The 48,671-nt window shown below is 40.7% G+C and carries 38 protein-coding genes and 1 pseudogene (1 of these 39 running past the window's edge); 24 read left to right on the plus strand and 15 right to left on the minus strand.

The window, feature by feature from the left end:
• The 13 genes from infB to ABMY35_RS16715 form a co-directional block, all read left to right on the plus strand.
• Positions 1–644 carry the end of a translation initiation factor IF-2 gene (infB, locus tag ABMY35_RS16655; RefSeq protein WP_349287231.1) on the plus strand. The gene continues 2,008 nt to the left of window position 1, outside the view, so only the last 644 of its 2,652 coding nucleotides appear in the window; its start codon lies off the left edge, out of view; it ends in the stop codon at positions 642–644.
• Between the two features lie 115 nt (positions 645–759).
• Positions 760–1,152 carry a 30S ribosome-binding factor RbfA gene (rbfA, locus tag ABMY35_RS16660; RefSeq protein ID WP_058029279.1) on the plus strand — a complete coding sequence of 131 codons (393 nt, stop codon included), beginning with the start codon at positions 760–762 and terminating at the stop codon, positions 1,150–1,152.
• Between the two features lie 5 nt (positions 1,153–1,157).
• Positions 1,158–2,096: a tRNA pseudouridine(55) synthase TruB gene (gene truB, locus ABMY35_RS16665; protein ID WP_349287232.1), complete on the plus strand. Its 939-nt coding sequence runs from the start codon at positions 1,158–1,160 to the stop codon at positions 2,094–2,096.
• A gap of 104 nt (positions 2,097–2,200) precedes the next feature.
• The gene (gene rpsO / locus ABMY35_RS16670; RefSeq protein WP_349287233.1) at positions 2,201–2,470 is read left to right on the plus strand and encodes a 30S ribosomal protein S15; all 270 of its coding nucleotides are present in this window, start codon (positions 2,201–2,203) and stop codon (positions 2,468–2,470) included.
• 223 nt (positions 2,471–2,693) lie between these two features.
• A complete protein-coding gene (gene pnp / locus ABMY35_RS16675; protein ID WP_349287234.1) occupies positions 2,694–4,820 on the plus strand; it encodes a polyribonucleotide nucleotidyltransferase in 2,127 nt (708 codons plus the stop codon).
• A gap of 134 nt (positions 4,821–4,954) precedes the next feature.
• Positions 4,955–5,836, plus strand: a complete 882-nt coding sequence (nlpI, locus tag ABMY35_RS16680) for a lipoprotein NlpI (protein ID WP_349287235.1) — start codon at positions 4,955–4,957, stop codon at positions 5,834–5,836.
• Complete coding sequence (locus ABMY35_RS16685) at positions 5,814–6,950, plus strand: hypothetical protein (protein ID WP_349287236.1); 1,137 nt, start codon at positions 5,814–5,816, stop codon at positions 6,948–6,950. Before nlpI ends, ABMY35_RS16685 begins: the two co-directional genes overlap by 23 nt.
• A 230-nt stretch (positions 6,951–7,180) precedes the next feature.
• Entirely contained in the window at positions 7,181–9,973 is a 2,793-nt protein-coding gene (locus ABMY35_RS16690; protein ID WP_349287237.1) for a monovalent cation/H+ antiporter subunit A, read from the plus strand.
• A complete protein-coding gene (locus ABMY35_RS16695; protein ID WP_058029285.1) occupies positions 9,973–10,320 on the plus strand; it encodes a Na+/H+ antiporter subunit C in 348 nt (115 codons plus the stop codon). Before ABMY35_RS16690 ends, ABMY35_RS16695 begins: the two co-directional genes overlap by 1 nt.
• Complete coding sequence (locus ABMY35_RS16700) at positions 10,317–11,834, plus strand: monovalent cation/H+ antiporter subunit D (RefSeq protein WP_349287238.1); 1,518 nt, start codon at positions 10,317–10,319, stop codon at positions 11,832–11,834. Before ABMY35_RS16695 ends, ABMY35_RS16700 begins: the two co-directional genes overlap by 4 nt.
• A complete protein-coding gene (locus ABMY35_RS16705; RefSeq protein ID WP_349287239.1) occupies positions 11,834–12,370 on the plus strand; it encodes a Na+/H+ antiporter subunit E in 537 nt (178 codons plus the stop codon). Before ABMY35_RS16700 ends, ABMY35_RS16705 begins: the two co-directional genes overlap by 1 nt.
• On the plus strand, positions 12,364–12,633 hold the full coding sequence (locus ABMY35_RS16710; protein ID WP_058029288.1) for a K+/H+ antiporter subunit F: 270 nt from the start codon (positions 12,364–12,366) through the stop codon (positions 12,631–12,633). Before ABMY35_RS16705 ends, ABMY35_RS16710 begins: the two co-directional genes overlap by 7 nt.
• 7 nt (positions 12,634–12,640) lie before the next feature.
• On the plus strand, positions 12,641–12,973 hold the full coding sequence (locus ABMY35_RS16715; RefSeq protein WP_058029289.1) for a Na+/H+ antiporter subunit G: 333 nt from the start codon (positions 12,641–12,643) through the stop codon (positions 12,971–12,973).
• Between the two features lie 243 nt (positions 12,974–13,216).
• Here the strand turns inward: ABMY35_RS16715 and ABMY35_RS16720 are convergent, their stop codons facing one another.
• The 4 genes from ABMY35_RS16720 to ABMY35_RS16735 all read right to left on the minus strand — a co-directional run bounded on the left by ABMY35_RS16720 (position 13,217) and on the right by ABMY35_RS16735 (position 15,464).
• On the minus strand, positions 13,217–13,741 hold the full coding sequence (locus ABMY35_RS16720) for an HlyD family efflux transporter periplasmic adaptor subunit (protein ID WP_349287240.1): 525 nt from the start codon (positions 13,739–13,741) through the stop codon (positions 13,217–13,219).
• Entirely contained in the window at positions 13,734–14,138 is a 405-nt protein-coding gene (locus tag ABMY35_RS16725; protein ID WP_349287241.1) for an efflux RND transporter permease subunit, read from the minus strand. The genes ABMY35_RS16720 and ABMY35_RS16725 overlap by 8 nt, the downstream gene beginning before the upstream one ends.
• Positions 14,125–15,147: an efflux RND transporter permease subunit gene (locus tag ABMY35_RS16730; protein WP_349287242.1), complete on the minus strand. Its 1,023-nt coding sequence runs from the start codon at positions 15,145–15,147 to the stop codon at positions 14,125–14,127. Before ABMY35_RS16730 ends, ABMY35_RS16725 begins: the two co-directional genes overlap by 14 nt.
• A gap of 170 nt (positions 15,148–15,317) precedes the next feature.
• Complete coding sequence (locus ABMY35_RS16735; protein ID WP_349287266.1) at positions 15,318–15,464, minus strand: efflux RND transporter permease subunit; 147 nt, start codon at positions 15,462–15,464, stop codon at positions 15,318–15,320.
• Between the two features lie 303 nt (positions 15,465–15,767).
• On the opposite strand from ABMY35_RS16735, the gene ABMY35_RS16740 reads away from it, so the two are divergent.
• On the plus strand, positions 15,768–16,232 hold the full coding sequence (locus ABMY35_RS16740; RefSeq protein WP_349287243.1) for a hypothetical protein: 465 nt from the start codon (positions 15,768–15,770) through the stop codon (positions 16,230–16,232).
• A 26-nt stretch (positions 16,233–16,258) separates the two neighbouring features.
• Here the strand turns inward: ABMY35_RS16740 and rsmS are convergent, their stop codons facing one another.
• The 6 genes from rsmS to dinG are packed head-to-tail and all read right to left on the minus strand — an operon-like array spanning position 16,259 to position 21,090.
• Positions 16,259–16,423 (minus strand): pleiotropic regulatory protein RsmS, encoded by a 165-nt coding sequence (rsmS, locus tag ABMY35_RS16745; protein ID WP_349287244.1) that lies wholly within the window; start codon positions 16,421–16,423, stop codon positions 16,259–16,261.
• Between the two features lie 9 nt (positions 16,424–16,432).
• On the minus strand, positions 16,433–16,708 hold the full coding sequence (locus tag ABMY35_RS16750) for a late competence development ComFB family protein (protein WP_349287245.1): 276 nt from the start codon (positions 16,706–16,708) through the stop codon (positions 16,433–16,435).
• Positions 16,709–16,752: 44 nt separating this feature from the next.
• Positions 16,753–17,643 carry a histone deacetylase gene (locus ABMY35_RS16755; protein WP_349287246.1) on the minus strand — a complete coding sequence of 297 codons (891 nt, stop codon included), beginning with the start codon at positions 17,641–17,643 and terminating at the stop codon, positions 16,753–16,755.
• Complete coding sequence (locus ABMY35_RS16760; RefSeq protein ID WP_349287247.1) at positions 17,643–18,242, minus strand: primosomal replication protein; 600 nt, start codon at positions 18,240–18,242, stop codon at positions 17,643–17,645. Before ABMY35_RS16760 ends, ABMY35_RS16755 begins: the two co-directional genes overlap by 1 nt.
• The gene (locus tag ABMY35_RS16765; protein ID WP_349287248.1) at positions 18,239–19,018 is read right to left on the minus strand and encodes a TSUP family transporter; all 780 of its coding nucleotides are present in this window, start codon (positions 19,016–19,018) and stop codon (positions 18,239–18,241) included. Before ABMY35_RS16765 ends, ABMY35_RS16760 begins: the two co-directional genes overlap by 4 nt.
• A complete protein-coding gene (gene dinG, locus ABMY35_RS16770) occupies positions 19,018–21,090 on the minus strand; it encodes an ATP-dependent DNA helicase DinG (protein WP_349287249.1) in 2,073 nt (690 codons plus the stop codon). Before dinG ends, ABMY35_RS16765 begins: the two co-directional genes overlap by 1 nt.
• A 67-nt stretch (positions 21,091–21,157) precedes the next feature.
• Between dinG and ABMY35_RS16775 the strand changes: the two genes are divergently transcribed.
• From ABMY35_RS16775 to ABMY35_RS16790, 4 genes are all read left to right on the plus strand, one after another.
• Positions 21,158–23,494: a DNA polymerase II gene (locus tag ABMY35_RS16775; RefSeq protein WP_349287250.1), complete on the plus strand. Its 2,337-nt coding sequence runs from the start codon at positions 21,158–21,160 to the stop codon at positions 23,492–23,494.
• Between the two features lie 311 nt (positions 23,495–23,805).
• The gene (locus ABMY35_RS16780) at positions 23,806–26,445 is read left to right on the plus strand and encodes a TonB-dependent receptor (protein ID WP_349287251.1); all 2,640 of its coding nucleotides are present in this window, start codon (positions 23,806–23,808) and stop codon (positions 26,443–26,445) included.
• 62 nt (positions 26,446–26,507) lie between these two features.
• Complete coding sequence (locus tag ABMY35_RS16785) at positions 26,508–27,392, plus strand: class I SAM-dependent methyltransferase (RefSeq protein ID WP_349287252.1); 885 nt, start codon at positions 26,508–26,510, stop codon at positions 27,390–27,392.
• Between the two features lie 346 nt (positions 27,393–27,738).
• Positions 27,739–30,642 (plus strand): TonB-dependent receptor, encoded by a 2,904-nt coding sequence (locus ABMY35_RS16790; RefSeq protein WP_349287253.1) that lies wholly within the window; start codon positions 27,739–27,741, stop codon positions 30,640–30,642.
• A 97-nt stretch (positions 30,643–30,739) separates the two neighbouring features.
• On the opposite strand, the gene ABMY35_RS16795 is transcribed toward ABMY35_RS16790, so the two are convergent.
• Complete coding sequence (locus tag ABMY35_RS16795) at positions 30,740–33,067, minus strand: helicase-related protein (protein WP_349287254.1); 2,328 nt, start codon at positions 33,065–33,067, stop codon at positions 30,740–30,742.
• Positions 33,068–33,178: 111 nt separating this feature from the next.
• Here ABMY35_RS16795 and ABMY35_RS16800 point away from each other — a divergent pair, with 111 nt between their 5' ends.
• Entirely contained in the window at positions 33,179–34,009 is an 831-nt protein-coding gene (locus ABMY35_RS16800) for a M90 family metallopeptidase (RefSeq protein ID WP_349287255.1), read from the plus strand.
• Positions 34,010–34,091: 82 nt separating this feature from the next.
• Positions 34,092–37,265 carry an amidohydrolase family protein gene (locus ABMY35_RS16805; protein WP_349287256.1) on the plus strand — a complete coding sequence of 1,058 codons (3,174 nt, stop codon included), beginning with the start codon at positions 34,092–34,094 and terminating at the stop codon, positions 37,263–37,265.
• Between the two features lie 124 nt (positions 37,266–37,389).
• On the opposite strand, the gene ABMY35_RS16810 is transcribed toward ABMY35_RS16805, so the two are convergent.
• The 3 genes from ABMY35_RS16810 to ABMY35_RS16820 all read right to left on the minus strand — a co-directional run bounded on the left by ABMY35_RS16810 (position 37,390) and on the right by ABMY35_RS16820 (position 39,644).
• A complete protein-coding gene (locus ABMY35_RS16810; RefSeq protein ID WP_058029303.1) occupies positions 37,390–37,752 on the minus strand; it encodes a hypothetical protein in 363 nt (120 codons plus the stop codon).
• 170 nt (positions 37,753–37,922) lie between these two features.
• The gene (locus ABMY35_RS16815) at positions 37,923–38,687 is read right to left on the minus strand and encodes an ElyC/SanA/YdcF family protein (RefSeq protein ID WP_349287257.1); all 765 of its coding nucleotides are present in this window, start codon (positions 38,685–38,687) and stop codon (positions 37,923–37,925) included.
• Positions 38,688–38,756: 69 nt separating this feature from the next.
• A complete protein-coding gene (locus ABMY35_RS16820) occupies positions 38,757–39,644 on the minus strand; it encodes a LysR substrate-binding domain-containing protein (RefSeq protein ID WP_058029305.1) in 888 nt (295 codons plus the stop codon).
• A gap of 294 nt (positions 39,645–39,938) precedes the next feature.
• On the opposite strand from ABMY35_RS16820, the pseudogene metE reads away from it, so the two are divergent.
• Positions 39,939–42,148: pseudogene (gene metE, locus ABMY35_RS16825) on the plus strand (5-methyltetrahydropteroyltriglutamate--homocysteine S-methyltransferase).
• 93 nt (positions 42,149–42,241) lie between these two features.
• Here the strand turns inward: metE and ABMY35_RS16830 are convergent.
• On the minus strand, positions 42,242–44,620 hold the full coding sequence (locus ABMY35_RS16830) for a GGDEF domain-containing protein (RefSeq protein WP_349287258.1): 2,379 nt from the start codon (positions 44,618–44,620) through the stop codon (positions 42,242–42,244).
• A 189-nt stretch (positions 44,621–44,809) separates the two neighbouring features.
• Here ABMY35_RS16830 and pyrC point away from each other — a divergent pair, with 189 nt between their 5' ends.
• The 3 genes from pyrC to ABMY35_RS16845 all read left to right on the plus strand — a co-directional run bounded on the left by pyrC (position 44,810) and on the right by ABMY35_RS16845 (position 48,140).
• Positions 44,810–45,850 carry a dihydroorotase gene (gene pyrC / locus ABMY35_RS16835; protein ID WP_349287259.1) on the plus strand — a complete coding sequence of 347 codons (1,041 nt, stop codon included), beginning with the start codon at positions 44,810–44,812 and terminating at the stop codon, positions 45,848–45,850.
• A gap of 185 nt (positions 45,851–46,035) precedes the next feature.
• On the plus strand, positions 46,036–46,344 hold the full coding sequence (locus ABMY35_RS16840; RefSeq protein ID WP_349287260.1) for an H-NS histone family protein: 309 nt from the start codon (positions 46,036–46,038) through the stop codon (positions 46,342–46,344).
• 56 nt (positions 46,345–46,400) lie between these two features.
• Positions 46,401–48,140 carry a DEAD/DEAH box helicase gene (locus ABMY35_RS16845; RefSeq protein ID WP_349287267.1) on the plus strand — a complete coding sequence of 580 codons (1,740 nt, stop codon included), beginning with the start codon at positions 46,401–46,403 and terminating at the stop codon, positions 48,138–48,140.
• Positions 48,141–48,671 lie beyond the last annotated feature (531 nt).

The following is a 48,671-nucleotide window of genomic DNA, read 5'->3' on the forward strand; positions in this document are numbered from 1 at the left end:
ATATGTTCTCTAACATGACAGAGGGCGATGTGTCTGAAGTTAATGTGGTACTTAAAGCGGACGTTCAAGGTTCAGTTGAAGCGATTTCAGATGCACTAGTGAAGCTATCAACAGATGAAGTTAAAGTGAAGATTGTTGGTACTGGTGTTGGTGGTATCACTGAAACTGATGCAACACTTGCTGCAGCATCTAACGCGATTGTTGTAGGCTTTAACGTACGTGCTGATGCTTCTGCTCGTAAAGTGATTGAAGCTGAAAGCCTAGATTTACGTTATTACAGTGTAATCTACCACTTAATCGACGAAGTTAAGCAAGCAATGTCTGGTATGCTAGCGCCTGAATTTAAGCAAGAAATCATTGGTCTTGCTGAAGTGCGCGATGTGTTTAAGTCACCTAAAATTGGCGCAATTGCCGGTTGTATGGTTACTGAAGGTGTTGTTAAACGTAACAATCCAATTCGCGTACTTCGTGATAACGTTGTTATTTACGAAGGTGAGCTTGAATCACTACGTCGCTTCAAAGATGACGTAAATGAAGTTCGTAACGGTATGGAATGTGGTATCGGTGTTAAGAATTACAACGATGTACGCGTAGGCGACCAAATCGAAGTATTTGAGGTTGTAGAGATCCAGCGTACCCTGTAATCCACTGCTATACTGATTTATAAAAATGGGGGCATTTATATGCCCCCATTCGTCTATTAGATATATGAATAAAACTATTACTAAAATCAATGGTTTAAATTACAAGTAGGTGATAATGAGAGAATTTTCTCGTACTGACAGAGTTGCACAGCAAATTCAAAAAGAAATCGCTGTGATCTTACAAAGAGAAATTAAAGATCCGCGTTTAGGTTTTGTCACGGTTTCTGCCGTTGAAGTTTCAAGAGATCTTTCATACGCAAAAATTTTTGTGACTGTGTTAAACACCAGTGATGAAGACAAAACCAAACAGAGCGTACAAATACTGAATGATGCAACGGGTTATATTCGTTCTATTTTAGGCAAACGTATTCGCGCTCGCATTATGCCTGAGCTGAGATTTGTTGTTGATACATCTCTTCTTGAAGGTATGCGTATTTCTAACTTAGTTGACTCTGTGATCCGTGAAGACAATGCAAAACGCGGCCCAGAGGAAGAAAGTGAAGAGTAATCAGCATGGCGAGACGAACTAAAGGTCGCCCTGTTGATGGCATTTTACTTCTTCATAAGCCAGAAGGCATTTCTTCAAATAAAGCACTTCAACGCGCGAAAGGTATTTATTTCGCTCAAAAAGCAGGTCACACAGGGGCGCTAGACCCCCTTGCGACAGGCATGCTACCAATTTGTTTTGGTGAAGCGACTAAGTTCAGCCAGTTTTTACTTGATACTGATAAAACATATGTCGTAAGAGCAAAGCTCGGTGAACGTACCACTACCTCAGACTCTGACGGTGAAGTAGTCGAAACCCGTCCAGTTGCAGTGACGCAAGAAATGCTTGAAGAGCAAGTAGCTAGCTTTTTAGGTGAATCAGATCAGTATCCTTCGATGTACTCAGCGCTGAAATACGAAGGTAAGCCTTTGTATTTTTATGCAAGGCAAGGTATCGAAGTGCCACGCAAATGCCGCAAGATAAATGTGTTCAGTTTAACACTAGACGAATATGATGCTGAAAATGAAGAAATTCAAATGACAGCGCATGTGTCTAAAGGCACTTATATTCGTACGATTGTTGACGACCTAGGTGAAAAGCTTGGTTGTGGCGCACATGTGATTATGCTTCATCGTTCAAAAGTGGGGCATTATCCAAGTGATAAGATGCTGACACTAGAGCAAATTGAAGAGAAACTTAATCAGGCGAAAGAAGAAGATTTACCTGCAAGTACGTATCTTGACGAATTGCTGTTACCTATGGATACTGCTCTCGTTGATTTACCTTATGTTGAAATTGATGAAACACAAGGCATTGCATTTGGCCATGGTCAAACGGTAAGTTGTGGTGAGTTGCCTGACGGTCCAATTAAAGTTGTTGCCAATGGGCAATTTGCCGGTGTAGGTGAGCGTAATGATCAAGGCTTACTCAAAGCAAAACGCGCACTTTCAAGCCAGCAAGATTAAATACTAGAGTTTAGGTGCGAATGTTGATAAACTACGCGCCGCTTCCCGCTTTGGCTGAATTAGTGATCGGCTAAAGCACAATTTAAATTTATTTTGGAGTTATTATGTCACTAAGCAACCAAGAAAAAGCAGAAATCGTAGCAAAATTCGCACGTGCAGAAGGCGACACTGGTTCACCAGAAGTACAAGTTGCACTTCTAACTGCTGACATCAACAAGCTACAAGGTCACTTCGCTAACCACAAGCATGATTTCCACTCACGTCGTGGTCTTCTACGTAAAGTTAGCCAACGTCGTAACCTTCTAGACTACCTAAAAGGTAAGAACGTTGAGCGTTATTCTGCACTAATCAAAGAGCTTGGCCTACGTCGCTAATCTTTTTGTTTATGTTGGCTTTTTAGCCAATGATAAAAAAGGGGCCTAATCGCCCCTTTTTTTGTGGGTATTCTACAAGTATACTTACAAGCACTTGGCAATTATGTCGAGTGAACGCCGACGCGTTAGCCAATTGTAGTACTTAAGCGGATTTATTTAGTCTGCTTAAGACTGTAATTGGTGATTGTTGGCGTTTTATTTTGTTTTAAATAAGGAAAATATTGTGCAAGCAATTATTAAAGAATTTCAACTAGGTCAACATACAGTGACTCTAGAAACAGGTGCTATTGCACGTCAAGCTGACGGTGCGGTACTAGCTAGCATCGGTGACACTTCAGTTTTAGTAACAGTTGTTGGTAAGCGTGATGCGGCACCAGGTCAAGACTTTTTCCCACTAACAGTAAACTACCAAGAGCGTATGTACGCTGCTGGTCGTATTCCAGGTGGTTTCTTAAAGCGTGAAGGTCGTCCAAACGACGGTGAAACATTGATCGCGCGTCTAATTGACCGTCCAATTCGTCCACTTTTCCCAGATGGTTTCGTAAATGAAGTACAAGTTATCGCAACAGTTGTTTCTGTAAACCCTGACATCCAGCCTGATATGGTTGCGATGATTGGTACATCAGCGGCACTTGCTATTTCTGGTATTCCATTCAACGGTCCACTAGGTGCGGTTCGTGTAGGTTACACCGATGGTCAATACGTACTTAACCCAACACTGACTGAGCTTGAATCAAGCAAGCTAGACCTAGTTGTTGCTGGTACTGAAAACGCAGTATTAATGGTTGAATCAGAAGCCGAAGTTCTGACTGAAGAAGAAATGCTAGGTGCAGTTGTTTATGGTCATGAACAAGCACAGGCTATTATCAAAGCTGTTGAAGAATTCAAAGCTGAAGCGGGTAAACCAGCTTGGGATTGGACAGCACCAGAAAAGAACGTAACACTTGCTGATAAAATCGCTGCAATCGCAGAAGAGAAAGTAGGCGCTGCTTACTTAATCACTGATAAAGTAGCTCGTAAAGAAGCGATTTCTGCAGCTAAAGCAGAAGTTATTGAAAAACTAACTGCTGAGCTTGCTGAAGATGAGTCTTTGGATGAGCAAGAAGTTGGCAAACTGTTCGGTTCTCTAGAGAAGAAAACAGTTCGTGGTCGAATCATTGCAGGTGAAAAGCGTATCGATGGTCGTGAACCGGATATGGTTCGTGCACTAGACGTAATGACGGGTGTACTTCCTCGTACACACGGTTCTGCTATCTTCACTCGTGGTGAAACTCAGGCGTTAGTAACTGCTACTTTAGGTACTGAGCGTGATTCACAGCTAATTGATGACCTGACTGGTACTCAAAAGCACCACTTCATGTTGCACTACAACTTCCCTCCATTCTGTGTAGGTGAAACTGGTTTTGTAGGTTCGCCTAAGCGTCGTGAAATTGGTCACGGTAACTTAGCCAAGCGTGGTGTTGCTGCGGTTCTTCCTACACTTGAAGAATTCCCATACTCAATTCGTGTCGTATCAGAAATCACTGAATCAAACGGTTCATCTTCAATGGCTTCTGTATGTGGTACGTCACTTGCGCTTATGAACGCGGGTGTACCAGTTAAAGCATCTGTTGCGGGTATCGCAATGGGTCTAGTTAAAGAAGGCGACGACTTTGTTGTTCTTTCTGACATCTTAGGTGATGAAGATCACTTAGGTGACATGGACTTTAAAGTAGCTGGTACTAACGCGGGTGTTACTGCACTTCAAATGGATATCAAGATTGAAGGTATCACAAAAGAAATCATGCAGATCGCACTTAAGCAAGCTAAAGCGGCTCGTTTACACATTCTAGGCGTGATGGACCAAGCAATTGCGGCACCTTCAGAAGAGCTTTCTGAATTTGCACCGCGTATCTACACAATGAATATTCCACCGAAGAAAATCGCAGATGTGATCGGTAAAGGTGGTGCAACAATTCGTCAGCTTACTGAAGAAACTGGCACAACGATCGAAATCGAAGATGACGGTACAGTTAAGATTGCTGCAACAGATGGTCAAAGTGCGAAAAATGCAATTGCGCGTGTAGAAGCGTTAACGGCTGAGCTTGAAGTTGGCACGCTTTACACAGGTAAAGTTGTACGTATCGTTGACTTTGGTGCATTCGTAAACGTACTGCCAGGTAAAGATGGTCTAGTACACATTTCTCAGATCAGTGAAGAGCGTGTAAATAACGTGTCTGATCACCTAACTGTAGGTCAAGAAGTAAAAGTTAAAGTACTTGAAGTTGACCGTCAGGGCCGTGTACGTCTGAGCATCAAAGAAGCTGTTGAGAAAAAAGCAGACGCTGAGCAAGAAAAGCCAGCTGAATAATCTGTTTTCTCTCATGTAACAATGAAAAGGGGCTGTTAGGCCCCTTTTTTTATGTTTTAATGGCACTTATCGCTATTACGAGTGTCAGCATATAAAGATGGTTCAAGTTTGCTGATATCACATAAAGGAAGCCAATGAAGTTTAAATCATTTCTACTCGCATCAGTGGTTGCGATGACCTTAGCGGGTTGTCAAACAACCTCAGAGAAACAAACGGCTAAGTCGGTGGCTAATGTGCCTTTAGGTGTCCCGTTAGCGGCAAATTATAGAAATGAAATTGAAATTGCTCGTTATTCGGAGCTGTTGCTCTCTCCTGAAATTAATAATGCTCAAAAAGCAGAGTTGTTTCTGAGAAGAGGTCGACTCTATGACAGCGTTGGTTTATCAACCTTGGCGCGTATTGATTTTAATCGTGCAGTGCAGCTAAAGCCTGATCTAGCTTCTGTATATAATTTTTTAGGCATCCACCATACACTTGCTCAAGATTTCGGTAAGGCGTATGAAATGTTTGATGCAGTTTTAGAACTAGATGAAGATCACCAATATGCTTATCTTAATCGTGGTATAGCGCTTTATTATGGTGGTAGGCCAGAGCTTTCTAGCCAAGATTTAGAAGCATTTTTAGCACGCTCTCCAACTGATGCTTATCGTGTTATGTGGGTATATTTAGCGCAAGCAAAAGTAGATTCCAATGCAGCTTATGAGCAACTGAAGGCCAATAGCCAAGCACTTAACCCTGATGAGTGGTCTACACAACTTGTACAGCTTTACTTAGGTCAGCTAACCGAAACTCAGTTTTTAGCCCAGATCACAGAGGGTGTAGCAGGGCAGCAGCAATATGCTGAGCGACTCTGTGAAGCATATTTTTACTTAGCAAAGCTATATCAAGCAAGAGGCAAAGAGGCTGTCGCGGTTGACTTCTTTAAACTTGCGCTGGCTACAAATGTATTCGAATTTGTTGAGCATAAATATGCTCGATTGGAACTAGAGCTGTTTGCCGGTGTTAAAGCTGGCTAAGTATTTTTGGTCTTGCTTCTTTCTTGTGGTGATTAACAGCAGTGTTGATCACCCAAGGCTTGCGGATAAACTTTCACAATCTGATTTTTTAGAGCGCTTTCCTCAAGCGTATTATTTTGTCGATATAAACCCATTCTACTTACCCGCCACTACCCTAGAAAAACTTCGCCTCTTAGATGAGCCTGAAGTGAATTTAGCTTGGCTATTCCATTTGGTTCGAGAGGACGAGTTTCATAAAACAAGATTTCTCTGGCAGGCTTTGCCAACCAACATTCCCGAAACAAGATTGAATGAATTGGTTGATCTACTCGTTTTAAAGCAGCGCTGGGAAGAATTAACGACGTTGTCAAAGCGCCTTAAGCCAACTGAGCGGTTAGAGACAGTATTAGATGTTCAGCAAGGCATCGCACCTGACAAATTGAATGAGGCCCAATTAGAAGGGCTATCTATCGCATTGTTACCTGAACAAGTCGCTTTTAATACAGAGTGTAAAAATAATGTATTGTTATTAGCCGATCGCTTTTCTGCATATCAACATTTAAATGTATTACGAAACAAGTACTTGCTAAAGCCAGAGCCAGAGCAAAATAGCTTTTGTTTGAGCGAGGTTTATTATGCTGGCAATGCACTTCAGTGCGAAGAGGGTTTTAAGGGGTTTGCAATTTGTAACATGATGCGAGATTTGCCTCAATCGGACTACTTAATTGTCATGACAAAAAATGGGCTTGCAAATGTAAGAGGAACACAGATGACGCTCACTCTAAGAAGTGATTACGACGTTCTGGTTCATGAATTAATGCACTTCAGTGGTTTTGAAGATGAGTATGCGATTTATGGCCAAAAAGCGCACTGGTTGTGTAATTCAAAAGGATTAAAAGCGCCAAACTTGTTTGTTGGTTCAGCTGAAAATGCGCCTCAGAGTTGGGTAAAATCAGAGACCTGTCAAAATGGTAAACTTGACGCTTTTAAACCTGCGCTCAAATGGAGCAAGATGCAATTTCAAGAGCTGCCACTTTCGGAACAATATAGACAGCTTTGGCAAAAAAAAGTACAACAAGATTGGTTGATCGAGCAGCAAAAGCTGGCAAATAATGCACAAACTATTATTAACTAAGCTGTCTGCTTATATCTAATTTTATAATTTAATCTGAATTGTTTGTTAATTTCGTCTAGAATTTAACCGGCTAGAACCTAAAACTATAGACAACTCAAACACTAATAAAGTATAAATTGTAACAGTTTTGCATGGAGAAAATGCACAATTAGATGCATAACTATCCATGGCTATCAGTGTTTAGTTGCACTGTTTATCTCTGTGACAGCACAATAAAAAAGGTTAATTATATGACTTTGCTTTGGATACCTTTGCTATCCTTCTTTGGCAGTATTATTTCATCTTTAACAGGCAAGTTAACGCGTAACCAAACTACCGCTTTAACACTCGTAATGCCTGCTATTGCCTTAATACTGGTCATTAACTCTGCGGCAGATGTTTTTGCGGGTGAAGTACTGCGTGAAAGCATCAATTGGGTGCCTGCACTTGGTCTAGAGTTATCATTCCGACTTGACGGGCTCTCACTGCTATTTATTTTTATGATCTTAGGTATTGGCATGTTGGTTATCTTTTATGCCCGTTATTACCTGAGTGAAAAAGATTCTATGCCGAAATTATTCGCTTACCTGATGCTATTTATGACGGCGATGTTAGGTATTGTAACGGCGAATAACGTGCTTCAACTCTGGCTATTCTGGGAGCTTACCAGTATTAGCTCATTCTTATTGATTAGCTATTGGTGGGATAAGTCAGAAGCACGTAAAGGTGCGCGTATGGCTTTAACTATCACTGGCGGTGGTGGTCTTGCCTTACTTGCCGGTTTGTTAATGTTGGGTCATATTGTTGGTAGCTATGATATCGATGTCATATTAGCAAGCCGTGAACTTATTCAAGCACATGACTTATATGAAGCTACGCTAGTATTGGTATTATTAGGTGCATTTACCAAGTCTGCACAATTCCCATTCCACTTCTGGTTGCCACATGCGATGGCAGCACCAACACCTGTAAGTGCTTACTTACATAGTGCAACTATGGTAAAAGCGGGTATTTTCTTACTTGCACGTTTTTATCCAGCGCTGGCAGGTACTGAGCTTTGGTTTATTTTAGTTGGTCTTACAGGCCTAGCGACTTTGCTATTTGCTGCTTATGTTGCGCTGTTCAAACATGACCTAAAAGGTCTATTAGCTTACTCTACAATTAGTCACCTAGGTTTGATTACTTTATTGTTTGGTTTAGATACTGAGCTTGCAACCGTGGCGGCAATTTTCCACATCATTAACCATGCGACTTTTAAAGCGTCTTTATTTATGGCCGCAGGTATTATTGATCATGAATCGGGTACGCGCGATATGCGTAAGCTCAATGGCATGTGGCGATTTATGCCTTATACCGCAACACTTGCTATGGTTGCTGCCGCTTCTATGGCGGGTGTACCGTTACTGAATGGTTTCTTATCAAAAGAAATGTTCTTTGCAGAAACCCTGCATCAACAGCTATTAGGTTCAATGTCTTGGTTGGTACCTGTGCTTGCAACCATTGCTGCTGCTTTCTCAGTGGCTTATTCAGCACGATTTATTCATGATGTTTTCTTTAACGGCGATCCGGTTGATTTACCAAAAGAGCCTCATGAAGCACCACGATACATGCGCATTCCAATCGAGATACTTGTAGCCCTATGTTTGATTGTGGGAATGTTCCCGAATTTCATTGTTCATGAAATTATTTATACGGCTGCAGATGCAGTGCTTGCAGGGCAAGTGCCTGAGTATAAGATCTCTTTATGGCACGGCTTTAATTTACCATTGCTTATGAGTGCGCTGGCCGTTGCCGGTGGTATTTTAATTTATACGCAGCGCAAGTATTTATTCCAATTCCAAGCATCACTGCCGCCAATGACGGGTAAAAAGATGTTTGATGGCTCAGTGTCTAAATTAGTGAAATGGAGCCAAAACAAAATTGCTGCCGTTGAAAATGGTTCATTGCAACGTTATTTAATGCTGATGTTTGTGATTGTTTTGCTGGCAGCGGGTTGGCCATTGTTTGAAATGGCGCAATTGGCGGGTGACAACCCTCTGACACCGGTAGACGTGCACAATGGTATTGGTGCAGGTTTGTTAATGATAGCTGCAATCGCGACAGTAATTTGGCATCGTCAGCGCATGATTTCTCTACTTATGCTATCAGTTGTGGGCTTAATGGTATCTATTGCCTTTACACGCTTCTCAGCCCCTGATTTAGCATTAACCCAACTAACCGTAGAAGTAGTGACCATTATATTACTTATGTTGGCGCTATTTTTCTTACCGCAAAAGTCTCCTAAAGCTTCAAGTTCGGTGCGTGTTTTACGTGATTTAGGCATAGCCTCTACAATTGGTATCGTCGTTGGCAGTATTTGCTATGCGTTAATTACTCGCCCACTGACAAGTATTTCTGATTTCTTCCTAGCGAATGCGAAAACAGGCGGTGGTGGTACTAACGTGGTTAACGTGATATTGGTTGATTTCCGTGGTTTTGATACGCTCGGAGAGATTTGTGTACTCGGTATTGCTGCTTTGGGTATCTACAAACTATTAGTAAACTTGCCTCTGTTTATGCCGGGTTCTGATAGTGAAGGGCGTCCTTGGGCGAAAGAGCGCTATCCGTTGTTGCTTGCAAGTATCTCACAAAGTCTACTGCCTCTGGCGCTATTAGTGTCTTTCTATATTTTCCTTCGCGGCCATAACTTACCAGGTGGCGGCTTCATTGCAGGTCTTATCACTGCGATTGCCTTTATTCTGCAGTACATTGCGCATGGTTCGAACTGGATAGCAGAGCGTTTAACCATCAACTACCGTAAAATTATTGCATCGGGTATCGCAATTGCTTTAGCAACAGGCGTAGGCAGTTGGTTATTTGGCCGTCCGTTCTTGAAAACATGGTTTGATTACTTTGACTTACCTGTAATTGGTCAGATTGAGCTTGCCAGTGCCCTTATATTCGATCTAGGGGTATATATCACTGTTGTGGGTGCAACTCTGATGATCTTAGCAAGCCTAGGTAAATTAACTGCCAATGCACCGAAAGAAGAGGTAAACATTTAATGGAAATATTATATGCATCTTGCGTCGGCCTTTTAGTCGCGTGTGGCGTGTTTTTGATTTTGCGCTCAAGAACCTTTCCCGTGGTATTAGGCCTAACTATGTTGTCTTACGCAGTGAATTTATTTTTATTCGCATCGGGACGTTTAACGTTAAATAAAGCCGCTGTACTTGGATATAGCTCAGATTACGCAGATCCTTTACCTCAAGCTTTAGTGTTAACTGCGATTGTAATTGGCTTCGCGATGACCGCGTTTGTGGTGATCTTAGCAATCCGCGGGCGTGCAGATTTAGGCAATGACCATGTAAATGGTCAAGTTCCGACTAATAATAACAAGGGCAAAGCATGATCCAACACTTAACTTCTCTGCCTGTATTACTTCCTATGTTGGCAGGGGTTATTTTATTAATGCCACCTTGTGGTAAGAATAAGCAGATACGTCGCTTTTCTTCAGTGGCGCTCAGTTTCATTACCTTGCTAGCATCGGTGCTACTGTTGTTACAAGTAAAGGAAATGGGTAGCACAACCTATGTGATAGGTGATTGGCAGGCACCATTCGGCATTGTGTTGTTTGCTGATCCGCTTTCGACTTTACTGGTTTCTCTTACTTCTTTGCTTGGACTGACTTGTGCATTGTATGCGTGTGCAGGCGATGACGAGAAGGGCAGTTTTTATCATCCTTTATTGCATTTCTTAGTGTTGGGTGTAAATGGCGCATTCTTAACGGGCGATGCGTTTAACCTTTTTGTTTTCTTTGAAGTGTTACTGATTGCCTCTTATTCATTGTTAATGCATGGCGGCGATAAGCATAATACTCGAGCAGCGTTACAATACGTGATAATGAACTTGGTGGGCTCTGCCATTTTCTTAATTGCTCTAGGCATTTTATATGGCGTACTTGGCACATTAAACATGGCTGATATGGCTAACAAGATCACAGACTTACAGGGTGATGATGTTTACCTTGCAAAAATTGGTGGCTTGTTACTACTTGTTGTATTTGCACTAAAAGGCGCGCTTTTACCGCTTCATTTATGGTTGCCTAACACATATGCGACGGCTATGCCGGTCGTTGCAGCGCTGTTTGCAATCATGACTAAGGTGGGTGTTTACTCGATGATGCGAGTTTACACGCTGATTTTTGGTGATGAAGCCGGTGAGTTAAGCCATATGGCCCAAAGTTGGCTTTGGTGGTTAGCCTTGGCAACTATTGTAATGGGCGCGATTGGTGTTCTGGCGAGTAAAGACATGCGCAAGCTTGTGGCTAATTTAGTGATAGTATCTGTGGGTACGCTGGTTGCGCTTGTTGCTGTGCAAACAGAAGAGGCCAGTGCTGCAGCTATTTTTTATTTAGTTCATTCTACACTTGTTACCGCTGCATTATTCTTACTTGCCGATATGATAGGGATTCAACGAGGTAAAGTCGCTGATCGTATTACTATTGGTCGACCTGTTACCCAGCCTATTTTGCTTGGCGGTGCATTTGCTATCGCTGCAATCACCGTAATTGGCATGCCACCACTTTCAGGCTTTATTGGTAAAGTTTGGTTATTGAAGGCGACGTTTGAGAGCGAATATGGTGGCATTTTCTGGACACTCTATTTGCTGGCGAGTCTGGCTTTATTGGTTGGTATATCAAAAGCCGGTAGCACGGTTTTTTGGCATCACCAAAGCAAAGGGCAAGACAATGCTGAACCTGTTAAGGCACACAAATATCAAGTGTCTGCGTTATTAATTGTCTTACTTGGTTCTCCACTGATGGTTATTTTTGCTGGCAATATGTCAGAGTATGCCATTGAAGCCGCAAAACAACTGCATGACTTCTCAGCGAATATCTCTGTGGTACTTGGGGAGGCGAAATAATGCGTACAGAAGCAAGATTTAAGTGGCTACCAACGCCATTTAGAAGTTTATTACTATTTAGTGTTTGGCTGTTACTAAATAACAGTATTTCGCCTGGGCATCTGATTTTAGGTGCAATTTTAGCGACAGTGATCCCATTGGCTACTAATCCATTTAGGACGAAACAGCCACTGATCTTACATCCCGGGCTGGCATTAAAACACCTGTTGTTAGTGTTGTACGATATCATTACCGCAAATATTCAAGTTGCGCTTTTGATACTCGGGCCGACAAAGAAGCTTAATCCGGGCTTTGTTAAGGTCCCACTAGATCTTGACCAGGCCATGCCGATTACGATTCTTGCCAGCACAGTATCACTGACACCAGGCACGGTTAGTGCTGAGGTTTACCCTTGGAAAGAGACATTAAAAGAAGGTGAAGAGCCTGAGCAGCGTTATTTACTCATTCATGTGCTTAACCTAAAAGATGAGAAAGAGTTGATTAACACTATAAAACAACGTTACGAAGCACCGTTAAAGGAGATCTTTGAATGTTAGAGACAGTTATCCTGATTGTATTTGCGATGATTGGCGTTTCGTTACTGTTGAATCTGTGGCGATTAGTGAAAGGCCCGTCTGTGCCAGATAGGATCTTGGCTTTAGATACAATGTACATTAATAGTATTGCTCTGATTATTTTATATGGTCTGAGCATGGGCACTGAGCTTTACTTTGAGGCAGCGCTGTTAATTGCAATGTTAGGCTTTGTAAGTACTGTTGCTGTATGTAAGTATTTACTACGTGGCGATATAATAGAGTAGGTGAACGATGGCTGAGTGGATTATTTCTATATTACTTTTGATTGGTGGCTCATTCGTATTAGTGGGGTCAATTGGCCTTGTGAAAATGCCAGACTTCTTCATGCGTTTACATGGTCCGACAAAAGCAACAACACTGGGTATGGCTTGTTTGCTAACTGCGGCAATGGTGTTTTTCAGTCAATCTGAAGCGGGGATCAGTGTTAAAGAGATCTTGATTTCGATTTTCTTACTATTAACAGCACCAATTAGTGGTTATATGCTCATTAAGTCGGCAATACACCACAAGCTTGATAGTATCGAGCGCACAAAAGGTAAAGATAACATTGAGGACGATGTTTGATTTATCTGACTTTCTAACCTTTTGAACGAGTCATTTTAAATGGCTCTTTCAGTTGGATAAAGCTTAAAAAATGAGACAAGCGCGCTAAGAAAAGACTTAGCGGCTTGCTCATTGGGCTAGTAAACGTTTCTATAATGCAGGTTGGATCTCTACTTCTTGACCTTGAGCAAGGGTTTCAGCACCCCTTATCGCAATTCTGTCACCTACTTTTAAGGCGCCTTTGTCTTTTGCTTTAATTGCCACTTACTCGCCTTGGCCTTTACCAACAATCACTGCTACATGCTCTGCGGTATTATCCTCTTTAATTTTTACGATATGCACACCTTGTTGCCTAAGTATTAGAGCGTCTCTATTAACGATTAGTTCCTCAGTATTTGAGCTTAAAGGTACCACGACATCGACTAATAGCCCGGAAGCCCAGCTTTGTGCGTGATTTGCTAAAAGGTCTGCACGAACTTCAAAGGATTGCGCTCTTGGATCAGTTGCTGGGATCACAGCGGTTACAGTTGCAAGTGCCTGTTGTGGTTCATCTAGTTGACCCGCGCTTAACTGTAATTCATTGCCTAAACTTAAGTATTTTAAATACTTAACTGGTAAATACAAACGCACTTCAAGGTTGTTTATGTCAATTAAACTGACAAGCGGCTGAGCACGGTTTATTTCGCTACCAGCAAGTTCATACCTTTCGCTCACTACACCACTAAATGGCGCTTTCAGTACAGCTCGGTTTAATTGGTCTTCAATGACTTTCAGTTCAATTTCAGCCATAATATGGCATTACACGCTTTTTAACTCGTGAAGCAATTTCGGCTTCCATAAATTGGATATTTCCACCCGGAGGTGTCAGCAAGGTATAAAAGAAACCATCGGTAGGAGCACGAGGCATAAAATCTGTTTGAGGCAATAAAGCATAGGTAATAAATACAGAGCCACCTAACAAAGAGACAATCCAACTAAGTTGTTTAACTCTGTTATTGGTTAACTTAACCACAAAATGAGTGACTTTATGCCAATAGGCTTGATATGGGTCAGATTTAATCTTTGTATCCGGCCAAAGCTTATTTGCGACAGGAATAAGCGTCATGGCACAGATAAGTGATGAGATAACAACGATAGATAAGGTCAAAGCGAGATCTGAAAATAGCTGACCTTCAATACCCGCCATAAACATGATAGGTAAAAAATAGCGACACTGGTTGCAGTGGAAGCAAATAAAGCCCCCCAACTTGCGTGGCTCCTTTCAAAGTTGCTTTGCTTGCAGCCATACCCGAGGCAGTGAGTCTAGCTATGTTTTCTTGCACGATAATTGCGGCATCAAGCACTAAGCCCACGGCAAATGCCAGACCTGCTAATGACACAACATTCAAACTTCGCTCAAACAGATTAAGTGCTAAGAATGCAACCATCAGTGAAACAGGGATGGTTGCTGCGATGATCAGGGTGGGTTTTAGGCCTCTAAAAAATAGCCAGAGAATACCGCAAGCCAGTAATACCCCTAACCCTAAATTGCCTTTTACTAGCTGTAATGCATTTCTGATATGTACCGATGAATCGAAGCTGAGTTCAATGGCAAGGCCCGCTTCTTTTAAAGCGCCTACATTTAGCTCTTTAATGGCATGGTTTATTTCGTCTAATACAGCAACAGTATTGGCGTCATTTGCTCTTGAAATTGTGATGTAATAAGCTGGTTTACCATTTCTTGATGTCATAGAGCGGCGATCAGTCACTGTATCTTCGACACTGGCGATATCGCCTAAATAAATGGGACGTTCACCCACATAGCCCACTCGTAGTTCAGCTAAGTTATCGACATTGTATTTCCCGGTGAATCTTACAGTGTATTGTCGACGCCCTACATCAGCCAAGCCGCCAGAGCTATCATTGGCTGTCGATAACGTACGACGAATTTGCGCAAGGCTAATACCAAATGCCGCTGCTTTTTGCGGATCGAATGTTACACGCAGTTCTCGAGGTCGTTCACTGTTCATATTGACACGAGAAATCCCAGGGATCCGCGCAAGCCTAGGTTCAATAATGTCTTCAATTTGCTTTTGATATTGCGCCATATCAAGTTGCTCAGAGTCAAAGCTTAAAGGCACAACTAATAAACTTGCTGCTGTTGGACCTCCTGAGCCAGGACCACCATTTCCTCCGGCAGTAACCACAGGGTCCATCGCATCTAAAGGAAGAGGGGGGCTTGGTTTAAACTTGTTAGAACATCCAACATGGCTTGTTGCATATCAGCACCAACAGCAAAAGTCAGATTTATAGCGCCGCCACCTTGGTTGATATTGGTATTTACCTCGAGTGCGCCAGGTGTATGTTTTACGGCATTTTCTAAAGGTTAAATGATCATGAATTCAATTTCTTCAGGGGCTGCTTGTCGCCAACCAGAAAAAATAGTGATCTGAGGTTGTTCAATTTCAGGAGTGAGCTGAATGGGTAACTTAAAAATGCTGATGATGCCAAATAAAATGATTAAAGTAAGAATGACAAGGACTGCAGCCGGGTTCTTTAAAGAGGAACGGGTTTAGTTCATGGTAATGTCCAAAGGCACCAAAAGTAATCAGCTATAACATTGTGGCGCAGATGTGGATAATTTAGCAAAGATAAAAAATCCGGATTTCGTTGAATCTCCCTAGAAGTCAGTTAAACCGAAGGTTTCGTAATATCGTGTAACGTTTTGAAAAAACTTATTCATGAATTTTGATCTGAAGCAAGCATTCGGCTTTTCAGACTTTTAAATTTCTATAATAGAAATACAATCACGGCAAAATTTGTATAAGGAATGATTATGTTTGTTGCATTGAAATGGGACCATCAAATAGGTGCGCATTTTGTTTCTTGGATTGTCGTCGAGTGTTCGGGTGTGAATGAAAAGTTTGGTTTGCCACAAGCATTACCTCCTCGCAGAGACATTGCCTATTTTGTAGACAAAAAAACAGCGGAATATGATGCAAAGGTATTTGCGGCCTACAAAAATGGTTTGCTTGATATCACTTTAGTAGACAAGTATGGCCCTTATTTGTCTTCGCACCATGGCTTTTGTCATTATGAGTGGGATCACACTTATATGGGTGACTTGGTGAAACATGCAGTATTATATTGGGAAGATGGCAAACACCAGCAACTTAAGCCTTTTAGAGATGACATTGGTTATTTTATGTGCCCAAAACAATCAGGAGCCGATAGTCAGTTTTATGCACAATATAAGCTCGGCCTGTTAGATTTCAACTCAGAAAATTTAAAAACAGCCTAACACGTATCAAGCAAAGTGACATGAAGCTAATTTGTGCTAGCTTCATTGTTTAATTTATTTTGAAAGTCTGATTTTACAATCTCTAGTGCAGCAAGTACGTCTTCGGCTGGTAAGTCATGCTGTTCTAATAACATTATTAAGTCGACTGCTAATTTCACATGGGGTGGTGCATTTTCTAAACTACTACTCATTTCTGAAAGTTACTCACTGATCATTGAATCTCTTTTAGCCACTTGTGTCATAGCAACATTAATTGCAATATCAACTTTCTGTTCCATCTGTATACGTTCGTGTTGTGGTAAATAAAAAGCCATGTCTACATCATAGCGAATATACCTTGCAGGTAGTTGATTAAGTACAGTACAGCAAAAGTCAGCCATTACATCATCATTATATTTATCTTGTAGGTTACGCGCAAAGATGCGATCTAGCATGATTTTCTCATAATAATTGTGCACATCATCATGTAGTTTCATGTCACCTTCCTAATGTTTTTTACTTTTTGAGTTTATAACAAAAATCAATAGTTTTCGAACACAGCGAGTAAAAGTTGTTTGTGTACTTCAACCAATTGTTCTTCATTACGTTGATAGCCACCGCCAAGACCAATCGATAAAGGGATTTCGTTGTTTTTACAATATGAAATCACTTTTTTATCCCGCTTTAAGACACCTTCTAAACTGATTTCTAGTAAACCGAGTTCATCTTTATGGTATATATCAGCACCGGCGTTATAAATGATAATATCAGGTCGATAGACACGCTTAATTAAATCTAAAGCTTGCTCTAGTGTTTGCAAGTATTGTTCGTCTGTACAACCTTTTTCGAGCTCGAAATCAAGATCTGAGTGCGCTTTTGCTCGGGGGAAATTCTGAGCGCAGTGTAAAGAGCAAGTAATGATGTTGTCGTTGCCATGTAAAATGTCAGCAGTGCCATCACCTTGGTGCACATCGCAATCGAGGATCACAACGCGCTCAACAAGGTCTTGCTGGATCAGATGTTGCGCGGTTATGGCATGATCGTTAAAAATACAAAAGCCAGCACCATGGTCGAATTGTGCATGATGGTAGCCTCCTCCTAAGTTTAAGCCAAGTCCATGTTTTAATGCGTATTCTGCAGCTTCAATACTTGCTCCAACAGAAAGCAAAGTTCTTTCAACCAATTCCGTTGACCATGGAAAGCCCATTTTTTTAATTGCTTTCTCAGATAAAAAGCCATTCACAAATGTGTCGACATAATCAGTATCATGGCAAAGTTTGATCTGCGCTAAGCTAGCAGGCTTTGGTTCAAAGACTCGGTCGGAAAACCCCATTGTATGAATTGTATTTTTAAGTTTTTGGTATTTCTTTATTGGAAAGCGGTGCCTCTCAGGCAGTTGTAGGGCACTGTATAGAGGGTGATAGAAAATCATTAGCGGTTTTGTTGTTTTTCGACTTGTTGAATTTTGTCTTCAGTGGCGGAAATGGCTTTTCTACATCGGCCAAGTCGGGCATGCAGTGCCAATATTTCTTGATTGATTTTACTTGCTTCAGCAGTACTTGCCGATGACAACTGTTGTTTACGAATATCGATCATCTCTTGTAAACGACGCTCAAATTCGTGGTTTTGTGATAGCTCTTGGTACAGCTCATGAGAGCTTTGCATGATTTTCTTAACTGCTTTCTTATAGACTTTCGCTTTCTTAGGCTTAGTAAACTTATTTTCTTTGGCCCAAACAGGCGTCGATTTTAATACCTTTATGACAGCTTCTATTTGAGTGCTTAATTTTTCGAGGGAAAATGCATAGGCATGGCGCTTTTCAGGGCTCGGCAACCTTGCAAATGCTTCTTTGATCTCATCTACATAGTCGCAAAGTTTTAAGCTTTTTGTTGCAAACACGCTGTGTGCAAATAAGCTCGGCTGTGCTTGAATGTAGCGGTTTTTATCAAACCACTTTGCTTTATCAAATTGGTGGGCATGCTGAGCAAGTTGCTCAATTTGCTGCTGTAATTTGACAATGGCCTGACTCATATAAAATAAGCCTCATAAATAAGCTTGCCAGCGAGCACGATAACGACACTGTTAAACAAGGGCTTTATTAGTTTATTTCCGAACTTGATTGCTGAGTGTGCGCCTATCCACGCACCTACCATTAAGAATAGCCCCATGGTAATGCCAAGTAAAAAGTTAACATGACCTAAGGCAACAAAGGTTATCAACGAAATAAAATTAGATACAAAGTTCATTGAGCGGGCGAGTCCGCAATTCAACAATAAACTCATTTTGTAGAGTAGGCTATTTGATGCAGTCCAAAAAGTGCCCGTACCAGGGCCTGCTAAACCATCAAAAAAGCCTAAACTTAACCCTTGTGACCACTGTTTTATTTTTAGCTGCAATGTTTTGGTAGGTAAATGATGACTGGTCTCAGTGCTAAATTTACCAAATAGGCTGTAGCAAGCTACAGCAATGATGATAACGGGCAGTAACTTGTTTAAAAACTCGATACTAAGATGATCAACCAATAAGGTGCCGAGTAGTGCGCCTATTGCGGTGGCTAGAATAGAGCCAGCCCAAAACTTAGGATTAAATAAGTTCTTTTTATAATAGGTGATGCTAGCTGTTATTGAGCCAAAGCTTGCAGCAAGTTTATTGGTACCTAACGTCATGTGCGGTGGTAAGCCTGCTGTAAGAAGAGCTGGCACAGTTAACATGCCACCACCGCCAGCTACCGCATCAATAAAGCCTGCTATAAGAGCGACCAAACACAATAAGCCCCAAGTCATGGGGTCGAGCGCAAATTCAAACATTAATAATCTATTTGTCTTTTAAATGGCGGGAGGGTATCTAGCATGGCTTTACCATACCGTTTACTGACCAAACGCCTATCAAGGAGCGTGATTTTTCCTTGATCGGTTTCTTTTCTCAGCAGTCTACCACAGCTTTGTACTAATTTCTTTGCGGCATCGGGTACAGTGATTGATAAAAATGGATTACCACCTTTACTTGTAACAAACTCAGCTTGTGCCTCTTCTATTGGGGAAGTAGGTACAGCAAAAGGGATCTTAGTTATGACTAAATTTTCTAAATAAGCACCAGGTAAGTCGAGTCCTTCAGACAAACTTTGCGTACCAAATAAAATACTGCCATGGCCAGAGTCAATGCGAGATTTGTGTTTTTTCAGTAGGGCATCACGAGAAAATTCACCTTGCACTAGGATCTGCCAGTTTTTCAGGCGCATTTTTTTCGCGACATGTTCCATCTGCCAATATGAGGCAAATAACACCAAATTACCCTTAGTTCTGTCTAAATACTTAGGCAAAGCATCGGCTAAAAAGTCACTGAATGCTTTATCAGTAGGCTCTTTATCTGTGGTCGGTATATGTAGTGTCGCTTGTTTGGGATAATCAAACGGTGAATTAGCTTTAATATATTGCACGCCTTCTTCACCTTTTAACCCACTTTCTTTTGCGAAATGGTCAAATGTACCGAGTGCACTGAGCGTGGCTGAACATAATACGGCGCCTGCACATTCTCGCCATAGTTTGTCTTTTAAGTAATAACCCACTTCAATAGGGCAGTCGCAAAGTAAATGGTCGTGATGGTTTTTATATTCGAGTCGCTTTATCCAGCGAGCATGCGGAATACTGTCACCTTTACTAGCGTAGCTGAACCACAGTTTTTGTAATTGCTCAAGACGGTTGATGTACTGCCCACTTTCGGCTAAAAGTGGATCGGCTAAGAATGCAGTTACGTCACCATCACTGACATCTAAAGTAAGTGCATCATGCATTTTATTGAGTGCTCTTAAGGCATCGAGTGTTGCATCGCTGATGTCTTTGGCTTTAATGGTCAATTGCTCTGGCACAATACCGTGTTCAAATCGATAAGTATCGTCATCGTTGTAATTAAAATCAGCTTGATCAAGTAGGTCTCTGACCGACCTTAAATCTTTAGCCGCATCATTTGCAGCGTCATTGAGTTTAAAATTTTGGCCAATGGCTTTTTGCGACACAATGGCGTTGGCCATCTTTTGGCTGAACTTTAAAAGTTTTTCAATCCAATCTAATGTGCCTTTAATGGTTGCCGCTGCGGATGAAAAGTCTCGGGTGATATGAGGCAAATGGTGCGCTTCATCTATGACATAAAAAGTCTCATCGGGCTCTGGCAGTATCTTTCCGCCACCGAGCTCTAAGTCAGCAAGTAACAGAGCATGGTTAATAACAAGTACATCCATTTGCGCCATTTTTTGTCGTGCTAAATGGAAAGGACATAGATGATGAGACTTCATCTGTCTTTGACATGCATGTTTATCGCAGGCAATTAAATTCCATACTCGATCAGGAATGGTGTCGGCCCAACTGTCTCTATCACCTTGCCATTGTTTGTTCTGATAGGCATTTTGTAGCGCAACTAAGCAGTTTTTCTCTTGTTCAGATAGCGGAGAGCTTAACGTAGGCACGAGTGACATTTGCATCATGTCTTCGTCTAGTGCTGAATTTAATTTGTGCACACAGATATATCTATGCCTGCCTTTTACCAAATCAAACTTAAAATCTAGCCCTGAGTGCTCTTTAAAAAAAGGTAATTCTTTTTCGATGAGTTGCTCTTGTAAGGCAACAGTAGCAGTAGAAATGACGAGTTTCTTCTTTTTAGCCAATGCTAAGGGCAGGGCACCTAAACAGTAGGCGAGAGACTTACCTGTACCAGTTCCAGCTTCAATCACACAAATTTTTTGTGATTTATGGTATTCGCCCGCTAATACTTTGGCGATTTCTGCGACTAGATAGTTTTGGCTTTTTCTCGGTCTATAACCGTCTAAGCTTTCAGCAATGCTGGTGTGTGTTGTTCGAATTGTTTTTTTTAATGCATCTGAAAGCATGAAGGTCGCCTAAAAAGTACGGTATGTATATAATTACAGTGTTTGATATTTTAGATGGGGTTTTATCTTGGCACAAGCTGTATACGAAGGCTTTATACTATCACGCCAGCAATTTAATCAGCAGGGGAAGTTGTGTCTTTGTTATTGGCTTATGACACCACAAGGTCCAGCCAAGATAATTATACCCGATCAGCAATCTGTTTTTTTCATTCGCCAGTCAGATTTAGCGCAAGCTAAAAGCTTAATCAATGAACATGGACTTCAATGTGACATAAAACTACTTTCACTAAAGCACTTCGACGGTGAGCCCGTTGCGGCCTGTTATTTTTCCTCTAATCAGCATCTATTTCAAGCAAAGCAGTACTTTTCTCAGCATATGCGTTTGTATGAAGATGATATTCGTCATTGCGATCGTTATTTAATGGAACGTTTTATTAAAGGCGGTGTATGGGTAAGCGGAAAAGCAAAACAACGTAGTAGATATGTAGAGATAACGGATGCAAAGCTGAAAGAAAACCCAAACTACAAGCCAAGCCTTTCTATGCTGTCACTTGATATTGAGTGTGATGGGCAAGGGGTGCTTTTTTCAGTCGGTCTTGTTAGCGAGCACTACAAAAGTGTCATCATGATTGGAGCGCCTCAGCAAACAGAGCAAAGTATTATTTGGGTCGAAGACGAAATTGAACTGCTACAAGTTTTAATGCAGCAAGTGAAGGCCATAGATCCAGATGTGATTGTTGGCTGGAATGTAATTGAGTTTGATTTTGTGGTTTTAGCAGAGCGAGCAGAAGCACTCGGTATTGAACTTTGTTTAGGGCGTGATAACGCCTCTATAGATATTTATAAAGGCAACTATGTTCGAGTTTTGATTTCAGGCCGAGTGGTTATTGATGGTATTGATACCATGAAAAATGCCACGTATCACTTTCCAAGTTTTAGCCTTGCTAATGTGGCGAGTGAAATCTTAGGTGAGCAAAAGCTTATCCAACAAGATAATCGCTTGTCTGAAATCATTAGGCAATTTAATGAAGATAAACCCGCTTTAGCAGCCTACAACTTGCAAGATTGCATGCTTGTTATGTCGATCTTCAAAAAACTCAACTTGCTAGAATTTGCCATTGTCCGAACCCAAATGACAGGGTTAGAGCTCGAAAAAATGGGCGGTTCAGTGGCTGCTTTCATTAATTTGTATTTACCTTTATTACATAGAAGTGGCTATATCGCGCCAAATTTAGCCGAGCATGGTGTGTCTTTTGAGAGCCCTGGTGGCTATGTTATGGAGTCCAAACCAGGTCTTTATAAAAATGTGCTCGTGCTTGATTTTAAAAGTCTATACCCATCTATTATTAGAACTTTTTTTATAGATCCGTTGGGGCTTATTAAAGGTTTAGAGAGTAAAGAGAATGCATTAGAGGGGTTCAACGGCGGATACTTTTCTAAAACAGCACATCATTTGCCTAAATTGGTCGAGCAATTGTCAGAGAAACGGCAAAACGCCAAAGAGCAGGGGGATGCTATGTTGTCGCAAGCTATCAAAATTATTATGAATAGCTTATATGGTGTATTAGGCTCGAAAGGGTGTCGTTTTTATGATCCAAGGTTATCAAGTTCCATTACCTTGCGTGGGCATCAAATTATGCAAACAACGCGTAAATGGCTTGAAAGTTGGGGATATGAAGTTATTTACGGTGATACAGATTCAACTTTTGTCTCTTTACCTGAGGAAATGACGCCTGAACAAAGCCACGAAATAGGCAAAGCGATACAAAGAAAAATCAACCAAACTTGGTCTTTAGAATGCGAAGAACGTTTTGGCATTCAAAGTCATTTAGAAATTGAATTCGAGACGCATTACAGCCCATTTTTTATGCCGACTATCCGTGGGCAAGAAACCGGTTCAAAAAAACGTTATGTGGGCAGAGTAGAAAAAGATGGTCAATCTGAGCTGGTATTCAAAGGTATGGAGACAGTCAGAAGTGATTGGACCGACATAGCAAAATTATTTCAAAAAGAGTTAGTTGAAACATTATTCTCAGAAGGAGATCTTGAATCTGTCGCGCAAAAATATATCGAACAGATCCTTAATGGCGAAAATGACCACTTACTCATCTACAAAAAACGTTTGGGTAAGCCACTTGAACAGTATGTTAAGAATATCCCACCTCATGTCAGAGCCGCGAAAACTCTACCAAATTCAGCTGACATTACTCTTAACAAAGGTACGATTATTAAATATTACATTTCTAAATCAGGTCCTACTGCAGTATTGAGTGGTCATGATGTTCAACAAGTTGATTACGAGCATTACATTCAAAAACAAATTATGCCCATTCTTAACATGTTTCAAGTTCATTTTAACGCGTCAAATTTTGCTGGTAAGCAACATACCCTTTTCGATAATTAACGAATTATTAGAAATATCTTTTTAATGCATTTAATTGTAAATTAATTGTACCTATTATTTACCTTTTTGCACTTAACTTTTGTTTTTTTGTTCTGTTTTTGGCAACTAAAAGTGTTTTTATGGCAAAATTATTTAAAAAAGGTACGAATATGTGTATTTAGCGTTGCAAATTGGTCATATTTTTAATTGACATGAATTATCTCTGTTGTTTAGTATGCAACTAGTTTGTTGCATATCTTGCAATTACCTATAAGAGGGATAACCCTCAAAAAATTATAAAAGCTACTAACAAGTGGTCCCAGGGAGATAACATGTTAAATAATAAAGTTTCAAAAGCAGTTCGCTTAGCGATCGCTTTTGGCGCAGCTTCTACAGCTGCATTTTCAGCGAATACTTTTGCTGCAGACGAAGACGGTGCAGAAAAAGTTGAGCGTATCGAAGTAACCGGTTCTCGTATCAAACGTACTGACCTTGAAGGTGCTTCTCCAGTTGTTTCTATTACGGCTGCAGACATAAAAATGGAAGGTGATTTCACTGTTGCTGATGCCTTACGTTCAAGTTCATTAAACTCTTTCGGTTCGTTCTCAGAACGTTCAGGTAGTTCTGCACAGTCTCAAGCAACGATTAACCTTCGTGGTGCTGGTTCTCGTCGTACTCTAGTTCTTCTTAACGGTCGCCGCTTCCCGGGTTCTCCAACTCTAGGTGGCGCTTCTGCTAACCTTAACGCGATACCAATGGCTGCAGTTGAACGTATCGATATCATGACTGAAGGTGCTTCTTCAATCTATGGTTCTGATGCAATGGCTGGTGTTGTTAACGTAATTCTAAAAGACAACTTTGAAGGATTAAATATCAACGCTGGTGTTGGTAAACGTGACCAAGATGAAGGTACAACTTCATCTGAGTTCTCTATTGTAGGCGGTGTATCTAACGATAAAGGTAACATCACTTTCGGTTTCGACTTCCAAAAACGTGAAGGTATCAGCGATGGTGCTCGTGAGTACACGAAAGCGAAAATCGGTGACTTAGACGGTGACGGTGACATCGAAGCGTACACAGCTGACACTGTTGGTTGGTCAATCTATGGCGCAACTGTTGCGGCTCCTGACTTCTCTATTGCAAAAGCTTCACCACTTTGTGACCAGTTAATTGCAGAGTACGGTGAAGATACATTCCGTCGTGTTGATGCGAATGAGGATTGGGCACCAGGTTCTGATTACTGTATGTATGCTTACGCGAATGTTTCTTATAACACAGCATCAATTGACAGAAATACTATTTATGTTAGCTCAAACTATGAACTAACTGATAGTACTCAGTGGTTCGGTCAGGCAATGTTTGTTCAGAACTCTTCATTTGGTCGTTATGCACCTCCAGCTGCTCCATGGAGAAACATGGCTGCTGATAATCCACATAACCCATTCGGCGAAGAGACAACGGGTTACTTCAGATGGGTAGGTATCGGTACTCGTGATGGTAATGTAGATGATTACAACATCGACCTAACAACTGGTCTTCGTGGTGACTTGGATTGGAACAACGCTACTTGGGAAGTTTACTACCACCGCAACAAGGCTGATAACAAGTCTGTTGGTCAATATTACCTATCTTATTCTGGTTTAGCGTATAACCAACAAAATGGGATCGACCTTGGTTCAGAAGAAGGTATTGCTAATATGAAAGCAACGACTCTTCAAGAATCTTCATCTACATTTGACCAATACTTTGCTGGTATCGGTTTCGATATGTTTGAATTACCAGGTGGTACAGTAGCGCACTATTTTGGTATGGAATATTTCGAGCAAACTTACGCAGATATTTATGATGGTCAGTCTGAAGCAGGTCGTATTGGTGGTTCTGCTGGTAACTCTTCTATGGGTGAACGTGATGTAACTGCATTCTTCTTTGAATCAGTTCTTCCTATTACTGACACAGTAGAAGTAAACTTAAAAGCTCGTTACGATGACTACTCTGATTTCGGTGACAATGTAGCTCCTGCAGTTTCTGCTCGCTGGCAAGTTACTGACAGCGTAGTTGTTCGTGGTTCTTACTCTGAGTCTTTCCGTGCTCCAGGTCTTGACCTGTTAAATGCAGCACGAACTTTCTCTGCTGAATCAGCGATTGACTACAGCAACGGCGCTACAACATCTAGACAATATGACACTTACTACACGCAAAACTCTGAGCTAGATGCTGAAACATCTGATTACACTAACTTAGGTGTGGCTTGGGATGTTAACGATAACTTAAGTTTCAAAGTTGATTATTTCCAACTATCAATCGACAATGTAATTCAGTCTAAATCACTTCAAGCACTACTATCTGATGAAGCTGCAGGCTTAATCACAGCAGTGTCTCCTGATACTGATACATCAAATGAAACTTTCTACCTTAAGCGTGCAGCAGCAGGTACTCTACTTGAAGCTGGTACCTCTTACTTTAACGGCACAGGCTTTGAAATTGAAGGTATCGACTTCACTATCAACGCAAATATTGATACTGAATTTGGTGACTTCCGTTTCAATAATGTAAATAGTTTTGTTCTTTCTTATGAGAGCGAAGTAGGTGGTTTAGTACAAGACAGCGCTGGTTGGTCTGGTCAGCCTGACTTCAAGTCAGTAGCTACAATTGCTTGGTCTTATGGCGATCACTCTTTAGCTTGGAACGCTACTTACACGGCAAGTACAACAGAGACTGAAGTAGCACCTCAAGATGCTGAAGGTAACAACATTCCTAACGCACCATATGTTACAGAAGGTAAGTTAGATAGCTGGTTAATTCATAACTTAACTTATACTTATTTTGCAGGTGAAATGGGTTCTGTTACGTTTACAGTTAACAACTTAACAGACGAAGATCCTGTATTATCTTCTAACGGTACATGGGATAACCAAGACCTATACAACAACTTTGGTCGTGATTATCGTTTAACTTACTCAATTAGCTTCTAATTGTAATTAAATAGAAAAAGGCTGAATTTATTTCAGCCTTTTTTTTTTGAGGGAGAAAATTAATGAATAATCATTGGTCAGAATACTGGAAACAAGGGCATATAACTTCATTTGGTGATGCTTTTAAAATGAATTACCAAGGTGAGATTAAAGCTTTATGGCAGCATTTTTCTAGAAGCTTAGATGAACATTCAAAAGTACTCGATATTGGAACAGGTAATGGTGCAGTTATAGAGTTAATTCAAGCTGTTTCTCAGCATGAATGCGTAGGGATCGATCTGGCAAGAATAAATGATGAAGTAACAAAAAATATAAAAGGGCATTTTATTTCTCATGTTTCAGCAGAGAAAATGCCATTTAAAAATGCTGAGTTCGATACAGTTATATCTCAATTTGCTCTTGAATATTCAGATGTCGATTTGAGTTTAAATGAAATATATAGAGTATTAAAATCAAAAGGTAAAATACACCTTGTTTGTCATCATGAAAGTTCAATCATTGTTAAGCCTAACCGGAAGATCCTAGAATCGGGTTTAGCGGTTAAAGAGAATGTGCTTACAGATTTAAAAGCCCTAGTGAACGAACTAATTAATAATAAATCTAGCAATTTATATAAAGAAAAAATTGAGCAGTTTATATCTTCATTTCAGTCATTAGAAAAAGTCAGTCTTGAAGCAACAAATTTTCCGGCGTTTTACCAATTTATAACTGAAAATAAAAACGTTGACTTTGAACAAGCATATAAACTATTCGAATCAGAGCTTGAGTTATTATTGTTAAGGTTGAATGAACTTAAACAGGCAGCAGAAAATACCGAAAAATTGTTACATAAAATTAGAAATACTCAATATTACTCGGAGGTAGTGGTGACAGACCTAAGAGACTCATCTAATGGTTTAATCGCGGTTGTTATTTCTGCAGAGAAGTGTTCAGGGGTTCTTAATTGAATTTATTAAGCTAAGACCAACAAAGTATTTAGTAATTTCTAATTGGGAGATGTTTACGATTTAAATGTTCTAAATTTTTACTTCGTTAATCAGAATTTATTTACGATCGCTGTTCGTTCACTTTTCTCTAGACCCATCAAGTATTTATTTTTCGTTAACCTAGGTTGTTCACAAACACTATTGTTGAAGAAAGTGTAAATTTTTATCTCCAATTGGTTGACCTTTTGTTGTCCCTGCTATTAGTATGTTGCCGGAGTATTGCATTAGGTACATTTGTTAAGTTTGCAGTAGTTCAATAAAAACATTAAAAAACAAAATCTTACGAAGTGAGATCAGGGAGAAATAAATGTTAAACAATAAAGTTTCAAAAGCAGTTCGCTTAGCGATTGCTTTTGGTGCAGCTTCTACAGCTGCGTTTTCAGCAAATACTTTTGCAGCAGAAGAAACAGAAGCAAAAGAAGAAGTAGAAAGAGTACAAGTAACAGGTTCTCGTATTAAACGTTACGCAGAAGTAGCACCTACGCCAGTTACTGTTATTTCTGGTGAGCAGCTTGTAAACCAAGGTATTACAAACGTAGCTGATCTTCTTCAAAACCTACCTTCATCAGCAGTAGGTTCAGCACCAACAACTACAACAAACACAATTTTTGGTGCTGGTATTAACACGACTGATTTACGTGAGCTAGGTTCAGCTCGTACGCTTGTACTAGTTAACGGTCGTCGTTTCGTTGGTGCAAGTGTTACAAACCCTGCTATTGACTTAAATGCGATTCCTTCAGAAATGATTGAACGTATGGAAGTTACTCACGGTGGTGCTTCGGCAGTATATGGTTCTGATGCTGTTGCTGGTGTTGTAAACATCATTCTTAAAAAATCTCAAGACACAATTGATGTAAACTACAAAAAGCAAATCACAGAGCATGAAGGCGGTGAATCAGAGTTTTTCTCTTTCACATTCGGTGATGAAGGCGAGAGAACAAGCTTCATTACAAGTATTTCATACTCAGAAAAAGAACAGCTAGAAGAAGCTGATCGCGATTTCATTCACAACCCTGTTTCAACACTTCGTAACCCAAATGATACGGGTGATGATGACGGCATTCCTGCTCGAATTCTAGCTAACGGTGAGTATGCAAAGTATAACGGTCAAACTACTCTTGGTCTATATGACAGAGCAGGTGATGCTTTCTTACCAGGTGGTCATTTCAAATTTGGAGACAATGGTGAGTTACTACCATTTGGAACTGGTGATGGTCCACGTCCTGCGCCTAATAGTCAGTTATACTACTTAGGTGATGCTGATGGTTATAAATTCATTGAGCACGGTGACTTAGCAACACCTCTAAACCGTTTTAATGTTTTTACTAACATCGTACATGAATTAAATGATGATCATACTTTAAACTTTGAGTTTGCCTACGGTAAAACAAGTTCTTATGCTGAGTCTTCACCTATCTTCTTAAGAGATTCAATTCGTGCTGACAATGCTTTCTGGCACGCGGATGCTAAAGCACAATTCGCTGAAGCTGGTTATGCTGATGATCAAATGATCCGAGTATATAAACTAGCCTCTGGTTTTGGTAATCGTACATATGAAGATGACAGAACACTTCTAAACTCAACACTTTCAGTACAAGGTATTGTATTTGAAGATTACGATTATGAGCTATATGCGAGCTTTGGTCGAAATACTACAAAAACAGTATGGAATGGCGAATTCTTAGAGCAAAATTATTTTAACGCTTTAGATGCTGTTGAAATTGATGGTGTTATTCGATGTGCTGACCGAAACGATGCTGGTGAGGTTGTTGGTGCATTAAATGGTTGTTCTCCTTTAAGCTTATTTGGTGAGAATGGCGCTTCACAAGAAGCAATCGATTATGTAACTACTTCATCTCTACTAAGCATGACTAAGCAGCAACAAGTTATTGGTGGTGTACTATCTGGTTATGCATTTGAGCTACCTGCTGGTCCTATCTCTTTTGCTTTAAGTGCTGAGCACCGTAAAGAGGTTGGTCAAAACAACCCAGGTGCGGCGATGGAGAAAAACCTAGTATTTGGTAACTTCATCAACAGCTGGGAAGCTGAATTTACAGTTGACGAAATTGGTTTTGAATCATCAATTCCTCTAGTATCAGATGTTTTCTTAGTTGACGAATTAACGCTAGAAATCGCAGCTCGTTACATGGATTATTCATCTGTAGGTGAAAACTCTGCTTGGAAAGTAGGTTTCAGCTACAGCATGACTGATCAAGTACGTTTCCGTGGTACTAAATCTAAATCAGTAAGAGCGCCTTCTTTAAGTCAGCTTTATGCACGTGGTGTGCAGAGCTTTGGTCAATATTCTGACCCGTGTGACCAAGTTAATATTCTTACGGCTAACGCAGATGTTAAGCAGAACGTTATTAACAACTGTAAGGCTGCAGGTATTCCAAACCCTGGTGTAAATGAAGGCGACTGGAGACCATCTGAGGACTTCCGTACTGTTACTCCTCCAAGTGTAAATGGTGGTAACCCTAACCTTACAGAAGAAACATCTGATGATACGTTGTTAGGTGTTATTTATACACCAACAGATAACTTAACTTTCATTGCTGATTACTGGAGTTTCAAGGTTGAAGATGCAATCAACAGCCTAGGTGCAAACCGCGTAATTTATGACTGTTATGAAGCGGCAAGCTTAGATAACTCTTCTTGTGCACTTGTTACTCGTGACCCAGGTACACTTGATGTAACAAATGTAGTAAATGCACCGTACAACCTGGCTTCTTATGAGCTAAAAGGTGTTGATATTGAAGCAAGATATGACTTAGAAACTGAATTCGGTGATTTCAACTTCCGTTTACTAGGTACTTACTTAGAGCACCGTGAGTTCATCACTGACGTTCAAGCTTCAGATTACCAATTTAACCCTACAGTTGGTGAACAGCGTTACCCTCGTTGGAAAGGTACTTTAAGCATTGGTTACACTGTTGAAGACCTATACGTAGGTATTCATGGTAGATACCGTCACTCTACAGTACGTGACAGAGAGTGGACTGTAGAAGATAACAACTACAATGAAATTCCTGCGTACGACGTTTGGTCATTAAACGCACGTTATAACCTAAACGAAATGGTTGAACTAAGAGCTGGTGTCTCAAACTTATTTGATACTACACCACCTCGTCATCCATCTGCTTTTGATAATGGTGAGTTCTACGATGTTTATGGTCGTCGCTTAAACTTAGGTGTTAACTTACGTTTCTAATGCTGACTAATTAATTAAAGCCCCTGATTCTTATCAGGGGCTTTTTTTTGCATGAACAAACTACTCAAATTGTTATAGTTTCAAATTTTTATCGTCGTTATTTCACATCAACCACTTTACTCGCCTTTCTATACTGAATTTTAAATCCTTGCCAAGCTGGCAACTCCCATCTTTTAGGTGCATCTTTACGCGCGCCACTATGATAATGAAGGATTAAACGCTTTGCTTTAAAGAAATACTCAACCGATAATTTTAACTCAGGTAAATCGACTTTAAGCGGGTATTTTTCTTTAAATGGCTCGATTAACCAAGACTCGATGCCTTGATAAAATAAGTCTTCTGGTTCGATTAAAGCCAAGTCATCTTGTTCACGAATACCCAAATCAGTCAACGTTTCTAGCAAATATTGGTCGGCTGTTGGCAGTGCCTCTGTGATATTTTTTGATAGGTTATAAAGTGTATGAAAATCAATTGCCTCAGTCAGTTGCTCGGCAACGCCAAGCATTAATTGATTATTGAGAATGAGCTCGACACAGGCGGGAATGAGGGTGTCATACGTGACAGGCTCAAGTTCTGACGAAAGTTCTACTCCGGCAAAAACGTGGCTTATATTCACCATGATGTCATCGTCAATGATTTCAGCGTTGTTGAGTGTGGTTTCGCACTGCGCAAATTCACTAATAATGCTAAGTGGTATTGGCGCGGCGCAGGTTGCCAACGTCATGGCTTGTTTTGTGCCTTTACCGGCCATGGCATAGGTGTCTAACACTATCATTGCTTGCGCCTTGTCGTTAATGCGGGATTCTTTGGCAGGGATCACTTCGTTGTGGCCATTACCGAAGGCACCACGTCGGTTATTTCTTTTTATGTAGAGTAAATCAGGTCTAGCTTGAGCAATGTGTTGTAAGAGTAAATTTCTATCAAAATTCGCGGCTTTACTCAGCTCTGGTAATGAAAAGGCCTCTCGTAGTTGTTCGCTAAATTGCTTGGCCTCTTCAAACGCGTTTTGTTCGACATTTACATGAGGGGCTTTACCTCTAAGTAGATTAATTGCCAATTCTAGATCGCAATGATTGGGTAGGGTCTTGTTTAATTCTTCGAGTTGCTCTGAATTATTCGGTAGCTGATAAACCCTTGCTGGCACACTTAAAACGGCAATGGTATCGATCATGGCTTGTTTTAGTACTCCGCTTGGCATCTGCGTAATTAAGTATGCATGTTCTGCGTCTACGGGCAGCGGATATAATACTTTACCCAGTTCAGTGGCGTTTAAATCGCCATCAAGGGCGGAGACTTTTTTTAATTGCGCAATGGCTGCATTTAATGAACTACTAGGTAATGGCTCTAGAAATTGCAATGCATGTATGTTGTATCCTGCACAAGCGCTCGCCAATACCAGTTCAGACAAGGCTTCCCTGTGAATTTCTGGCGGCGTGGTTTTTATTAGTGGCGCATATTGACCGTATAAGCGTATGCAGCTGCCTGCTTGTGTTCTACCTGCGCGGCCAAGTCGTTGTTTTGCTGAGTCCGCAGCTATGGCTTCTAGTGCCAGTACTGTTTTACCGCCACGAAGATGTGTACGACGCTCAAGGCCTGAATCAATCACACAAGTAATATTGGGTATGGTCAATGAAGTTTCTGCGACATTGGTTGCTAAGATAATACGCTGTCTTGATTGTTGCTTGAGTGCTAAATCTTGCTGAGATTTATGACAACCACTATACAAACCAATGACAATGGCATCTAACTTCTTGAGCGCGCTAGCAGCACTTTGAATTTCGCCTTTACCGGGCAAAAACACCAAAATATCGCCTTGGGTATCATGCAATGCTTGATTACAAGCTTGGTATACCCTTGGGGATAAGTCATGTTTGCTTGGCATCGCCCGCATATCATCCGCAATAAAAGTCTCTTCGACAGGGAACATTTTGCCTTCGCTATGTAGGTGCGTTGCGTGTAAATAATCACATAAAGGTTGTGTATCTAGTGTGGCAGAGGTGACGATGAGTTTATGAGCTTGATGACTTTTGAGAAGGGCAAGCAGCAAATCCATGTCCCAGCGACGCTCGTGAAATTCATCGAGCATGACCACATCAAACTCTTTTAATTTAGATTCAAAAAACCACCGCAATGCGACACCAGGTGTGGCAAATATCACTTGGGTGTTTTCATCGAAGTGGCTTTCAAAACGAATGGCATAGCCAATTTCTTTTCCGAGCGGTTGCTGGCTTTGCTCTGCCAAATATTCTGCAAGAGACGTACAGGCAATACGCCTTGGTTGTACTACCAACACTCGGCCAATTTTTTTTGCCCAAACGGGTAAACAAGTTGATTTACCCGAACCCGTACTTGCGCTGATCACAAGCGGAGATGAGTCAATATGAGCGTGAAAATCAGCTTCTATCTGGGCTATAGGTAAAGTCATGGCTGAGTGTTCTATCTTATAATTTTTAAGTTTCTTGGATTTTATCAAAGCTATATTGAAATCGCTGCAATTCGTACCAACTAAGTCACTAGTAGAGTAAAGAGTATTCACATGATAAATATTTTCTTGATGTTGGCACTTGTCGCCTTTGTGGTTATTTATTGGCGTTGGCACGATGTGATGAGGCAATATTGGCAGCATAAATATGCTGAGCAAAACCTGTTAGACCAAGATAAGCAAATCTTACTTAAATATATGCCTATCTACCGTAATATGACCAATAAAGATCGCGAAAAGCTCGAAAGTCATATTGTCTGGTTTTTAGGTGAAAAGCGTGTGTTAGGCCGCGATGGTTTAAAAGTAACCCGTGCCATGGCCTTACTGATTGCTGCCGATGCTTGTTTATTGGTGCTGAACAGCCAGTGGCCTTTATATCCAAATGTGAAAGAAGTGCTGTTATATCCCAGTAGCTATTATGCTTCACAGCAAAGTCGCGATACGGCAGGGCTGGTTAATTACCATACTTCGGTTAGACAAGGGGAATCTTGGCCCGGTGGTACTTTGGTTTTAAGTTGGGATAACGTCATTGAAGGGCATAGATTACCTGAAGATGGTCATAATCTGGTATTTCACGAATTTGCCCATCAGCTCGATCAGCAAACAGGGCAAACCAATGGTACACCTCAGTTACATTCAGAGGCCATGTATCAACAATGGGGTAAAGTGTTTACTCGTGCATTTTCAAACTTGAAAAGTCATGTGGCTTACGGTATGCATCATGTTATGCATAGTTATGGGGCAACCAATGAGGCGGAATTTTTTGCAGTGCTGACCGAGACATTCATAGAAAAACCGTTTGAGTTGAAGCAATACGACCCGGAGTTATTCACGTTACTGACGGATTATTACCAGTTTGATCCCCGTAACTGGTATCGTCGATAGAATCTGCAATTGGTGGCTTTTTCTGGCATGTCATTCGAAATTTTGTTGCAATCAGTTGTAATGATAACTGAGAGACAACAAGATGAAAAAACAGTTTTATAGTGCGCTCGCACTTTCTGTGTCATTGGCACTCGGCAGTGCACAGGCCGCAGAAAAATCAGAAAAATGGCAAGTTGATGCGCCGCAAGGTGAGTTCTTTGATGCGAAAGTATCGGTAGAGCAAGGTACTTGGATGAATGTCGATGTCAGCCCAGATGGTAAAACCATTGTGTTTGACTTACTCGGCGACATTTACACTATGCCGATGAAAGGCGGTAAAGCCAAACAGTTAACGTCAGACATTGGTTGGCAAATGCAACCACGTTTTAGCCCTGATGGTCAGTATATTGCCTTTACATCAGATCAAGGTGGTGGAGACAATATTTGGGTGATGAAGACCGATGGATCAGAGCAAGCCGCCGTTACCAAAGAAACTTTTCGCTTATTGAACAGTCCTGCTTGGAGTCCTGATGGTAACTTTATCGTGGCACGTAAGCACTTTACGGGTACTCGCTCTTTAGGAGCGGGTGAAGTTTGGATGTACCACAAAAGCGGTGGCAATGGTGTTCAACTCACAAAGCGTCCAAATGAGCAAAAAGATTTAGGCGAACCTGCATTCTCGCCAGATGGTCGTTATGTGTATTTCTCTCAAGATGCCACACCGGGCAAAACTTTCCACTATTCAAAAGATTCAGTGGCAGGCATTTATAAAATTAAGCGCTTAGACAGAGAAACTGGTGAGATCGAGGTGATCTTATCGGGCATGGGTGGTGCGATTCGTCCAACCCCGTCACCAGATGGCAAAACACTGGCATATATTAAACGTGACGATTTTCAATCAAGCCTCTATTTATATGATTTAGAGTCAGGTGAGCATACTAAGCTTTATGGTGAACTTGAGCGTGATATGCAAGAGACCTGGGCCATTCACGGTGTATATCCAACCATTGCTTGGACGCCTGATCAGAAGCACTTAGTATTTTGGGCGGGTGGTAAAATTCATAAACTGGCAGTGAAAGACAAGTCAGTTGAAGAGATTGCCTTCAAAGTAGAAACCACCAAAAAGCTGCAAAAGGCATTACGTTTTGCTCAAGACATCGATGAGCCTGAGTTCGATGTGAAAATGCTTCGTAACGTACAAGTATCTCCTGACGGTGAAACGGCTATTTTTGAAGCCATGGGTCACATTTATAAAAGAGATCTTGAGTCGGGCAAAATTAAGCGTTTGACTAAACAAAAAGAGCATTTTGAATTCTTCCCGCAATTTTCTCGTGATGGCAAAAAGATTGTTTATGTCACTTGGGATGACAAAGAGCAGGGCTCGGTACGTGTTGTATCTACGCGCTCAGGTCGTGGTAGAGCCGTGACTAAACAGCCTGGTAAATTTGTAGAGCCAACATTTAGCCCTGATGGTGACACTGTGGTGTATCGTAAAACTTCAGGCAGTTCGATTTTAACGCCAGAGTGGTCGTTAAAGTCGGGTATTTACACAGTTTCAAGTAAAGGCGGTGAGTCTGAGCTCATCACAGAGTCAGGTTTCCAACCTCAGTTTGCTGACAGAAACGACCGTATCTTTGTAATGGCGGGGTGGCCTAAACCGCAATTACGCGCAGTAAACCTAGAGACAAAGAAAACACAGGTTTTATACGAATCAAAACATGCGACAGAGTACCGTGTATCTCCGGATGGTAAATATCTCGCATTTGCTGAACGCTTTAAAGTATTTGTGACGCCATTTGTTGAAAGTGGCAAAACCATGAATATCTCTCCAAGCGATAAACAATTCCCTGTTGAGCAGTTATCTGTCAGAGCAGGTGAGGGCATTTCATGGAGTGCTAAAGGTGATAAACTGTATTGGAGCCTAGGACCTGAGCTTTATCACGCGTCACTTGCTGGCATGTTTGATATCAATAAAGCAGAAGATGCTGACTTTAAAGTGGCCAGTGGTACAAACATTGGTTTCAAGCAGAAAATGGCCGAGCCAAAAGGCATGATAGCGTTAACTGGCGCAACCATTGTTACCATGAAAGGCGAGCAAGTTATCGAAAATGGTGTGGTGCTGACCGATGGCAAACACATCAAAGCGGTGGGGTCACAAGCTGATGTGCGCATTCCAAAAGGCGCAAAAGTGATTGATGTAACAGGCAAGACTATTTTACCTGGGCTAGTGGATGTTCACGCCCACGGTGCGCAAGGCAGCAACGAGATTATTCCAGAGCAAAACTGGAAGAACTTTGCGGGCTTGTCTTTAGGTGTAACAACCATTCACGATCCATCTAACGATACCACAGAGATCTTTGCAGCCAGCGAAATGCAAAAGGCAGGTAAAATTGTTGGACCACGTATTTTCTCAACTGGCACAATCTTGTACGGCGCGAATATGCCGGGTTATACATCACACGTTGATTCATTAGACGATGCCAAGTTCCACTTAGAGCGTTTACAAAAAGTGGGTGCCTTTAGTGTGAAGTCTTATAACCAACCGCGTCGTGAACAGCGTCAGCAAGTGGTTGAAGCGGGTCGTCAGTTAGGCATGATGGTTGTGCCTGAGGGTGGTTCATTGTTACAACACAACCTCACTATGGTCGTTGATGGTCATACTGGTATTGAGCACTCTTTACCTGTCTCGCATATTTATGATGACATTAAGCAGTTATGGTCGCAGACTGATGTAGGTTATACACCAACGCTAGGTGTGGCTTATGGCGGTATTTGGGGTGAAAATTATTGGTACGATAAAACCGATGTGTGGGCACACCCAAGATTAAGTAAGTTTGTGCCTAAGAACCAATTACTACCACGTTCAATGCGTCGTATTAAATCACCAGATCACCACTATAATCACTTCAACAACGCACGTGTGTCTGCTGAGTTACAAGACTTAGGTGCGCTAGTGAATCTAGGTGCACACGGTCAGCGTGAAGGCCTAGCGGCACACTGGGAAATCTGGATGTTTGCACAAGGTGGCATGACACCGCATGAGGCATTGCGTGCAGCTACGATTGATCCGGCTAAGCATATTGGTCTTGATGAACACATTGGTTCAATTGAGGCGGGCAAATTAGCTGACTTAATCGTGTTAGATAAAAACCCATTAGATAATATCAGAGATACGGACAAGATCAGCCATACAATGATCAATGGACGTTTATTTGATGCGTCAACAATGCAAGAAGTGGGTGCTAAAAAACGTGAGAAGTTATTCTTCGAAGAGTAATTTTTTTACTGGTGAGTGAGGCTTAGGTCTCACTCCTGCTGGATTTTAATATTGAAAGATTAAAACTCAGACATAAAAAAACCGCGGTAAACGCGGTTTTTTTATGTCTAACTGTGAGTGGGGATTAAACCACACCACGTGGAAGGCGACAGTCATGCTCTTTTTCAGCAAGACGGATAATCCAGAACTCTTCTGGTGTATAGCCTTCTTCGTTAGCTTTAACAACAGTAAATGCTGCTTTTTTAGTTTTCGCAGGCGCTGCTGGTTTTTTTGCTTCTTTTTTAGCAGGAGCCGCTTCTTGGCTAGGAGCCGCAGAACCAGAAGTAAGCTCTTCTGTTAGTGCTGCTACATCTGCAAGACGCATGTTTTTGCCACCGTCAATGCTGTACCAGCCAGGTTTAGTTGTGATCTCTGGCTTTTTACCATGGGCAGCTTCATATGCAGCTTCAAAAGCGCTTAATACTTCAGTTTTATCAAGTTTACTCATCGTAGATCCTAGTCGTTAATACGCGGATACGCGGGTTTAATTTAAAGGCGCATTTATACCGAAAATTGGGCTAATTTTCAATTTTTTGCGCCATTTCTCTACTTTTAGCCTTCTAAATTGCGATAAAGCGCTGTAAAAGTAAGCATTTTAACGTATTTTTAAGCACTGATTCATAAAGCTTCAGGATTAATGAATCGTCTTAACGCTATCCAGGCTTTACCTATGACTTCATGCCAGTGGCTTGTAACCGCTCTTAATACCCCCGAATCTGGAATAAAAAGCTTATAAGTAGGAGTATTTGTATAAGTGTAAAATTGTACTGGAGCCTTAATCACATCCACGCCTTGGACATAAAATAAGTCACTGGCTCTGGTCATATGACTTGCTGACGTTACCAATGCAACTTGTCTATCTACTAATTTTGGTGCAAGTAGTTTTGCTTCATCAGCGGTGTCTTTGGCAGTTGGGTTGGTCGACACTCGGTGCTTGGCAATACCTAAACTTTTAGCAGTCTCTGCCATTAAATCAGCGCCTGTGGTTTTACCAAAGCCATACCCTGAGGCAATCAGTTTGGCTTGTGGGTATGCATTTGCCAGACGAAGCCCTTCAACTAAACGCGATAACGCGCAACCACCAAGTTGGCCATTTGCTGGCAAGCGCCTGTTGGCATAAACATCACAGCCAAGTACAACAATATAGTCGAGCTTTTTGTGCTTTTTAATATCAAAAGGTGCTTGGAACTTTTCGACAGGTTCAATCAAGAGGTTCGCGCCGTAAGGTGTGCTTATAAACCAAGTGGCAAGAACACAAAGCCAAGCAATCAAGTATGATTTTTTATTTTGCTTTGCGATAAATAATAAACACAGTGACAAGATAATTAAGGTGAGTGGCAAGGGCATCAAGAGGCCGCCGATGATCTTTTTGATTTCAAACATAAAAAAGCCCAAAGATAATTTGGGCTAGTTTAAAATAGAATCAGTAAGACAACCAGATGATTTCTGTGGTTATCGTCCGTTACTTTGCTTACATGTATTTAAAAAGTGACGATAAACAGGGTTGTCTTTCATATTTTTCTTCATGGCCAAATACATTGGACGATTTAAACCCAGTGCGCCCAGCGGAATAGACTTAATTAATCCTTGGCTTTCATAAGGTGTCACTAACCAATCAGGTAGAGCAGCAACACCCATACCGGCACTGACTAACTGGAAAATAAGTAATCCCTGGTCAACCGTTTTTAATGTGCCGTCAAAGCGTGCATTTTGAATAAAATGCTTAAAAATATCTTGGCGTTCTTTTGGAATAGGGTACGAAATTATGGTTTCGTCTTTTAAGTCGAGGGCCGTGACATAGGCTTTTTTAGCCAGTTCATGATCGGGTGATACAATCAGCTTCAACTTAAAATCAAAAAGGTGCGCGTATTCAAGCTTGTCTGCTTCTCGAATGTCAGAAGTTAATACTAAATCTAAGTCATCGTTGAGGAGCTCAGGAATGGCGTCGTAGCTAAACCCGCGCTCATAATCTACATGGATGTCAGGCCAGAAATTGTTAAATTCTTTGATTGTCGGCAGTAGCCAATGGAAACATGCGTGACATTCAACACTTAAGCGCAGTTGAGAAATTGGCTGATTGAGACTTTCTTTTAACCGACACTTTGTAGCTTCCACTCTTGGTAACACTTCGTTGGCCAATTCTAGTAGTAGCATACCTTGTGGGGTAAAACGCACTGGTTGTGTTTTTCTTTCGAACAGCTGACAGTCTAATTTGTTCTCTAAGTCTTTAATTTGATGAGATAAAGCTGATTGAGTTAAAAACAGTTCACGGGCTGTGTTGACAAGCGAGCCGGTTTCTTTAAGCGTTGAAATGGTTTTTAAATGTTTAATATCTATCATCTTCAATAAATCTCATTCTTAGAGTGAGCAAAATTCAGAGTTCACCTATTCCTGAACTGCATAACTTTAATTTCCGTGTTTGCTAGTTTATAAAAACAGCATAAAGCTGTGTTTAATTAGCAAAATCACTATAACACTATTTTTGACAGCGTTGTCATGTTTTGATCATATTTTTTACAAATTTATTTGATTAATTTTGTTCAAGTTAAAACTGAAAAACCATCAGTTGTCTTCATCCTATCTCATGTTAATACTTTTAGCCATCTAAACATCCGCATTATTTAAGGAAAGAGCATGGCGCATATTCATAATTTAGGTTTTCCTCGAGTTGGCAAAAAACGTGAACTCAAATTTGCAGTCGAAGCGTATTGGCGAGGCCAGCTCACTCAGACTGAGTTAACAGAGAAAGGCAAAGTTATCAGAGCCGAGAATTGGGCTATACAGGCTGAAGCGGGCATTGAATTACTCCCGGTTGGCGATTTTGCATGGTATGACCATGAACTCAATACCAGCTTATTGGTAGGCGCTATACCAAAGCGCCAAGTGGTTGTGCCTGTGCTGCGAGTGAAATGACCAAATGGTTTAATACCAACTACCACTATATAGTACCCGAGCTTTCTAAAGATCAAATCTTTGAACTTAGTTGGCAAGCATTGTTTGAAGAAGTCGCTGAAGCACACAGTCTGGGTTATAAAGTTAAACCTGTTTTGGTAGGGCCTGTAACTTATTTGCATTTAGCCAAGTGTGTAGATGAGCCGTTTAATAAGCTTTTGCTTCTAGAGAGGTTACTACCGGTTTATCAGCAAGTATTACAAAAGCTGGCTGAGCTTGGCGTTGAATGGGTACAGATTGATGAGCCAATTCTTGCCCTAGAGCTATCAGATGAGTATCGCAGTGCATTGCGCACTTCTTTTGCTATATTAAATGGGCAAGGTGTGAAGGTTTTACTGGCAAGCTACTTTGATTCAGTAAAAGATTACTATAAAGATATTCAGTAATACCCTGTCTCAGGTGTGCATTTTGATTGTGTCGCAGGTGAGCAAGATCTTGCAAAGTTAAACCAGCTTTTAAATGATGACCAAGTTTTATCTTTAGGAGTTATTAATGGCCGTAATATTTGGCGAGCAGATCTATCTTCTATTTATGATCAAATCGAGCCCATAGCACAAAATCGTGGTGATAATTTATGGTTAGCACCGTCATGTTCATTACTCCATACCCCGGTAGATTTAGATCAAGAGGAAAAGCTTGATGCTGAATTATGTTCTTGGTTGGCGTTCGCAAAACAAAAGGCACAAGTACTTAAGCTATTTAAGACGACCATTGGGAATAAAGCACTAACAACTTTAGATTTATATTCTGCGCCTGTAAAAGCCAGAGCGAGTTCTAAGCGCGTAAATAACATTGTGGTTCAAGAAAAAGTGGCATCACTTACTGCTGAACACGCAAAGCGACAAAGTGAATTTGCCAAACGTGTCAAAAAGCAGCAAGCCGCATTAGGACTGCCTTTATTACCGACCACAATCATAGGCTCCTTTCCACAGACGCAAGCCATTCGCCAAGCATGAAAAGAGTTTAAAGCCGGTGTTATTTCAGCCGCAGAGTACGAAAACCAAATGCAAGCGGAGATCCGTTATACGGTTGAAAAGCAAGAAGCGCTTGATATCGATGTGCTAGTGCATGGTGAGGCTGAGCGTAATGATATGGTTGAGTATTTTGGTGAGCAGCTCGAAGGATTTGCATTTACGCAATTTGGTTGGGTGCAAAGCTATGGTTCTCGCTGTGTTAAACCGCCTATTATCTGGGGCGATGTATCTCGAGAAAAGCCAATGACTGTGAACTGGACGCAATATGCGCAAGCGCAAACCGCTACGAAAATGAAATGTATGCTTACAGGGCCTGTCACCATTTTATTTTGGTCATTTGTTAGAGATGATCTCGACAAGCCAAGCATTGCAAATCAAATCGCATTGGCGCTTCGAGATGAAGTCGTCGATTTACAAAGCGCGGAAATTGATATCATACAAATTGACGAACCGGCATTTCGAGAAGGCATGCCATTAAAGACAAGTGAATGGCAAAATTATCTTGATTGGGCGGCTTATGCGTTTAGAGTGTCAGCATCGGGGGTTAAAGATGAAACGCAAATTCATACTCATATGTGTTATGCAGAGTTCAATGACATAATTGGCGTAATCGCCGATATGGATGCTGATGTGATCACCATAGAAACATCTCGCTCGAACATGGAATTGCTTAATGCTTTTGAAGATTTTGCCTATCCAAACGGAATTGGTCCAGGTGTGTATGATATCCATAGTCCGAATGTGCCAGATATTGCTTGGATCAAATCATTGGTCCATAAAGCCGCCAAGAAGATCCCAGTAGAGCGTTTATGGGTTAATCCTGATTGCGGTCTAAAAACTTGTGGGTGTGAAGAAACCAGAGCTGCACTTGATAACATGGTAAAAGCGACCAAAGAGCTCAGAAAGGAACTAGGATAAAATTAGCTTGAACTAAAAATAAATTTAGCTAGAAGATAAAACAAAACCTGCGTAATGCAGGTTTTTTTTATTAATTTAAGTAGAAGGTCACTTTTAAATTGGTAGCACCATCTCTGTATGTTTAAGTAATAACTCCATGGCTTTATCTGCAGGCAGTGGCTTTGACACAATATAGCCTTGACCAAATTGGCAACCTTTACGCTTTAGTAGCGCCCATTGTTTTGGGTTCTCAATACCCTCAGCAACCACAGTTAACTTTAAAGAGTGGGCTAGAGATAAAATCGCATCTACCAAGGGGTTCTCTTTTTGTGTTAATTGGTCTACAAAGCTCTTATCTATTTTCAGTACATGAATGGGTAATTGATGAAGATAACCAAGCGCCGAATAGCCCGTACCAAAATCATCTAGATAAAGTTTTACACCGAGTGGCTCTAATCCTTCAATAATTCGCGTTGCGAGACTAAGGTTTTCAATTAAACCTGATTCGGTTATTTCTAAACACAATGTCCCATTGGGTAACTGGTACTTGGTGTAGATCTCTTTCATAAAATCTACAAATTCAAGACTGGCAAAGTGACGAGACGAGACATTGACGGTAACTCGAATTGTCGGCATACCAGTGCGACGCCATTTTTGTAACTGTGCGCCAGCAAGCTTTAGTAAATGAAGGTCTAGGTCAATGATCTGGCCTGTTTGCTCAGCAATAGGAATAAAGTCATTAGGTGGCACAAAGCCGGCTTTAGGATGATGCCATCTTACCAATGCTTCAAAGCTGACAATATGAGGGTCTTGCAAGGCAAAAATAGGCTGAAAAAACAACTCAAACTCATTGTTTTGGATGCCATGTTGTAAGTCATTTTCAATATCGGCTTGACGCTTTAGCTTACGGCGCATGGCGTTATTGAAGTAACAGACTTGGCCTCTACCACGAGACTTGGCTTCATACATGGCAGCGTCAGCCTGTTGCAGTAATGAGATTGCATTGTCTTGAGCACTTTCTGTAAATGCCACCCCAATGCTACTTGATGCTTGCAATACATGACCATCAATGTGCAAAGGTTTTGCGATAGCATTAGTGATGCGTTCAAGCGCCAGTTTTACTTGGTGTTTGTCTTGAACATTTTCCATGAAAATAGCAAATTCATCGCCGCCGAGTCTTGCAAAGGTATCGGTTTTACGAATACAGCTTTTTACCATATTAACTATTGCAATGAGAAAGTGGTCACCCACATCATGACCCAATGAATCGTTAATGCTTTTAAACCTATCTAGATCTAAATAAAGTAAGCAGTGGAGGTTTTTTTGCTTTGCGCGTCCTAAAGCCAAGATGGCATGTTTGACACGTTCAAATAATAAATAACGATTTGCCAAACCAGTTAGTTCATCATGTAATGCTCTATGTTCAAGGGCTTGGCGAGAAATTTGACGATCGATAGCCATACTTACTTGGCGGCTTATATAAGTAAGGATCTCAAGATCATGCGCTTCAAAGCTTTTATGTTTTTGATAGCTTTGCAACACAATGACCCCCTGATACTGTTCATTAACGGTAAAAGGTACACCTAACCAAGAAAGTGGAGAGCGGCCAAGCATTTTAAAATGTCCGTCTTCAATATGCTGTTTAAATTGGGCTTGATCGCACAGCAGCGCTTTATTACTTTTCAGCAAATAATACGACGCAGAATCTTTTAATTGGTCTTTTGAAATTTTTGGCGTTGCTAAACACTTTAATTCACTTTCAATAAGATATTTTATTTCTAAGACATCTGTCTTGCGGTTATAAAGCGCAATAAAAAAGTTTTCCGCGGGTAATTGGGTATTAATGATTTGATATAAATCATCATAAAATGCATTTAGATCGGCTGATTTATATGCGATGTTGGCAATTTTTAATAAACATTGTTCAAGTTGTTGTGCTTGATTTAATTGTTTTACTGTCGTTGTTAAATTATCTAGTGTACGAACTTGATATATTTTTGCGCTTAATAAGTGAGCAACGGTAGACAGTATTTGTAAATGCGCATCGGTAAAGTAATTTAATTCAGGGTGTTCACAATCAATTACCCCGAGTAGAGTATTTTCATAAACTAAAGGAACACAGATTTCTGAAAGGGCAGGGCGAGAATCGGCAATATACATTGCTTCATTTCTAACATCTCCAGACACAAAAGGGACTTGCGTGCGGGCCACATGGCCTGTAATACCTTGACCAATTGGAATACGAGTCTGAGCAACTTGGTAATCGATACTCTGGTGCGCGACACCCATAGATGCTACTTCTTCTAAGAATTCAGCCTGTTCATCTGCAAGATAAATAACACAATCTACAAAGCCTAAGCGACTTACTACTTGAGAAGTTACGTAATCAAAAAGTTCATCTAGCTGGGTGATCTGTAAAAGCGAAGATGAAAATTGATTTATAATGCTGAGCTGTTCGGTTTTTGATTCTAATTTGTTGTTATTCGAAAGCATGCACAATATTCATTCTGGTCCATGGCTATACGTTAACCTACTTGTTGTTAAAACGACATAATAAAATAGGGTTATTAACGAATTTGATTGTAAATGAGTGTATAGAAGTTGGGAGTATTTCGTCCTAAAAACTTTACTAGATAAGGCTAAGTGCCTATGATCGAGCAAACTGAGGAGCGGAAATAAGCAATGACAAGTAAAGCAACTACCCTAACAATTACCAGACCTGATGATTGGCATATTCACCTTCGTGATGGTGTGCAGTTAAAAGATACTGTCCGTGATGTGAGCCGTTACATGGGGCGCGCCATTATCATGCCAAATCTTGTACCACCTGCAACTTGTACAGATACAGCATTATCTTATCGTGATCGTATTATGGCTGCAGAGCCACAAGGCAATTTTGAGCCTCTTATGGTTTTATATCTAACAGATAAAACTACCCCTGAAGAAATCAGAAGAGCAAAAGCTACAGGTAAAATCTTCGCTGCAAAACTTTACCCTGCTGGTGCAACGACCAATTCAGACTCAGGCGTTACTGACATTGAAAATGTATTTCCTGCATTAGAAGCAATGCAAGAAGTAGGCATGTTGCTATTAGTACATGGTGAAGTAACAGACTCTTCAATCGATATCTTTGACAGAGAAAGAGTGTTTTTAGAAACAAAATTATCTAAAGTTGTTGATGCTTTCCCTGGACTTAAAATTGTACTAGAGCACATCACAACAAAAGATGCGGTTGAGTTTGTTGAAGCAGCCTCTGACAATGTAGCAGCTACTATTACTGCCCACCACTTACTTTATAACCGTAATCATATGTTAGCTGGTGGTATTCGCCCTCATTATTATTGCTTACCAATTCTTAAGCGTAACACACATCAACAGGCACTAATAAAAGCTGCTACAAGCGGTAATCCTAAGTTTTTCTTAGGTACTGATTCTGCGCCTCATGCCAAAGATAAGAAAGAGGCAGCATGCGGTTGTGCGGGTGCTTATACTGCTCACGCAGCAATTGAGTTATATGCTGAAGCATTTGAAGAAGTAAATGCATTAGATAAGCTAGAAGGCTTTGCTAGCCACTTTGGTGCTGATTTTTATGGTTTGCCTAGAAACAGCGATACCATCACGCTAGAGAAGTCACCTTGGCAGGTGCCTGACAGTTACCCACTAGGTGATGCAGATGTTGTGCCTATTAAAGCGGGTGCAGAAATCGACTGGAAAGTAGTTTAAATATAACTTAACTATTTTTTGTAATTTCTAAAACGCGCATTAAGCGCGTTTTTTTGTGCAATTATATTTCGTAACAAATATAATATTTGCAAGTTTTTAATATATTTATACTATTAATATGAGTGTGTAATTGATTTAAAATACACAACTAAGCTAAATAGAAATTAAATATTTGAGAGAAGGCAATGAAAGAAATAAGATCATTTATTAAGTCTGCAAGTGTTAGTGAGTTAGAAAAAGCACTTGGATTAATAAACGACGCAATTGCCTCACAAAAAGCGCAGGAAGCTGCAAAAGCAGAAGTATTAGCTTTAATTAAAGATAAAGGACTGACTGTTGAGGATTTGCTTGAAAGTGCTCCGACTGACAAACGCAGTAAAGTAGCCATTAAATATCGCATGGAGAAAGACGGTGAGATATTTGAATGGAGTGGTCGTGGAAAACGTCCTAAAGTATTTGTTGATGTTGACCTGCAACAATACGCAGTAATTTAAGTTTAGTCTTTATGTGAGCAGGTTTATAGCCTGCTCATTTGTTTTAGAGGTTAGTTATTTACACGCTCAGACCTTATCAGCAAGAAGCTGTTCAAAATACCATTTCTCATTTTAAGAAAACTAACGACCCAGCAGTAATCGTTTTACCAACAGGTGCAGGCAAAAGCCTTGTGATTGCAGAGTTGGCTAGACTTGCCCGAAAAAAAATTCTTGTTTTAGCTCATGTAAAAGAGTTGGTAGAGCAAAACAGTGAAAAATATAAAAGCTTTGGGCTACGAGCGAGTATTTTCTCTGCAGGTTTAAAACAAAAGTCACTTATTCATCAAGTCACCTTTGCCAGTGTTCAATCGCTTTCCAGAAATATCGACCAATTAAATGAAGAATACTCCTTAGTCATTATTGATGAATGCCACCGCGTAAATGGAGATGATAAAAGTCAGTACGGCAAAGTCATTTCAGCTTTGAAAGAACATAACGCGAGTTTAAAGGTGTTAGGTTTAACCGCGACACCATATCGTTTAGGCATGGGTTGGATCTATCAACATCATTATCATGGCTTTGCCAGAGGAAATAGCGACTCTCCATTTAAGAAGTGTATTTTCGAGCTACCTTTAAGGTATATGATAAGCAATAAATACCTTACGCCGCCTAAACAAGTTGATCCGGCAATAAAACATTATGATTTCTCGAGTCTAACAACAGATAATTTTGGCAGGTTTAGCGAAACAGAAATGAATAGTTTGTTAGATAGCCAAACCCGAGCGACAAAAAGCATCATCGACCATGTGATAGAGCAAAGTACTTCAAGAAAAGGTGTAATGATCTTCGCTGCCACGGTTATGCATGCGAAAGAAATTTTTTCGTACTTGCCCCAAAGCGAAGCTGCACTGGTGATTGGTGATACCCATCAGGCAGAGCGTGATGCCATTATTAAGAACTTCAAAAACAAACAAATAAAGTACCTTATAAATGTATCCGTTCTTACGACTGGTTTCGATGCCCCCCATGTTGATTTTATCGCTATATTAAGACCAACCGAATCCGTCAGTTTGTATCAACAAATAGTTGGACGAGGTTTACGGCTTGCTGATGACAAAAAAGATTGTCTCGTTATGGACTTTGCAGGTAATCAGTTTAATTTGTTTCAACCTGAAGTGGGGGCTAAAAAACCTAGTTCAGATAATGAACCGGTTCAAGTACTTTGTCCTGGTTGTGGCTTTGCAAATATATTCTGGGGCAAAACAGATGAGCAAGGCAAAGTCATAGAACATTTTGGCCGCCGTTGTCAGGGATTACTAGATAATGGCGAAGTAGAGCAACAATGTGACTACCGCTTTAAATTTAAAGAATGTGATGAATGTGGGGCTGAAAATGACATAGCAGCGAGGCAATGTCATCAATGTCATTCTATTATGGCTGATCCGGATGATAAATTGAGAGCGGCACTGAATCTCAAAAACGCTATGGTTTTACGTTGTAGTGGTTTGTCTATTACAACTCTGGCCAATGAAAAGATAAAAGTAACTTACTTTGATGAAGACGGCGCATCTTGTAGTGAGGTGTATGACTTTGATAACAGTAAAAGTGTGTACGTTTTTAATAAGCAATACGCAAAACGTGTGTCTGGTGTCTCTTCTCCAATTAACTTTAAGCAGGCTTCGGTAGTTCAACAATATGCGTACCAATTAAAAGCACCAGACTTTGTGATTGCAAACCAACATAAGAAGTACGGTTGGCAAGTAAAGGAAAAGCTATTTGATTATGAAGGCAGTTATAGAGTCGCGGATAAGTCATAAACCCTCAAACAGAACGCCATATTTGTATGTTTTATAGCCTCAATATATATGAAAATAGGTGTTTCGTTCAAAATATACGCGAAAAGTTGGTTTTTTGCATTTTTCTTTAAAAAAGGGCTTGCGTAATTTTCTGCTCTCCCTATAATGCGACCCCACTGACACGGGGCGAGACGCTGATAAGCAAATCAAAACGATGTCGAGTCAAATAACACTTAATTTTTAAAATTAAGTGTTGACATAAAAAGTGAAGTCGTTATTATGGCGCTCCACTTCGCAGCAAGGCTGCGGTAACTAACCAAGGTTAGTTACATTGTTCTTTAAAAATATGAAGCAATCATCTGTGTGGGCACTCGTACAGATTGAGTTCTAACAGCTCTTGATTCAGGAGCAAAAAAATTTAGAGCCTCAATTTCTTATGAGTGACTATATAGTCAATTTATACAGAATTCATTGAGCACGAATCTTCGGATTCAAAAAACTTTTAATTGAAGAGTTTGATCATGGCTCAGATTGAACGCTGGCGGCAGGCCT

Origin of the sequence: Pseudoalteromonas sp. BZB3, from assembly GCF_040104455.1 — a bacterium.
Classification (GTDB): Bacteria; Pseudomonadota; Gammaproteobacteria; order Enterobacterales; family Alteromonadaceae; genus Pseudoalteromonas.

What these genes read in the sequence shown, in the direction of transcription:
- ABMY35_RS16810 (WP_058029303.1), bottom strand. Translation starts at nt 37,752, where the DNA reads ATGAGTAAACTTGATAAAACTGAAGTATTAAGCGCTTTTGAAGCTGCA.
- nlpI (WP_349287235.1), top strand. Translation starts at nt 4,955, where the DNA reads ATGAAGTTTAAATCATTTCTACTCGCATCAGTGGTTGCGATGACCTTA.
- ABMY35_RS16815 (WP_349287257.1), bottom strand. Translation starts at nt 38,687, where the DNA reads ATGTTTGAAATCAAAAAGATCATCGGCGGCCTCTTGATGCCCTTGCCA.
- ABMY35_RS16760 (WP_349287247.1), bottom strand. Translation starts at nt 18,242, where the DNA reads ATGAGTCAGGCCATTGTCAAATTACAGCAGCAAATTGAGCAACTTGCT.
- ABMY35_RS16715 (WP_058029289.1), top strand. Translation starts at nt 12,641, where the DNA reads ATGGCTGAGTGGATTATTTCTATATTACTTTTGATTGGTGGCTCATTC.
- rsmS (WP_349287244.1), bottom strand. Translation starts at nt 16,423, where the DNA reads ATGAGTAGTAGTTTAGAAAATGCACCACCCCATGTGAAATTAGCAGTC.
- ABMY35_RS16755 (WP_349287246.1), bottom strand. Translation starts at nt 17,643, where the DNA reads ATGATTTTCTATCACCCTCTATACAGTGCCCTACAACTGCCTGAGAGG.
- ABMY35_RS16700 (WP_349287238.1), top strand. Translation starts at nt 10,317, where the DNA reads ATGATCCAACACTTAACTTCTCTGCCTGTATTACTTCCTATGTTGGCA.
- ABMY35_RS16705 (WP_349287239.1), top strand. Translation starts at nt 11,834, where the DNA reads ATGCGTACAGAAGCAAGATTTAAGTGGCTACCAACGCCATTTAGAAGT.
- ABMY35_RS16710 (WP_058029288.1), top strand. Translation starts at nt 12,364, where the DNA reads ATGTTAGAGACAGTTATCCTGATTGTATTTGCGATGATTGGCGTTTCG.
- ABMY35_RS16750 (WP_349287245.1), bottom strand. Translation starts at nt 16,708, where the DNA reads ATGAAACTACATGATGATGTGCACAATTATTATGAGAAAATCATGCTA.
- ABMY35_RS16790 (WP_349287253.1), top strand. Translation starts at nt 27,739, where the DNA reads ATGTTAAACAATAAAGTTTCAAAAGCAGTTCGCTTAGCGATTGCTTTT.
- ABMY35_RS16730 (WP_349287242.1), bottom strand. Translation starts at nt 15,147, where the DNA reads ATGGACCCTGTGGTTACTGCCGGAGGAAATGGTGGTCCTGGCTCAGGA.
- ABMY35_RS16720 (WP_349287240.1), bottom strand. Translation starts at nt 13,741, where the DNA reads ATGGCTGAAATTGAACTGAAAGTCATTGAAGACCAATTAAACCGAGCT.
- ABMY35_RS16795 (WP_349287254.1), bottom strand. Translation starts at nt 33,067, where the DNA reads ATGACTTTACCTATAGCCCAGATAGAAGCTGATTTTCACGCTCATATT.
- ABMY35_RS16840 (WP_349287260.1), top strand. Translation starts at nt 46,036, where the DNA reads ATGAAAGAAATAAGATCATTTATTAAGTCTGCAAGTGTTAGTGAGTTA.
- ABMY35_RS16765 (WP_349287248.1), bottom strand. Translation starts at nt 19,018, where the DNA reads ATGTTTGAATTTGCGCTCGACCCCATGACTTGGGGCTTATTGTGTTTG.
- dinG (WP_349287249.1), bottom strand. Translation starts at nt 21,090, where the DNA reads ATGCTTTCAGATGCATTAAAAAAAACAATTCGAACAACACACACCAGC.
- truB (WP_349287232.1), top strand. Translation starts at nt 1,158, where the DNA reads ATGGCGAGACGAACTAAAGGTCGCCCTGTTGATGGCATTTTACTTCTT.
- ABMY35_RS16725 (WP_349287241.1), bottom strand. Translation starts at nt 14,138, where the DNA reads ATGGCGGGTATTGAAGGTCAGCTATTTTCAGATCTCGCTTTGACCTTA.
- pyrC (WP_349287259.1), top strand. Translation starts at nt 44,810, where the DNA reads ATGACAAGTAAAGCAACTACCCTAACAATTACCAGACCTGATGATTGG.
- ABMY35_RS16830 (WP_349287258.1), bottom strand. Translation starts at nt 44,620, where the DNA reads ATGCTTTCGAATAACAACAAATTAGAATCAAAAACCGAACAGCTCAGC.
- rbfA (WP_058029279.1), top strand. Translation starts at nt 760, where the DNA reads ATGAGAGAATTTTCTCGTACTGACAGAGTTGCACAGCAAATTCAAAAA.
- ABMY35_RS16695 (WP_058029285.1), top strand. Translation starts at nt 9,973, where the DNA reads ATGGAAATATTATATGCATCTTGCGTCGGCCTTTTAGTCGCGTGTGGC.
- ABMY35_RS16805 (WP_349287256.1), top strand. Translation starts at nt 34,092, where the DNA reads ATGAAAAAACAGTTTTATAGTGCGCTCGCACTTTCTGTGTCATTGGCA.
- ABMY35_RS16820 (WP_058029305.1), bottom strand. Translation starts at nt 39,644, where the DNA reads ATGATAGATATTAAACATTTAAAAACCATTTCAACGCTTAAAGAAACC.
- ABMY35_RS16800 (WP_349287255.1), top strand. Translation starts at nt 33,179, where the DNA reads ATGATAAATATTTTCTTGATGTTGGCACTTGTCGCCTTTGTGGTTATT.
- ABMY35_RS16690 (WP_349287237.1), top strand. Translation starts at nt 7,181, where the DNA reads ATGACTTTGCTTTGGATACCTTTGCTATCCTTCTTTGGCAGTATTATT.
- ABMY35_RS16785 (WP_349287252.1), top strand. Translation starts at nt 26,508, where the DNA reads ATGAATAATCATTGGTCAGAATACTGGAAACAAGGGCATATAACTTCA.
- ABMY35_RS16740 (WP_349287243.1), top strand. Translation starts at nt 15,768, where the DNA reads ATGTTTGTTGCATTGAAATGGGACCATCAAATAGGTGCGCATTTTGTT.
- rpsO (WP_349287233.1), top strand. Translation starts at nt 2,201, where the DNA reads ATGTCACTAAGCAACCAAGAAAAAGCAGAAATCGTAGCAAAATTCGCA.
- ABMY35_RS16780 (WP_349287251.1), top strand. Translation starts at nt 23,806, where the DNA reads ATGTTAAATAATAAAGTTTCAAAAGCAGTTCGCTTAGCGATCGCTTTT.